This window comes from Bradyrhizobium manausense (assembly GCF_018129685.1).
Taxonomy (GTDB): Bacteria; Pseudomonadota; Alphaproteobacteria; order Rhizobiales; family Xanthobacteraceae; genus Bradyrhizobium; species Bradyrhizobium manausense_D.
Genome location: NZ_JAFCLG010000002.1, coordinates 504,645 through 560,905, shown reverse-complemented (window position 1 = coordinate 560,905; position 56,261 = coordinate 504,645). Strand labels below are relative to the sequence as shown.

At 60.4% G+C, this 56,261-nt stretch carries 57 protein-coding genes and 3 pseudogenes (2 of these 60 cut by a window edge); 32 read left to right on the top strand and 28 right to left on the bottom strand.

The genetic code is table 11. The features are described from left to right. The 4 genes in view from JQ621_RS10310 to JQ621_RS10295 are tightly spaced (each overlapping or abutting the next) and all read right to left on the bottom strand, a layout consistent with a single transcriptional unit that may run on beyond the window. Positions 1-357 carry the start of a TniQ family protein gene (locus JQ621_RS10310; RefSeq protein WP_212234286.1) on the bottom strand. It extends 1,143 nt beyond the left edge of the window, so only the first 357 of its 1,500 coding nucleotides appear in the window; it begins with the start codon at positions 355-357; the stop codon falls past the left edge of the window. Next, on the bottom strand, positions 344-1,240 hold the full coding sequence (locus JQ621_RS10305; RefSeq protein ID WP_212234285.1) for a TniB family NTP-binding protein: 897 nt from the start codon (positions 1,238-1,240) through the stop codon (positions 344-346). Before JQ621_RS10305 ends, JQ621_RS10310 begins: the two co-directional genes overlap by 14 nt. Next, a complete protein-coding gene (locus JQ621_RS10300; RefSeq protein ID WP_249125042.1) occupies positions 1,237-2,991 on the bottom strand; it encodes a Mu transposase C-terminal domain-containing protein in 1,755 nt (584 codons plus the stop codon). Before JQ621_RS10300 ends, JQ621_RS10305 begins: the two co-directional genes overlap by 4 nt. Next, positions 2,910-3,425 carry a TnsA endonuclease N-terminal domain-containing protein gene (locus JQ621_RS10295; protein WP_312015408.1) on the bottom strand — a complete coding sequence of 172 codons (516 nt, stop codon included), beginning with the start codon at positions 3,423-3,425 and terminating at the stop codon, positions 2,910-2,912. The genes JQ621_RS10300 and JQ621_RS10295 overlap by 82 nt, the downstream gene beginning before the upstream one ends. A gap of 269 nt (positions 3,426-3,694) precedes the next feature. On the opposite strand from JQ621_RS10295, the gene JQ621_RS10290 reads away from it, so the two are divergent. The 19 genes from JQ621_RS10290 to JQ621_RS10200 all read left to right on the top strand — a co-directional run bounded on the left by JQ621_RS10290 (position 3,695) and on the right by JQ621_RS10200 (position 22,642). Then, positions 3,695-4,159, top strand: coding sequence for a DUF2840 domain-containing protein (locus JQ621_RS10290; protein ID WP_212234284.1), 465 nt, complete (start codon positions 3,695-3,697; stop codon positions 4,157-4,159). After that, positions 4,156-4,671, top strand: a complete 516-nt coding sequence (locus JQ621_RS10285) for a S26 family signal peptidase (RefSeq protein WP_212234283.1) — start codon at positions 4,156-4,158, stop codon at positions 4,669-4,671. Before JQ621_RS10290 ends, JQ621_RS10285 begins: the two co-directional genes overlap by 4 nt. A gap of 164 nt (positions 4,672-4,835) precedes the next feature. Next, the gene (locus JQ621_RS10280; protein WP_249125040.1) at positions 4,836-5,579 is read left to right on the top strand and encodes a lytic transglycosylase domain-containing protein; all 744 of its coding nucleotides are present in this window, start codon (positions 4,836-4,838) and stop codon (positions 5,577-5,579) included. 244 nt (positions 5,580-5,823) lie between these two features. Next, a complete protein-coding gene (locus JQ621_RS10275) occupies positions 5,824-7,575 on the top strand; it encodes a relaxase/mobilization nuclease domain-containing protein (protein ID WP_212234282.1) in 1,752 nt (583 codons plus the stop codon). A 51-nt stretch (positions 7,576-7,626) separates the two neighbouring features. After that, positions 7,627-8,661, top strand: a complete 1,035-nt coding sequence (locus JQ621_RS10270) for an alpha/beta fold hydrolase (protein ID WP_312015407.1) — start codon at positions 7,627-7,629, stop codon at positions 8,659-8,661. Between the two features lie 85 nt (positions 8,662-8,746). After that, the gene (locus JQ621_RS10265) at positions 8,747-10,549 is read left to right on the top strand and encodes an MFS transporter (RefSeq protein WP_249125039.1); all 1,803 of its coding nucleotides are present in this window, start codon (positions 8,747-8,749) and stop codon (positions 10,547-10,549) included. A gap of 76 nt (positions 10,550-10,625) precedes the next feature. Beyond that, positions 10,626-12,626 carry a conjugal transfer protein TraG gene (locus JQ621_RS10260; RefSeq protein WP_212234281.1) on the top strand — a complete coding sequence of 667 codons (2,001 nt, stop codon included), beginning with the start codon at positions 10,626-10,628 and terminating at the stop codon, positions 12,624-12,626. A gap of 3 nt (positions 12,627-12,629) precedes the next feature. Continuing rightward, positions 12,630-13,070, top strand: coding sequence for a CopG family transcriptional regulator (locus JQ621_RS10255; RefSeq protein ID WP_212234280.1), 441 nt, complete (start codon positions 12,630-12,632; stop codon positions 13,068-13,070). A 140-nt stretch (positions 13,071-13,210) separates the two neighbouring features. Then, positions 13,211-14,179: a P-type conjugative transfer ATPase TrbB gene (trbB, locus tag JQ621_RS10250; protein WP_312015406.1), complete on the top strand. Its 969-nt coding sequence runs from the start codon at positions 13,211-13,213 to the stop codon at positions 14,177-14,179. Next, complete coding sequence (locus JQ621_RS10245) at positions 14,176-14,505, top strand: TrbC/VirB2 family type IV secretion system protein (protein WP_212234278.1); 330 nt, start codon at positions 14,176-14,178, stop codon at positions 14,503-14,505. Before trbB ends, JQ621_RS10245 begins: the two co-directional genes overlap by 4 nt. Continuing rightward, complete coding sequence (locus tag JQ621_RS10240) at positions 14,505-14,774, top strand: VirB3 family type IV secretion system protein (protein WP_212234277.1); 270 nt, start codon at positions 14,505-14,507, stop codon at positions 14,772-14,774. Before JQ621_RS10245 ends, JQ621_RS10240 begins: the two co-directional genes overlap by 1 nt. Positions 14,775-14,778: 4 nt before the next feature. Next, positions 14,779-17,220, top strand: coding sequence for a conjugal transfer protein TrbE (gene trbE / locus JQ621_RS10235; RefSeq protein WP_212234276.1), 2,442 nt, complete (start codon positions 14,779-14,781; stop codon positions 17,218-17,220). Next, entirely contained in the window at positions 17,217-17,951 is a 735-nt protein-coding gene (gene trbJ, locus JQ621_RS10230) for a P-type conjugative transfer protein TrbJ (protein WP_212234275.1), read from the top strand. The genes trbE and trbJ overlap by 4 nt, the downstream gene beginning before the upstream one ends. Next, complete coding sequence (gene trbK-alt / locus JQ621_RS10225; protein WP_212234274.1) at positions 17,951-18,313, top strand: putative entry exclusion protein TrbK-alt; 363 nt, start codon at positions 17,951-17,953, stop codon at positions 18,311-18,313. The genes trbJ and trbK-alt overlap by 1 nt, the downstream gene beginning before the upstream one ends. Then, on the top strand, positions 18,313-19,497 hold the full coding sequence (gene trbL / locus JQ621_RS10220) for a P-type conjugative transfer protein TrbL (protein ID WP_212234324.1): 1,185 nt from the start codon (positions 18,313-18,315) through the stop codon (positions 19,495-19,497). The genes trbK-alt and trbL overlap by 1 nt, the downstream gene beginning before the upstream one ends. Continuing rightward, entirely contained in the window at positions 19,497-20,180 is a 684-nt protein-coding gene (trbF, locus tag JQ621_RS10215; protein WP_212234273.1) for a conjugal transfer protein TrbF, read from the top strand. The genes trbL and trbF overlap by 1 nt, the downstream gene beginning before the upstream one ends. Further along, a complete protein-coding gene (gene trbG, locus JQ621_RS10210; RefSeq protein ID WP_212234272.1) occupies positions 20,177-21,172 on the top strand; it encodes a P-type conjugative transfer protein TrbG in 996 nt (331 codons plus the stop codon). Before trbF ends, trbG begins: the two co-directional genes overlap by 4 nt. A 62-nt stretch (positions 21,173-21,234) precedes the next feature. Then, on the top strand, positions 21,235-22,392 hold the full coding sequence (locus JQ621_RS10205) for a TraB/TrbI/VirB10 family type IV secretion system protein (protein WP_212234323.1): 1,158 nt from the start codon (positions 21,235-21,237) through the stop codon (positions 22,390-22,392). A gap of 10 nt (positions 22,393-22,402) precedes the next feature. Continuing rightward, the gene (locus JQ621_RS10200; protein WP_065724889.1) at positions 22,403-22,642 is read left to right on the top strand and encodes a DUF2274 domain-containing protein; all 240 of its coding nucleotides are present in this window, start codon (positions 22,403-22,405) and stop codon (positions 22,640-22,642) included. On the opposite strand, the gene JQ621_RS10195 is transcribed toward JQ621_RS10200, so the two are convergent. The 4 genes from JQ621_RS10195 to JQ621_RS10180 all read right to left on the bottom strand — a co-directional run bounded on the left by JQ621_RS10195 (position 22,618) and on the right by JQ621_RS10180 (position 26,488). Continuing rightward, the gene (locus JQ621_RS10195; RefSeq protein ID WP_212234271.1) at positions 22,618-23,574 is read right to left on the bottom strand and encodes a LysR family transcriptional regulator; all 957 of its coding nucleotides are present in this window, start codon (positions 23,572-23,574) and stop codon (positions 22,618-22,620) included. The two genes, JQ621_RS10200 and JQ621_RS10195, sit on opposite strands and share 25 nt — an antisense overlap. Before the next feature lie 84 nt (positions 23,575-23,658). After that, on the bottom strand, positions 23,659-24,066 hold the full coding sequence (locus JQ621_RS36005; RefSeq protein WP_409334216.1) for a LysR family transcriptional regulator: 408 nt from the start codon (positions 24,064-24,066) through the stop codon (positions 23,659-23,661). Positions 24,067-24,173: 107 nt separating this feature from the next. Beyond that, positions 24,174-25,268, bottom strand: a complete 1,095-nt coding sequence (locus tag JQ621_RS10185; RefSeq protein ID WP_212234269.1) for an acyl-CoA dehydrogenase family protein — start codon at positions 25,266-25,268, stop codon at positions 24,174-24,176. Positions 25,269-25,270: 2 nt separating this feature from the next. Further along, the gene (locus JQ621_RS10180; RefSeq protein ID WP_212234268.1) at positions 25,271-26,488 is read right to left on the bottom strand and encodes an acyl-CoA dehydrogenase family protein; all 1,218 of its coding nucleotides are present in this window, start codon (positions 26,486-26,488) and stop codon (positions 25,271-25,273) included. 209 nt (positions 26,489-26,697) lie between these two features. Here JQ621_RS10180 and JQ621_RS10175 point away from each other — a divergent pair, with 209 nt between their 5' ends. The 4 genes from JQ621_RS10175 to JQ621_RS10160 are packed head-to-tail and all read left to right on the top strand — an operon-like array spanning position 26,698 to position 29,981. Then, the gene (locus JQ621_RS10175) at positions 26,698-27,849 is read left to right on the top strand and encodes a thiolase C-terminal domain-containing protein (RefSeq protein WP_212234267.1); all 1,152 of its coding nucleotides are present in this window, start codon (positions 26,698-26,700) and stop codon (positions 27,847-27,849) included. A gap of 5 nt (positions 27,850-27,854) precedes the next feature. Then, the gene (locus JQ621_RS10170) at positions 27,855-28,271 is read left to right on the top strand and encodes a Zn-ribbon domain-containing OB-fold protein (protein WP_212234266.1); all 417 of its coding nucleotides are present in this window, start codon (positions 27,855-27,857) and stop codon (positions 28,269-28,271) included. Between the two features lie 28 nt (positions 28,272-28,299). Further along, the gene (locus JQ621_RS10165; RefSeq protein WP_212234265.1) at positions 28,300-29,160 is read left to right on the top strand and encodes an HTD2 family dehydratase; all 861 of its coding nucleotides are present in this window, start codon (positions 28,300-28,302) and stop codon (positions 29,158-29,160) included. A gap of 26 nt (positions 29,161-29,186) precedes the next feature. After that, positions 29,187-29,981, top strand: a complete 795-nt coding sequence (locus JQ621_RS10160; protein WP_212234264.1) for an NUDIX hydrolase — start codon at positions 29,187-29,189, stop codon at positions 29,979-29,981. Between the two features lie 401 nt (positions 29,982-30,382). Here JQ621_RS10160 and JQ621_RS10155 read toward each other — a convergent pair whose 3' ends face one another. Then, positions 30,383-31,222 carry a universal stress protein gene (locus JQ621_RS10155; protein ID WP_212234263.1) on the bottom strand — a complete coding sequence of 280 codons (840 nt, stop codon included), beginning with the start codon at positions 31,220-31,222 and terminating at the stop codon, positions 30,383-30,385. Positions 31,223-31,341: 119 nt separating this feature from the next. Beyond that, complete coding sequence (locus JQ621_RS36000; RefSeq protein ID WP_409334211.1) at positions 31,342-31,434, bottom strand: hypothetical protein; 93 nt, start codon at positions 31,432-31,434, stop codon at positions 31,342-31,344. A 102-nt stretch (positions 31,435-31,536) separates the two neighbouring features. On the opposite strand from JQ621_RS36000, the pseudogene JQ621_RS10150 reads away from it, so the two are divergent. After that, positions 31,537-31,755, top strand: a pseudogene (locus JQ621_RS10150) (hypothetical protein); the annotation flags it as partial. 62 nt (positions 31,756-31,817) lie between these two features. After that, positions 31,818-33,614: an efflux RND transporter permease subunit gene (locus tag JQ621_RS10145; protein WP_409334210.1), complete on the top strand. Its 1,797-nt coding sequence runs from the start codon at positions 31,818-31,820 to the stop codon at positions 33,612-33,614. Positions 33,615-33,782: 168 nt separating this feature from the next. Here JQ621_RS10145 and acpP read toward each other — a convergent pair whose 3' ends face one another. From acpP to JQ621_RS10130, 3 genes are all read right to left on the bottom strand, one after another. Then, complete coding sequence (acpP, locus tag JQ621_RS10140) at positions 33,783-34,019, bottom strand: acyl carrier protein (protein WP_212234261.1); 237 nt, start codon at positions 34,017-34,019, stop codon at positions 33,783-33,785. A gap of 293 nt (positions 34,020-34,312) precedes the next feature. Further along, the gene (locus JQ621_RS10135) at positions 34,313-34,738 is read right to left on the bottom strand and encodes a PaaI family thioesterase (RefSeq protein WP_212234260.1); all 426 of its coding nucleotides are present in this window, start codon (positions 34,736-34,738) and stop codon (positions 34,313-34,315) included. After that, positions 34,735-35,232, bottom strand: coding sequence for a PaaI family thioesterase (locus tag JQ621_RS10130; RefSeq protein WP_212234259.1), 498 nt, complete (start codon positions 35,230-35,232; stop codon positions 34,735-34,737). The genes JQ621_RS10135 and JQ621_RS10130 overlap by 4 nt, the downstream gene beginning before the upstream one ends. 116 nt (positions 35,233-35,348) lie before the next feature. Between JQ621_RS10130 and JQ621_RS10125 the strand changes: the two genes are divergently transcribed. Then, a complete protein-coding gene (locus tag JQ621_RS10125) occupies positions 35,349-35,834 on the top strand; it encodes a MarR family winged helix-turn-helix transcriptional regulator (protein ID WP_212234258.1) in 486 nt (161 codons plus the stop codon). Position 35,835: 1 nt separating this feature from the next. Continuing rightward, complete coding sequence (locus JQ621_RS10120; protein WP_212234257.1) at positions 35,836-36,696, top strand: alpha/beta fold hydrolase; 861 nt, start codon at positions 35,836-35,838, stop codon at positions 36,694-36,696. 144 nt (positions 36,697-36,840) lie between these two features. On the opposite strand, the pseudogene JQ621_RS10115 reads toward JQ621_RS10120, so the two are convergent. Next, positions 36,841-36,978, bottom strand: a pseudogene (locus JQ621_RS10115) (transposase domain-containing protein); the annotation flags it as partial. Positions 36,979-37,101: 123 nt separating this feature from the next. Between JQ621_RS10115 and JQ621_RS10110 the strand changes: the two are divergent. The 3 genes from JQ621_RS10110 to JQ621_RS10100 are packed head-to-tail and all read left to right on the top strand — an operon-like array spanning position 37,102 to position 40,264. Beyond that, complete coding sequence (locus JQ621_RS10110; RefSeq protein ID WP_212234256.1) at positions 37,102-38,343, top strand: tyrosine-type recombinase/integrase; 1,242 nt, start codon at positions 37,102-37,104, stop codon at positions 38,341-38,343. Beyond that, positions 38,340-39,266 carry a tyrosine-type recombinase/integrase gene (locus JQ621_RS10105; RefSeq protein ID WP_212234255.1) on the top strand — a complete coding sequence of 309 codons (927 nt, stop codon included), beginning with the start codon at positions 38,340-38,342 and terminating at the stop codon, positions 39,264-39,266. The genes JQ621_RS10110 and JQ621_RS10105 overlap by 4 nt, the downstream gene beginning before the upstream one ends. Continuing rightward, positions 39,263-40,264, top strand: coding sequence for a tyrosine-type recombinase/integrase (locus tag JQ621_RS10100; protein WP_212234254.1), 1,002 nt, complete (start codon positions 39,263-39,265; stop codon positions 40,262-40,264). The genes JQ621_RS10105 and JQ621_RS10100 overlap by 4 nt, the downstream gene beginning before the upstream one ends. 103 nt (positions 40,265-40,367) lie before the next feature. Here JQ621_RS10100 and tnpC read toward each other — a convergent pair. Beyond that, positions 40,368-41,867: pseudogene (gene tnpC, locus JQ621_RS10095) on the bottom strand (IS66 family transposase); the annotation flags it as partial. A 33-nt stretch (positions 41,868-41,900) separates the two neighbouring features. On the opposite strand from tnpC, the gene JQ621_RS10090 reads away from it, so the two are divergent. Then, positions 41,901-42,128: a hypothetical protein gene (locus JQ621_RS10090; protein WP_212234253.1), complete on the top strand. Its 228-nt coding sequence runs from the start codon at positions 41,901-41,903 to the stop codon at positions 42,126-42,128. Positions 42,129-42,245: 117 nt separating this feature from the next. After that, the gene (locus tag JQ621_RS10085) at positions 42,246-42,860 is read left to right on the top strand and encodes a hypothetical protein (protein WP_212234252.1); all 615 of its coding nucleotides are present in this window, start codon (positions 42,246-42,248) and stop codon (positions 42,858-42,860) included. 12 nt (positions 42,861-42,872) lie between these two features. On the opposite strand, the gene tnpB is transcribed toward JQ621_RS10085, so the two are convergent. From tnpB to JQ621_RS10020, 13 genes are all read right to left on the bottom strand, one after another. Further along, entirely contained in the window at positions 42,873-43,160 is a 288-nt protein-coding gene (gene tnpB, locus JQ621_RS10080) for an IS66 family insertion sequence element accessory protein TnpB (protein ID WP_212234251.1), read from the bottom strand. Beyond that, positions 43,157-43,543, bottom strand: a complete 387-nt coding sequence (gene tnpA / locus JQ621_RS10075; RefSeq protein ID WP_212234250.1) for an IS66-like element accessory protein TnpA — start codon at positions 43,541-43,543, stop codon at positions 43,157-43,159. Before tnpA ends, tnpB begins: the two co-directional genes overlap by 4 nt. Positions 43,544-43,836: 293 nt before the next feature. Next, complete coding sequence (locus tag JQ621_RS10070) at positions 43,837-44,193, bottom strand: helix-turn-helix domain-containing protein (protein WP_212234249.1); 357 nt, start codon at positions 44,191-44,193, stop codon at positions 43,837-43,839. A gap of 122 nt (positions 44,194-44,315) precedes the next feature. Further along, positions 44,316-46,064, bottom strand: a complete 1,749-nt coding sequence (locus tag JQ621_RS10065) for a flavin-containing monooxygenase (protein WP_212234248.1) — start codon at positions 46,062-46,064, stop codon at positions 44,316-44,318. A gap of 606 nt (positions 46,065-46,670) precedes the next feature. After that, a complete protein-coding gene (locus JQ621_RS10060; RefSeq protein WP_212234247.1) occupies positions 46,671-47,918 on the bottom strand; it encodes an ABC transporter substrate-binding protein in 1,248 nt (415 codons plus the stop codon). Positions 47,919-48,005: 87 nt separating this feature from the next. After that, on the bottom strand, positions 48,006-48,812 hold the full coding sequence (locus JQ621_RS10055; protein ID WP_212234246.1) for an ABC transporter ATP-binding protein: 807 nt from the start codon (positions 48,810-48,812) through the stop codon (positions 48,006-48,008). Between the two features lie 17 nt (positions 48,813-48,829). Further along, a complete protein-coding gene (locus tag JQ621_RS10050) occupies positions 48,830-49,903 on the bottom strand; it encodes a branched-chain amino acid ABC transporter permease (protein ID WP_212234245.1) in 1,074 nt (357 codons plus the stop codon). Positions 49,904-49,907: 4 nt separating this feature from the next. After that, positions 49,908-50,795, bottom strand: coding sequence for a branched-chain amino acid ABC transporter permease (locus tag JQ621_RS10045; RefSeq protein WP_212234244.1), 888 nt, complete (start codon positions 50,793-50,795; stop codon positions 49,908-49,910). Between the two features lie 3 nt (positions 50,796-50,798). Then, on the bottom strand, positions 50,799-52,724 hold the full coding sequence (locus tag JQ621_RS10040; RefSeq protein ID WP_212234243.1) for an AMP-dependent synthetase/ligase: 1,926 nt from the start codon (positions 52,722-52,724) through the stop codon (positions 50,799-50,801). Next, complete coding sequence (locus JQ621_RS10035; protein ID WP_212234242.1) at positions 52,711-53,511, bottom strand: ABC transporter ATP-binding protein; 801 nt, start codon at positions 53,509-53,511, stop codon at positions 52,711-52,713. Before JQ621_RS10035 ends, JQ621_RS10040 begins: the two co-directional genes overlap by 14 nt. Positions 53,512-53,631: 120 nt before the next feature. Next, positions 53,632-53,997 carry a PaaI family thioesterase gene (locus JQ621_RS10030; RefSeq protein WP_212234241.1) on the bottom strand — a complete coding sequence of 122 codons (366 nt, stop codon included), beginning with the start codon at positions 53,995-53,997 and terminating at the stop codon, positions 53,632-53,634. 174 nt (positions 53,998-54,171) lie between these two features. Further along, complete coding sequence (locus JQ621_RS10025) at positions 54,172-55,044, bottom strand: alpha/beta fold hydrolase (protein WP_212234240.1); 873 nt, start codon at positions 55,042-55,044, stop codon at positions 54,172-54,174. A 97-nt stretch (positions 55,045-55,141) separates the two neighbouring features. Next, positions 55,142-56,261, bottom strand: partial view of an AMP-binding protein gene (locus JQ621_RS10020; protein ID WP_212234239.1) — the 3' portion only. It continues 386 nt past the right edge of the window; 1,120 of the gene's 1,506 nt are visible here — the last part of the coding sequence; its start codon lies beyond the right edge, outside the window; its stop codon occupies positions 55,142-55,144.

The window sequence follows — 56,261 nt, the reverse complement described above, 5'->3', positions numbered from 1 at the left end:
GGCCGTGTAGCGCTGCCGACCGAACCGGTCGGGCAGGGCATCAATAATCCCATCATCAGGCCAGTTGGCGAAGCTCAGCAAGCGGATGCGGTCGCTCGATACGCCCGTCCCGCGCGCAAGCGCCGCGACGACGAGCGGATCAGGCTTGCGCCACCAGTCGGGATGGGTTGCGAAGCCCATCTCGCCGTCGCCGAGCAGCAAGGCTTCCGGCCAGACCCCGAACGGTTCGGCGAAACGAAGCAACCAGGATGCCAGCGCCTCATCCGGCAGTGGCGCAACGCGTGCCGGCAGCGACCGCGGTGCGCCGACGATCTCCGCATTGAAAAACTCAACCTTGTAGATCTCATCCGGCGACACGTCGGCGCTCCGTAGGAGGAATGAAACCGATGTCGTCAATTCTTTCGATGAGGATGCGCTCTTCGCCGGCGGCAACGGCCGCCACCGCGGCAGTCGTGACCAGGCTGACCACCTCACCGAGGATGCCCTCCGCCGCGCTTAGCAGCTTTTGCGCGAAGGCCGGCTCCTCCATGCCCGATCGCTCGCGCAGTGGAAGCATCGCCTCCAGTGTGTTGAGGAGCCGCAGATACTCCGCATCGTACCTCCATGGCGGCAAGCCGAACGGCGTGAACCGGTTGGCAAGCTGGTCATCGCTCTGGATTGCGCGCAACGCCTCCGCGGTTCCGACGGCTACCAGCGGAATTTGTAGCTCGTTGCCGAGCCAGCGCAGCAGGTTGAGGAAGCGACGTTGTTGCGCCCGCGAGCCCGACAGGATGTTGTGGACCTCGTCGATGACGAGCAGCCGCACATCCGTCGCGCGCAGTATCCGCATCGCCATATCCTGCTTGACCGCCAGCCGATCATGGTTGCGATCGGGTGCCCCTAGCGCTTCCAGCACGGCAGCAAAGAACAGCCGCTCGTCCGGCGCCGGCGGCATCTGGACCTTTAAGACGGGCACCGAGATAGCACCCTCCGAGGCATCGACGGTATCGCCCAAATGCGCGCGCTTGAACTTCTCGACGATCATGGTCTTGCCGTTGTTGCTGGGGCCGACCAGCAGCAAGTTCGGCATACGGGTGCGCTTCGGGAACGTCAGAAGATCGTCCATCGCCGCCAGGGCGGCTTCCGCTCGTGCATAGCCGATCCACCGATCTGCGCGGATGCGCTGGATGCGAATCTCGCCAGGCGCATCGGCGAGCGCGCGAATCTGCGGCAGCAGATGCGGGTAGGAGGGATTGCTCATGTCCATTCCTCCACGTTCTTGAACAACCGCTGATCGGCGGGCAGGGGCTCGATCGTTGGAGCGGATTCAGCCGCGATGGCGGCTGGACGCCGTTCTGTCACCACGCCATCAAGGCGAAGCCGCCGCTCTCGTTGACGACGCGCAGTCTTGGTCTCCGCGCTAGCGCGCTGCGCAATACCGCGCATTGCGTCAATTGCTGTGAAGATAGCGTCCTCGTTGATCTCGGCACGGCCTTCGTCCCGCAACCGCGTCAGTGCCAGTCGATGCTCCCACAGGCTGATCGCCGGCCGACGCAGATCGCGATAGCTGAGGTCATAGTAGCGTCCGTCCGGTGCGAGCAGATGGACCCGGCTGAGATCGCGTGGATCGTACCGAACGATCATCCGCTCTCGCTCGCCGATCCAGGTGCGCAGCACATCGGCCCAATAGCCGATCGAATGCAGGAACACGCCTTCGCGGCGAACAAGCCGCCGCTCCATCGGCAGAAAGTCGATCAGGAAGCGGCGCGGATCGTCGATTGCGGTTGGCATGCCCCGTCCGGAGATCTGTCCATCGCCCAGGATTCCGCGCTCCCAGGCCGCGACCGGCGTCGTGCCGATCCCGCGATGCAAATCGTGGTGATAAACACCGACGATTGCGTGGGCGAGCCAGCGTTCGATCTCGTCAAGCGTCAATGCCGCCGTGTCTTCCGGCTTCCAATCTCCCTTGGCACGAACATCCGAGAAAGTGGTGCCAGGCAAGAGATGAACCTTGCCCATCATCGTCCCGATCAGCCGTTCGATATGGCCGCCATAGTGCGGCGTCCTCACCGGACGATAGTCGACGGCGATCCCATACTGCTCGCAGCCGCGCTTCAGCGCCTCGGAATGGAACTCCTTGGCGTTGTCGAGGTGCAACCGCTCGATCAATCCCTGGACAGGCCAATCACCGGCGACACCACGCGCCATCAGCCAGCCGGCCTTCGGCAGAACGGCATGGGCGATGCACAGCGCGACCGACGTGGCGGATGGCGGTTCGAGCGCCAAATGGAACCCCGCGACACAGCGCGAGTGGACATCGATTGCAATGGTCAACCACGGCCGCTGGATCGGCTGTCGTGTGACACTGTCGACCGCGATCACGTCTACCAGCGTGTGGTCGATCTGAACAAGTGCGAGTGGCCAAGGCGCCGTCAGAGAACCCGTCGCTGGTCCGAAGCGATCACGTGCGGCCTTGCGGCCGGATCGCTTTGCCAACACCTCGACCGACGCACGTTGTCCAATCCGCAAGTTGATTGCCGTGCGGCTTGGCTTCGGCAGTCCCAGCGTCCGGCAGCGCCGTTGCACCTCGGTCACCAGATCGCTGACGCGCGGTCGTTGCCGGGTCAGATAGAACTCGTCGATCGTGGCCTGCACCACCTCATCGACCTCTGCAGGCAGAAAAAGCTGACCGTGTCGCCGTCCGCGGCGCCCCGGCAGGAGGCTCGTTACGCGCGGATCGGCAAGATAGCGCGACAGCAGCCGATAAACGACCGTGGCACTGCAGCCAAGCGCCTCGGCAGCCGCCTCGGCATCGCCTCGCGTCCGCTCCGGCGCCTTCGCCAGAACACTGATCACCTCAAAGCGACGACGCGCCTTATGCCAATCAGCAACGGGTACGTCTGCAAGATCGGGTGTGTCAGCCGCGGGGCTCATGCCAATCCCACCGGTGAATTGGGGTGTATCGGCGCGGCGAGGTCGACTCTGAAAGCGCCCCGCGCGATGAGCCGCCAAACCACACCCAGCGCCATCGCGCGGTCGCAGGACATCGCGTCGACGATGCGCTCGAAAGTCGGTTCGCAGAGTGTTCGCGCTGCTCCCAAAGCGCGTTCGGATATTGCCGGATCAAGCGGTGCTTTGCGTAGCGGTAGCAGCCGTCTGGCATTGTCGAGCAACGGTCCCCGGATGCCGCGTTCGGTCGCGATGCGGAAACGTCCGCCGTTCTTCCTCGCCATCGCCCGAGCCGCAACAAAGCCTGGCCGTAGTCGCGCCCACTGGGCGCGCAGATCGACGCGGTACTTTACCTCGACCAGCTCTGAGCGTCCGTTGCTCCACATCACGCGGAAATCCGGCGTGTATCTGCGCTGCCGCGCGCCATCCTCGAACTCGATTGTGATCGGCTGCGAGGTAATCGCGGCGCCGGCGTCGAGAAAGTTCACCAGCAGCACGAAATCCCGTTCGAGCGAGCTCTCGTGCTCGACCGCCTCTCCATCGACTGGCCGAAAGCCTGTGATGTGCGAACGCCGACTGAGCGGGATGCGTCTCATCGATCCCTCCGACTCACCATCGTGCAAGGTGAGTCTACGCCCAGCCGCTGCAGGCAGTCCACGATTTAAGGAGCCAGTTAATGATTCAAGGGAAATCACATCATGCGGAAAGTCGTGCAAAGACTCGAAAAGCCAGCGCCGCCCAGAATCGGATTCAAGGGAAAACGACAATGAGCGACCTCACTCACGTCGAACTCCTTTGGCTGGAGAAGCGCATCGAGAACTGGATTCGCTTTGGGCATGCGGCCGAGGAACAGATGCTCGATAGGCGACGGCGAATCCTTTCGTTTGCGCCCGGCAGCAGTTTTGCGTTCGTGCGCTGGGCCTCCAACGACTTCGGCACCGTTATCTCGCGCATCGATATCTTGCGGGCTGTCGCGCCCGGCCAACGCTGCGCCACTGTGCCTTATGTGCGACCAGGCGGCGAACACATGTTGCGCCTGTCAGGCTGGCCCAAGGTCGAACGCGTGTTGCAGATTGTCGACGCCATCGAGGCGCTCGGCATCGACCCGGCCGACGCTGCACCCGATTATTGGCACCACGTCCACAACCGTCTGTCGGTCAATGAAGTGCCGCGGTCGTACACACGCTCGCGCCATCAGGCTTGGCTGCATCAGCGAAGGATCGCCCCATGAAGTGCCGTGTCACGACGCTTCTGACGACGCTTGCAGCCACGACCGTCGTGCTGTTAACGATCTGGACGAAACCGGCGATACATTATGTATGGAACGTCTCCGAAAGCGCGCCCATAGGTCTCTACGTAATACAGCCGACCGGCCGACTCTTCGTCACCAAACTAGTCGCGGTCGAACCGCCCGAACCCCTCGCAACATTCCTCGCAGATGGCCGCTATCTACCGCGCGGCATTCCGATGCTGAAGCGTGTCCTGGCGCTTCCGAGGCAGACGGTTTGCCGGAACCATCTCACCATCACCGTCGACGCGGTTAAGGTAGGTGAGGCGCACGAACGCGATAGCCGGGGCCGACCGCTTCCCATCTGGCAGGGCTGTCGTGCCGTCGCCGATGGCGAAGTCTTCCTCATGAATTGGCAGTCAGCGGATTCCCTTGATGGACGATATTTCGGGGTGCTGCCAACGAGCGCGATTATCGGACGGGCGGAGCCTCTCTGGATCGACGAGGAGGACTGACCTTGTCGCCAAATCGCACAACTCCTGTCGTTCCTTTGTTCGACCTGTACACAAGCCATTCCTTCGTCCCAATCAAAGTTCGTGCCACCGGTGCAGGCAGCGGTGGCCCAGGGCGGTCGTCAGACCGGCGCGCCAGCGCTTCACCCTTGACGGCCGCGAGCACGATGGCAGCGTTGCGATCTCTCGGGACGATCATGTGCTTCGTCGCGATGTCAGCATCATCGATGCTGTTAAGCGGTGCAGCGCACGCCGAACGAGCGTTATCGATCACCCAGCAAGCAACTACTCATCCAGCTAATCCCTTCGCGGCTTTTGTCGCCGAAGCGTCTAAACGTTTTGCGGTACCAGAACATTGGATACATGCAGTGATGCGCGTTGAGAGTGGCGTAAAGGTCCGAGCGCGGTCTGGAAAGGGCGCCATGGGGCTGATGCAGATCATGCCGCCGACGTGGACCGAATTGCGCGCTCGATATGGTCTCGGCGCCGATCCTTATGATCCGCGTGACAACATTCTGGCCGGTGCCGCATACATCCGCGAGCTCCATGATCGGTACGGCGCGCCAGGTTTCCTGGCTGCGTATAACGCAGGGCCTCGACGCTACGAGAACCATCTGGCGACGGGACGACCGCTGCCGGACGAGACAAAAGCCTACGTCGCGGCGCTTGCGCCGATGATCGGTGGTGAACAGGCTGGCCGGAAGACTGTCGCAGTCGCGAAGTCACTTACTTCGGCTCGTTCACCGCTATTCGTCGTGCGCACCGCGAGCAGCTCCTCGGACGACCGCCCGTCACCCGGTATGCGGCCAGACCGCCCACCAAGGGTCCGTGCCGTTGTCGATCTATCGGCCCTCGTGCCCCAGTCAGGCAACCTGTTCGTTCGTCGTGGCAGCGAGGTCCGATCGCAATGATCCCGATCGCGCTTCATCGCAGTCTGTCGTGGGTTATCGCGTGTTCTGACGTGAGGCAGTGTGAGCGGGGAGATACGAGCCACGGATGGCGAGATAAAAGCGCCGACTGCCGTCGCGCTGATATGGCTGGGGGAGTGGGAGATGTAGGGCCTCGCATGAAATCGCCAGCTGGCGCTTTCTCCGAAACACGAAGGCAATCAACGCTCATGGCGCCATCGCTTCTTCCGAGCCTTTGGAGGACACGATGAAACCGCGCGACGATGAGCTGCGAATCCGTCCCGGCCGCATCCGAGACAAAGGGCGCGGAGCGGCGAAACCAAGGAGCTTCGTTGGCCAGGTCATGCGGGCCGCCAGGAAAGCCGGGCACACGGGTAGGGGGTTTGGCCGGAAGGAGGGAGGTAGCGGTTCGCGCTTTGGAAGAGGCCGTTCCGCAGCGTTGGCCCTGTCGCTCCGGTCGCCGTCGCGTCGGGTAGTGATCAAGGCGCGCGTGGTTCGGCATCGCGGAAGCCGATTCCGCTCAGCGCCGCTCGCGAAGCACGTCAACTATCTGAAGCGGGATGGCGTTACCCGCGATGGCGCGGATGCTCGTATGTTCGATGCACGATCCGACCAAGCCGACAGGCACGCCTTTACTGAGCGGTGTGAAGAAGATCGTCATCACTTCCGCTTCATCGTTTCGCCGGAGGATGCGGCTGAGATGACCGACCTGCGTGCGTTCACGCGGGAGCTGATGGTGGACGCGGAGCGGGATCTTGGTACGAAACTCGACTGGATCGCTGTCGATCACTGGAACACCGACAATCCTCATGTCCATGTCCTGATCCGAGGGCTGGCCGACGACGGCCGGGACCTCGTCATCAGCCGTGATTACATCAGCCGGGGGTTTCGGGCGCGTGCTGAAGAGCGGGTTACCCTCGAACTTGGACCGCGCAGCGAGCAGGAGATCCGGTCCACGCTGGAGAAAGAAGTCGAGGCCGAGCGCTGGACCAACCTCGACCGGGCGCTACGGAACACCGCGGACGAGGGCGCAGGGATGGTCGACCTGCGGCCAGGCGGTCCGGACGGCGATCCCGAGCTGAGGCGGTTGATGATTGGCCGAGCGGCCAAACTGGAGCGCCTTGGTCTCGCCGAGCAGGTTGAACCGGGCTGTTGGACGCTGAAGCCTGGGCTTGAAGAGACCTTGCGCGATCTTGGGGTTCGAGGAGATATCATCAAGACCATGCATCGGACGTTGTTGGGAGGTGGGCGTGAACCTGATGTTTCCCGCTTTGCCCTGCATGGCGATGACCCCGGTGATCCCGTACTCGGACGGCTGGTAGCGAGGGGGCTGCATGATGAGCTGAAGGGGTCAGCTTATGCCATGGTCGAAGGGATCGACGGCAGGACACATCATCTTCAGTTCTCTGACCTTGAGTTGACCGGCGATGCTGCGCCCGGTGCGGTCGTCGAGGCGCGCAGTTATGAGGATGCCAACGGCCGGAAGAGGCTCTCGTTGGCGGTCCGGTCGGACCTCACCTTACACCAGCAGATCACAGCGCCAGGAGCGACTTGGTTGGATCGCCAACTTCTCGCGCGCGAGCCTGTTGTGACGGGAGGCGGTTTCGGGACGGAAGTGCGGGATGCCATGGATCGGCGGGTTGAACATCTCGCCGGCGAAGGGCTGGCCCGCCGGCAGGCGCAACGGGCCATCTTCGCCCGCGATCTACTCGATACGCTGCGAAAGCGAGAGCTGAACGACGTGGTGGGGAAGATTGCCGCGGAAGCCAGGCTCGCCTACCGCCCATCGGCGGAAGGTGAGTACGTCCAGGGTATATACCGCCAAAGGATCACCTTGAGTTCAGGCCGGTTCGCTATGATCGATGATGGCTTGGGCTTCCAGCTCGTGCCCTGGCGTCCAGCCCTTGAACAACAGCTCGGTCGCCAGATCTCCGGCGTCATGCTGCCAAGCGGCGGAGTCGACTGGAGCTTCGGTCGAAAGCGCGGGCTTGGAATCTGACGTGTCCCGTGAGGTCGACAACGATCGAGCTCTGCAAGCAGCGATTACTCCGTGCGCATCGGTGATTCCACGCCATGTTACGCAAAGACACGATGCCAGGGACCGCGTGATTGCAACCAGATCTGTTTTTCTGTCTCTGCACCCGACCGCGCAAATTGGGGATGGGGGCGAGAAGCGATGCCGTATGTCGAAGCCGACGGAACCAAGCTTTACTTCGAGGAAAGCGGTTACGGATATCCGATCATCTTCATCCATGAATTCGCTTCCGACCTCCGCGGATGGGAAGCCCAGCTTCGCCATTTCTCGCGCGGCTACCGTTGCGTTGCCTATAACGCCAGGGGCTATCCGCCAAGCGATGTCCCCGAAGATGCCCTCTTGTATGGTTGGGAATGCGCGGTCGGCGATATCGCCGCCGTGATGCGCGATCTTTCGATCGAACGCGCCCATCTCGTCGGCCTGAGTATGGGCGGGTATGCCGCTCTGCAGTTCGGGCTGCGCTATCCAGAGAAAGTCGGCGTCATCGTCGCGGCCGGCGTGGGCTCCGGCTCCCATCCCTCCCAGCGTGACGGCTGGTTGAGGGAATCCTCTGTTCTCGCGCGCATCTTCATCGAGCACGGGATGGTCTCGATGGCGGAGAGGATGGCGCGCGGACCGGCCCGCGTCCAGCTCAAGTGCAAGGATCCGAAGGGCTGGCGGGAATTCGTGGTCCGTTTGCGGCAGCATTCGCCGCAGGGAATGTCGAACACGATGGCGCGCGGCCAGGCCTTGCGGCCATCACTGCATGATCTGCGCGATCAGTTCTCGGGGATGGTGGTTCCGGTATTGCTCGCGGTGGGTGACGAGGATGTCCGCTGCCTCGAGACCAATCTGATGCTCAAGTCCACTCTCCCCAACGCGGGCCTGTGGATCTGCCCCAATACCGGTCACGCGATCAATCTGGAAGAACCGGCCGCTTTCAATGCACAAATCGAAAGCTTCCTGGGCGCCGCCGAACGCGGGAGCTGGCGCCGCGGATTTCCAAGGACCGAACCCCGGCCTGTCCTGCAATTGCATCGGCGCGCACCCACCGCGGGGCTTGGTCTCTGACGTCAGTCAGGAACGGGCCGGTGCCGAATTGTTTCGCCTGGACCGGAAGTGATCACGACCGGGTGCATTTAAGCGGAATCTTCTCATGAAACCCAGAATTGGTGTTTATCTCTCCGAAGGCACGGCCGCGCGATTGACTGATGCGGCCAGGCGTCCCGGCGCTACTAAATCGGCGCTTGTCGAAGTAGCCCTCGATCGTTTGCTCGGCTCCGACGAAGATTTAAGCGATACCGCGACATTGGCTCGCCAGCTCGCGGCCATGAGCCGTCAGCTCGAGCAGCTCGATCGGAATCTCAGGGTCGTGAATGAGACGGTAGCGCTTCACGCGCGATTCCATTTGGCTGTGACACCGATATTGCCGGCGACCGCCCAGGGAGCGGCTTGCGCGCTCGGAGCCGAACGTTTCGAAGAGTTCGCGGCGCAGGTGGAAAGGCGTGTCGATCGGGGAGTTCCCCTTATTCAGGAAACGATCGACGGGACCAGCGCGGCGAGGGCCGCTGCTCCTACAAACGACCTCGCGGAGGCACGCTTCACCGAGCGCACGACCCGCCGTAGCAACAAAGAAGATAACAATGGAGATGATGCGGCGGTTATTCCCAAACAATCCGCGCAGGCGTCGCGCATCACCACGCGACAGCTAGTGGCAGACCTCGCCGTAAAAGGGTCGTTAATTCTGCGCGTGTTCCTGCCGTTCGTTACCGGCTATTACCTCGCTTTCCTCTTTCGGACGATCAATGCGGTGATGGCATCGCATCTCGCCACAGAGCTAGGGCTGGGCGCCGGCGATCTTGGCTTGCTGACGTCGGTCTACTTCCTGACCTTCGCCGCCGCCCAGATCCCGATCGGCATGCTGCTGGACCGATACGGGCCAAGGCGGGTGCAAAGCACATTGATGGTGGTGGCGGCGCTCGGCTCGGCGCTGTTCGCGGCCTCAGAGAATTTCTCCATGCTGCTCCTTGGCCGCGCCTTGATCGGTCTCGGCGTCGCCGCCGCCTTGACCGCGGGCATGCAAGCGCTCGTGCTCTGGTTTCCCAGGGAGAGGGTGCCGCTCCTGAATGGCTTGATGGTTATGCTTGGCGCGCTCGGCGCGGTTACCGCGACATGGCCGGCCGAGCTGTTGCTCGCATCTATTGGCTGGCGTGAACTCTTTGGTCTGTTGGCCGCATTGACGGCGGTCTGTGCGATCATGGTCCACATCGTGGTGCCCGAGGCTGCGCCAGCAAGTAAAGCGATCTCGGCCGGCTTGAAGAAGGTCTATACCGATCCGCGCTTCTGGCGGCTTGCGCCGCTCTCCGCAAGCTGCATCGGAACGGCCTGGGCACTGCAGGGTTTGTGGGCGGCGCAGTGGCTTGCCGATGTCGATGGCCTCGACCGGGCAGCAGTGGTGCAACATCTCTTCATCATGGCGGTCGCACTCAGTGTCGGCGCCATCGGGCTGGGCATCGCGGCCGATCGGCTCCGCCGGCGCGGCGTCGGACCGGAACCTCTGTTGGGGGGAGTTGCGACCATCTTTATCACGATTCAATTGGCATTGATCCTACGGCTGCCATTGCCCTCCTATGTGCTGTGGAGCGGTGTAGCGGCGACTGGTGCTGCAACCGTGCTCAGTTACGCGATTCTGGCCGACTATTTCCCGAAGGAGTTGACCGGTCGAGCCAATGGGGCTTTGAACCTGTTTCACGTCGCCGCCGCGTTCGCCGTACAATATGCGACCGGCCTCGTGGTGCAGCAATGGATCCCGGACACCGGACATTATCCCGACGTGGCATACCAGACCGCCTTTGCTCTCATTGTTGTCTTCCAGATCGCGGCATGGATCTGGTTCATGATGCCGCGTGCTTTTCTGCGGCCAAAGGTAATATGGCAGCCACGGCCATCCGAAACGTAGCCGGTCGCCGCGATTGGTACACCGCACGATGCGAGGTCTGTCGATTGCGAGCGGCTGCATTTGAAATTTGATCACCATGTCCGCGACACGAATCCTTTGGGGCCAGATCCTCGTCGTCCTTTCGATCGTGCTCGTCACGACGTGGGTGGCCACCCAGTGGGTAGCCTGGAAGCTCGGTTACCAGCCGCAGCTTGGGCATCCCTGGTTCGAGCTGGCCTCTGGGCTTCCCATTTATCTGCCGCCCTCATTCTTCTGGTGGTGGTACGCCTATGATGCCTATGCGCCGCATGTCTTCGTCGAGGGCGCTTACATCGCCGCATCAGGAGGATTTATCTCCATTGGGGTTGCCATCGGTATGTCGGTGTGGCGGGCGCGCGAAGCCAGGACCGCGGCGACCTACGGCTCAGCCCGCTGGGCTACACCAAAGGAGATTCGTGCCGCCGGTCTTACCGCGCCTGACGGTGTCGTGCTCGGCAAGTTTGAGCGCGACTATCTGCGTCATGACGGGCCGGAACATGTGCTCTGCTTTGCGCCAACCCGATCCGGTAAAGGTGTCGGGCTGGTGGTGCCGACGCTTTTGACCTGGCCGGGCAGCTGCATCGTTCACGACATCAAGGGGGAAAATTGGACCCTGACGTCTGGCTTCCGCGCGAGACACGGCCGCGTGTTGCTGTTCGATCCGACCAACACGAGATCGGCGGCCTACAATCCGCTGCTGGAAGTTCGCCGCGGCGAATGGGAGGTGCGCGATGTCCAGAATGTCGCCGACGTCCTGGTCGATCCCGAAGGATCGCTTGAACGTCGCAATCACTGGGAAAAGACCAGTCACGCCCTTCTGGTTGGCGCCATTCTTCACGTTCTGTACGCCGAACCGGACAAAACGCTTGCCGGTGTCGCCGGCTTCTTGTCCGACCCAAAACGCCCGATCGAGGTGACGCTCCGCGCCATGATGACGACCGCGCACCTCGGTGAAGCCGGACCACACCCGGTCATTGCCTCCGCAGCGCGAGAATTGCTCAACAAGAGCGAGAATGAACGTTCTGGCGTGCTTTCCACGGCGATGTCGTTCCTGGGGCTCTATCGCGACCCGGTGGTGGCGAAGGTCACCCATCATTGCGACTGGCGTATCCGTGATCTCGTCGAAGGTGAGCGGCCCGCGACTCTTTATCTGGTCGTGCCGCCGTCCGACATCAGTAGGACCAAGCCATTGGTGCGGTTGATCCTCAACCAGATCGGCCGGAGGTTGACGGAGGATCTGCAGGCGAAGGGGAGGCGGTATCGGCTGTTACTGATGCTCGATGAATTTCCCGCACTTGGTCGTCTAGACTTCTTCGAGTCGGCGCTGGCGTTTATGGCCGGTTACGGCCTCAAGAGCTTTCTGATCGCGCAATCGCTTAATCAGATCGAGAAGGCCTATGGAGCCAACAATTCTATCCTCGACAATTGCCATGTGCGTGTTTCCTTTGCCACCAATGACGAGCGCACGGCGAAGCGTGTTTCGGACGCGCTGGGGACCGCGACCGAGATGCGGGCGATGAAGAACTATGCCGGCCACAGGCTCAGTCCCTGGCTCGGTCATTTGATGGTCTCGCGGCAGGAGACGGCGCGGCCGCTGCTCACGCCAGGTGAAGTGATGCAGCTACCGCCCGGCGATGAATTGGTCCTCGTCTCCGGCGTTCCGCCGATCCGGGCGAAGAAGGCGCGTTATTATGAAGATATCAGGTTGACGGAGCGGGTGCTCTCACCGCCACAGTCGGTAAGCAATCGACCCGGTCTCCCGCCATCAGACGATTGGAGCCGGTCGCCAGCACCGGTTCTCAACCCTGGCCAGGAATTATGCTCGTCAGGCGGGGCGCTCATCGCTGATCCCGCGAATGGCGGGATCCGCCGCGAGCCGGAGCTGCCCCAACACGAAGAGATCGTGCCGGAGCACGCAAAGGCGATGCCAGAGTTCACCTTTGCCGAGGAGGATCCAGATGGTGATGCCGTGCGCGCCCGCGCGTTGCGGCAGCAAGCCCGCGGTCTCGCGCGCCAGGCTGCGCTGGATCCCGGCGATGGCATGAAACTCTCGGAGTAGCCGATGCGGACCAAGCACACCTTTCGCCTTCCGCCGGATCTCGCCGGTCAACTCGCCGATTACGCCGGCCGCAAGCGCGTCCCACAGGCGCTTGTCGTCGAAACCGCACTGTCGTCATATCTGTCGCCGGATAATTCCGAGCGGATGGAAGCAGCACTCGGCCGTCGGCTCGATCGATTGACACGACAGGTCGAGCGGCTGGAACGTCATACTACGATTTCGAACGAAGCGCTGGCGTTGTTTGTGCGGTTTTGGTTGACGGTCACACCGCCGCTGCCCGACACGGCGCAACCCGCTGCCCAAGCGAAAGGGCGCGAACGCTATGAGGGATTTGTCGAGGCGCTCGGCCGACGGCTGGCGAAGGGGCAAAGCCTGGCCCAAGAAGTTTCTCAAGATGTGATTCCAAAGGAGAGGACGACGGATCATATCGACGGCTCGTCATGAACGGCTTCGCCGTTGGCAGGTCTTTCTACGCCAGAGCGCTACGCCCGATCTGATCTTGTTGCATGATCGTATGTCCTGCCTTTTCTAATCGTCCCCGACATCACGGCAGCAATTGGCCGTCGTCGAGCGGGGGGACGGAAGTGGCAATCCACCATCTCAATCAGGAGGCGACCTCGCGCGGCGCGCGCATGCTGCGCACCGCGCTGGGCCCGGCCATCGCGCTTTGGCTCGAGGACGCTTCCATCGTCGAGGTGATGCTCAACCCCGACGGCCGGCTCTGGATCGATCGGTTGACGGACGGACTTGTCGATACTGGCGAACATTTGTCGCCTGATGATGGCGAGCGCATCGTGCGGCTTGTCGCGCACCATGTCGGCGTTGAGGTGCATCCGGGTTCGCCGCGGGTATCGGCCGAATTGCCCGAGACCGGTGAGCGCTTCGAGGGGTTGCTGCCGCCGGTGGTAGCTGCGCCGGCCTTCGCGATCCGCAAACCCGCGGTCGCCGTGTTCACGCTCGACGACTATGTCGCAGCCGGCATCATGCTGTCAGGGCAGGCCGCAACACTGCGCGCTGCCGTTGCCGATCGCCGCAATATCCTTGTCGCCGGTGGTACCTCGACAGGCAAAACCACGCTCACCAACGCGCTGTTGGCGGAGGTCGCCAAGACCACGGATCGTGTCGTGCTCATCGAGGATACCCGCGAGCTGCAGTGCAAGGCACCAAATCTGGTCGCACTCCGCACCAAGGACGGTGTCGCCTCGCTCTCCGATCTCGTTCGCTCCTCGCTGCGCCTCCGACCAGATCGGATTCCGATCGGTGAAGTCAGAGGCGCCGAAGCGCTCGATCTCCTGAAGGCCTGGGGCACCGGGCATCCCGGCGGCGTAGGCACCATCCATGCCGGTTCCGCGCTCGGCGCGCTTCGCCGGATGGAGCAGCTGATCCAGGAAGCTGTTGTCACGGTCCCACGCGCCCTGATCGCCGAGACCATCCAGTTCATTGCCGTATTGGCAGGCCGCGGCTCCGATCGGCGGCTCGCCGAGTTCGCTTGTGTCGAAGGGCTTGATTCACAAGGCGACTACGTCCTTCACGCTGTGGGAGATCGGTCATGACACGATCACGTTTCTGCTTTCCTCGCCGCATTGTGTTCGCCGCAGCCGCCGGTGTTCAGGTGCTGGTCTCCGTCCCCGCGTGGGCTGCCGGCTCGAACATGCCCTGGGAGCAGCCGCTCAATCAGATCCTGCAATCGGTTGAGGGTCCCGTCGCCAAGATACTGGCCGTGATCATCATCATTGTCACGGGTTTGTCGCTGGCGTTTGGCGACACCTCAGGTGGGTTTCGCAGGCTGATCCAGATCGTGTTCGGTCTGTCGATTGCGTTCGCGGCGAGCTCATTCTTCCTGTCGTTCTTTTCGTTCGGCGGCGGAGTGCTGGTGTGATGGATGCGACCGACCCGATCCTCGGCTTCACCGTGCCAGTGCACCGCTCGCTGACTGAGCCGATCCTGCTGGGTGGCGCACCGCGCGCCGTTGCGATTCTCAACGGCACTTTGGCGGCGGCGCTCGGTCTCGGTCTGCGGCTATGGGTCGCCGGCCTCCTGCTCGGGATCCTTGGTCAGGCCGCCGCAGTGTGGGCGGCCAAGCGTGATCCCCAATTCGTCGACGTCGTGCGCCGGCATCTCCGCATCTCCGGATATTTGGGGGTCTGAACCGATGATGAATCTTGCTGAATACCGGCGGTCGACCAGCCAGCTTGCGGATTTCCTGCCCTGGGCAGCTTTGGTAGATAAGGGCATTGTCCTCAACAAGGATGGCTCGTTTCAGCGTACGGCAAAATTTCGGGGGCCGGACCTGGATTCGGCGGTGCCTGCCGAACTCGTCGGTGTCGCCGGCCGTTTGAACAACGCGTTGCGGCGGCTGGGCTCGGGTTGGGCTGTCTTTGTCGAGGCGCAGCGGCACCCCGCAAGCAATTATCCGGAAGGGTATTTCCCGGATGTGGCGTCGGCCATGGTCGACGTCGAGCGCCGCGCTCAATTCGAGCAGGAGGGCGCACATTACGAGTCCAGTTATTTCCTGACCTTTCTCTATCTGCCGCCACCGGAAGAGACAGGGCGAGCCGAGCGCTTCCTCTACGAGGGCCGCGATCGCAATGGGGATGCGGACGCGCGCGAAGTCCAGCGTGGATTTGTCGACCGCACCGAGCGCGTGCTTGGGCTTGTCGAGGGTTTCATGCCCGAGATCGGATGGCTCGATGACGAGGAAACGCTGACCTATCTGCATTCGACTGTGTCAACCAGGCGCCAGCGCGTCCGCGTCCCCGAGATTCCGATGTATCTCGACGCGGTGCTGGCGGATGAGCCCCTGATCGGCGGCCTCGAGCCGGTGCTCGGGAATTCGCATCTGCGGGTGCTGACCGTGGTCGGGTTTCCGACCGCCACAACCCCTGGGATTCTGGACGAACTCAACCGGCTCGCCTTCGCCTATCGCTGGTCGACCCGCGCCATCATGCTCGACAAGACTGATGCCACGAGGTTGCTGACCAAAATCCGGCGGCAATGGTTCGCCAAGCGCAAATCGATCGCCGCGATTCTGAAGGAGGTGATGACCAACGAGGCGTCATCGCTACTCGATACCGACGCTCACAACAAGGCGATCGATGCCGATGCGGCGTTGCAGGAACTCGGATCCGACGCCATCGGACAGGCCTTCGTTACCGCCACGGTAACGGTATGGGACGACGACCCCCGTGTTGCCGACGAGAAGCTGCGGCTGGTCGAGAAAGTCATCCAGGGACGCGACTTCACCTGCATGATCGAGAGCGTCAATGCCGTGGAGGCCTGGCTGGGGTCGCTGCCTGGGCATCCTTACGCCAACGTCCGGCAGCCGCCGGTCTCCACACTCAATCTCGCGCATATGATACCGCTCTCGGCGGTCTGGGCAGGCCCCGCGCGAGACGAGCATCTGGGCGCACCGGCATTATTTTTCGCGCGAACGGAGGGAGCAACCCCGTTTCGATTTTCGCTGCATGTCGGGGATGTCGGCCATACGCTAGTCGTGGGTCCGACCGGCGCCGGCAAGTCGGTGCTTCTGGTGCTGATGGCGCTGCAGTTCCGCCGTTATCCGGGAAGCCAGGTTTTCGCATTCGACTTCGGCGGTTCGATCCGCGCGGCCGCGCTCGCCATGGACGGCGACTGGCATGATCTCGGGGGCGCGCTGTCGGACGACGCAAGCGAGCCCGTCGCGCTCCAGCCCCTGGCGCTCATCGATGACGCCGCGGAACGCGCGTGGGCGGCGGAATGGATCGCCAATATCCTCAGCCGCGAAACGATCGTCATTACACCGGAAGCAAAAGATCACCTCTGGTCGGCTCTGACCTCGCTTGCGTCGGCACCTCCAGCGGAACGCTCGCTGACTGGCCTGTCGGTGCTGTTGCAATCCCAGACGCTCAAGCGCGCGCTGCAACCCTATTGCCTCGGCGGACCCTATGGCCGGTTACTCGATGCGGAAGCCGAGCGATTGGGAGCGGCCGAAGTTCAGGCCTTTGAAACCGAGGGACTGATCGGCACCTCCGCCGCGCCGGCCGTGCTGGCCTATCTCTTTCATCGCATCGAGGGCCGACTCGATGGCCGGCCCACCTTGCTGATTGTCGATGAAGGCTGGCTCGCCCTCGATGACCAGGGCTTTGCTGGCCAGTTGCGGGAATGGCTGAAGACGCTTCGCAAGAAGAATGCGTCTGTCATCTTCGCCACCCAGTCGCTGTCCGACATCGATGGCTCCGCAATCGCGCCCGCTATCATTGAGAGCTGCCCGACGCGGCTGTTCTTGCCGAACGAGCGGGCGATCGAGCCGCAAATCACCGCGATCTACCAACGTTTCGGTTTGAACGACCGCCAGATCGAGATCCTCGCGCGCGCGACGCCGAAGCGCGATTACTACTGCCAGTCGCGGCGCGGCAATCGGCTATTTGAGCTCGGTCTTGGCGACGTCGCGCTCGCTTTTACGGCCGCATCATCAAAGTCGGACCAGGCTGCGATTGCCGAAATCCTCGCCGCGCACGGCCGGGGAGGTTTCGTTGCCGCCTGGCTGAACCACCGTGGCCTTGCCTGGGCGGCCGACATCATTCCCGTTTCTCCAGCCGAGGGAGAAAAACCATGAACGTTATCCGTCGTCTCGCGGCGGTAAGTGTCGCCGCGCTTGCAATCGGCTTCGCAACACCACCGTCTTCGGCGCAGGTCGTCGTGTTCGATCCGAACAACTATGCGCAAAATGTGCTCACGGCCGCTCGTGCGCTGCAGCAGATCAACAACCAGATTACGTCTCTGCAGAACCAAGCGCAGATGCTGATCAATCAGGCGAGAAATCTCGCGAGCCTGCCATATTCGTCGCTCCAGCAGCTGCAAGCCTCGATCCAGCGCACCCAGCAGCTTCTGAACCAGGCGCAGCGTATCGCCTACGATATCAACCAGATCGATCATGCCTTCTCGACGACTTACGCCCCGGCCTCAGCGGGAATAACAAATCAGGCGCTGATATCGAATGCGCAGGCACGCTGGCAGACCTCGGTTGCGGCGTTTCAGGATGCGCTGCGGGTGCAGGCAGGCGTGGTCGGCAATCTCGACACCAACCGTACCCAGGCTGCGGCGCTGGTGACATCGAGCCAGTCGGCCGCCGGCGCGCTGCAGGCAGCGCAAGCCGGCAATCAACTCGCCGCTCTGCAGGCCCAGCAACTCGCCGATCTCACCGCGACTGTCGCGGCGCAGGGACGCGCGCAGAGTCTTGAAGCCGCACAGCGCACGTCAGCACAGGATCAGGGCAGGGAGCAACTTCGGCGTTTCCTGACGCTAGGTGCCGGTTATCAGCCAACGACCGTTCAGATGTTTCACTGATGTATCCGTATCTCACACCTCGGCAGTTCGCGTGGGCCGCGGCAATCGGTTTTGGCGTGTTGATTGTCGCCGTGGCCTTGATCCAGAGTCGACGCAGCGAGGACGCTGCGGTCTTGACGCCACTGGGGCATGGTGAGGCGGCACTCGTTAGCGAGATCGCGCGCTGCCGGACGATCACGCCGGATGATGGCGCGGTACTCGACACCTGTCGCCGCATTTGGGCCGAAAACCGTCAGCGTTTCTTTGCATCGACGAAATCGCCGCAACCATCAGTCGCGTTGTCCTCCGATGCGCCCGCTGTGCCCATGAAGAGCCAGGACGGTGTCCTGCCGCACGGAGTTGAACAGGGTTGGACACGCTGATGGGTGGCACAGGGGTTATCGACCGTTTCCTCGAGGTTTTTACCCGCTATATCGATTCCGGCTTCGGCTTGCTCAACGGCGAAGTCGCGTTCCTCGCCACGACATTGGCGGCAATCGATATCACGCTTGCAGCCATATTCTGGAGCTGGGGCGGGGATGAGGACATCATCGCGCGGCTCGCCAAGAAGACATTGTTCGTCGGCGTCTTCGCCTATCTCATCGGAAACTGGAATAACCTCGCCCGTATCGTCTTCGAAAGTTTTGCCGGACTTGGCCTCAAGGCGTCTGGCACCGGCATGTCCACGGCCGATCTCCTGAGTCCCGGCCGCGTTGCCCAGGTCGGCATCGACGCCGGCCGTCCGATCCTGGACTCGATCTCGGGCTTGATGGGCTACATCAGCTTCTTTGAGAATTTCGTTCAGATCACAGTGCTGCTGTTCGCCTGGATCGTGGTGCTGCTCGCCTTCTTCATCCTGGCGATCCAGCTCTTTGTGACGCTGATCGAGTTCAAGCTGACCACGTTGGCTGGCTTCGTGCTGATCCCCTTCGGCCTGTTCGGCAAGACCGCGTTTGCCGCCGAGCGCGTACTCGGAAACGTCATCTCATCGGGCGTCAAGGCGATGGTCCTCGCCGTCATCGTCGGCATCGGATCGACCTTGTTCTCGCAATTCACTGTTGGTTTCGGCGGCAATCAACCCACCATTGAAGACGCCATGTCCATGGTACTGGCGGCACTGTCTCTATTGGGGCTCGGAATCTTCGGTCCTGGGATTGCCAACGGCATTGTCTCCGGCGGGCCACAACTCGGCGCCGGCGCTGCCGTCGGTACGGGCCTCGCGGCGGGTGGCGTTGTTGCCGCCGGCGTGGCTGGCGCCGGCCTGGCCGCGGGCGCTGCGGGTGGAGTGCTCGCCGGCGCTGCCCGGGGCAGCGCGTCCGTTCTCGCGGCTGCTTCTAGTGTGACCACCCCACTTCCTCAGACAGCGGCGGCATCGAGTGCCCATGAAGCAGGGCAGAGTGCCGCCTCTCCAGGTTCGCCATCCACAGGTAGCTCACCAGCCTGGGCAACGCGCATGAAACGCTCGCAAACCCTGAGCCATGGCGCTTCCACGGTGACCCATGCGGTTCGCTCCGGCGATCACGGTGGTGGCGGTGCGTCTGTCGATCTCTCCGAAAGTAAAAACTAATGTTCAAACGTCCTTCCGTACGCTACGGCCGCACGCCCAAATCAGAAACTCCCTATCAACGGGCGGCGCAAGTCTGGGACGAACGCATCGGGTCGGCTCGCGTTCAGGCCAGCAATTGGCGGTTGATGGCCCTTGGCTGTTTGATGCTGTCTGGCGGTCTCGCTTGTGGTCTCGTTTGGCAATCCGTGCGCGGCACGGTTACGCCGTGGGTGGTGCAGGTCGATCGCCTGGGTCTGGCCCAGGCCGTGGCGCCGGCCGATAGTAGCTATCAGCCGACCGATCCGCAGATCGCCTTCCACCTCGCACGTTTCATAGAGGATGTGAGGGGATTGCCGGCCGACGGCATCGTGCTGCGCCAGGACTGGCTACGCGCCTACGACTTCACCACCGATCGGGGTGCGGCGGCACTTAATGATTTCGCCCGGACCAACGATCCCTTTGCCAATCTGGGCAAGCTGCAGATCTCCGTCGAGGTCTCCAGCGTCATCCGGGCGTCGCCGACCTCATTCCGCGTTGCCTGGATTCAGCGTGTTTACGAGAACGGAAGCCTGAGCGCGACCGAGCGCTGGACCGCCATCCTCACCGTCGTGATCGATACACCGCGCGATGCCGATCGTCTGCGCAAGAATCCTCTTGGGGTCTACGTTAACGCCATCAACTGGTCGAAGGAGTTGGGACAATGAAGCTTTCGCGCAAAGCCGCATTGCAGGTTCTGCTTCTTTCCGTTTCAACGCTCGCCAGTTGCACCATTCCGCTAAAGCCGCCGCCGGAGATTTCATATGACGGTGAGGCGCAACCTGCCGTCCAGCTTGCCGATCCACCGAAGCCGGTCGAAATCGTCGAAGTGCCGAAACTGCTGCCGCTTCCCGGCCAGCTCAAGCCGCTGCATGACGGACACCCGAAGCCTGAGTCTGGCGATCCCCGCAAGCGTGTTGAAAAGGCCAATGCCGCGGCCCGCATGCAGCCGACCCGCAATGGCTATATCAACGCGGTGCAGGTCTATCCGTTCGCTGCGGGCGCGCTTTATCAGGTGTATGCCGCGCCGGGGCAGGTGACTGACGTCGCCTTGCAGGAAGGCGAACAGCTCGTCGGTTCCGGACCGGTCGCCGCTGGCGATACCGTGCGCTGGATCATCGGCGATACCGAGAGCGGGGCGGGTCCCACCAAGCGTATCCACGTTCTAGTCAAGCCCACACGACCTGACCTCGTCTCCAATCTCGTGATCAACACCGACCGTCGCACGTATCTGCTTGAGCTCCGTTCCGCGGAAAAGACCTATATGGCTTCGGTATCCTGGCAGTATCCGCAGGATCAACTGATCGCGTTGCGCCGCCAGAATGCGAGCGCCGAGGCAGCCACGCCAATTGTCGAGGGCGTTGATATCTCGCGATTGAGGTTTCGGTACGCCATCGAGGGCGACAACCCGCCCTGGCGTCCCATCTCCGCGTTCGATGACGGTTCCAAGGTCTATATCGAGATGCCCGGAGGCATCGCGCAGGGAGAGGCGCCGCCACTGTTTGTCATCGGCCCCGAAGGCGACGGTCAACTCGTCAATTATCGGGTGCGGCAGAACTACTACATCGTCGACCGCATGTTCGCCGCGGCTGAACTCCGCATGGGCGGTGAGCATCAGCAAACCGTCCGCATCAGCCGCACCGACGGGAGGACGCGGTGAGCACGGACCGGGAAGCCGGCATTCGGCCGGGCGGAGGCAATGAAACCGACCGATCGGGCTCGATGCGTTTGCGCGCTGAGCGCCCGCGCGTCACAAGACTGTCCCGGAAGGTCCTGGCTGGCGGCGCGGCAATCGGATCGGCTGCCATCTTAGGCGCGATATTTTGGGCTTTGCAGAACAATCGATCGCACACGTCAGCGCTGTCAGAGCTCTACACGACGGACCATCACAACGTCGCCGATGGCCTTACCGGACTGCCACGCGACTATGCCGGTATGCCTCGCCAGGCACCACCGCTCGGACCGGCTCTGCCAGGCGATCTCGGACGTCCGATCTTGAACGCGCAAAACTCGCCGTCGGCGGGGATAGCTGCAATCGATTCCGAGCAGCAACGTCTCGGTCAGGAAACCGAGGCAGCCCGCTTGAGCCGGCTGTTTGCATCGACCAGTATTCGAGAGTTGGCACCCTCGATTGCACAGGCTGCTTCGGTCGGTACCTCCTCGACGACGGTGCCGAACCAGACCAGCCAGCCCGCGCTGGCAGCGGACGACGCCTTCGCGCAGAACGGCCAGGATCGCAAGTTAGCCTTCGTCAACGCTTCGGTCGATCGCCGCACCACAAGCCCGGATCGGGTCGCCGCGCCGTCGTCGTCTTATGTGGTGCAGGCGGGTAACGTTATCTCAGCGTCGCTGATTACGGGAATCCGCTCGGATCTCCCGGGCCAAATCACCGCTCAGGTAACCGAGAATATCTATGACAGCCCGACCGGGCGTTTCCTCCTCATTCCGCAAGGGACGCGGCTCATCGGAATTTATGACAGCCAGGTTGCCTTCGGTCAGTCGCGCGTCCTGCTGGTGTGGACCCGCCTCATCATGCCGAACGGTCGCTCAATCGTGTTGGAGCGTCAGGCCGGTGCCGATACCGCCGGTTACGCCGGCCTTGAGGACGACGTCGACAACCATTGGGGCGCTCTGTTCAAGGCAGCGCTCTTGTCTACCTTGCTCGGCGTCGGCAGTGAGCTTGGATCCACTTCCGGTACTGGCAGCAATAGCGACGTCATCCAGGCGCTTCGTCGCGGATCGAGCGACAGTTTAAATCAGACTGGACAGAAAGTTGTTCAGCGGAATCTAAACATTCAGCCAACGCTGACAATTCGGCCGGGTTTCCCGGTCCGCGTGATCGTCAACCGCGATCTGGTCCTTGAGCCTTACAAAGGGTAGGGAGATAGATATGGCAAAACTTAAACTCGGCGCCATCGCTGACGATAAGTCGGTGAAGTTGACTGTCGAGATCCCCGCGGCCGTACATCGTGATCTGCTTGCTTACGCCGAAATTCTCGCGCACGAGAGCGGCCAGTCTGCGCATGATCCAGCAAAGCTGATCGCGCCAATGTTGGCGCGCTTCATGGCGACTGACCGCGCTTTTGCAAGATCACGAAGGGCGTCTCACGGGGACACCGGACCGAGGTGATAGCGCTCGGAAAGCATTTTGAGGAAGTTTTGGAGGGGAGGGTTTTCGTTGTCGGTCCGCCAGACCGCCGAAAAGCCGATGCGGCTTGGCCCCGTCCCGTCGCGCAACTCCCGATAGACCAGACCGGAAAAGTTGGCGCCAATATCGGATTCCAGTACAAGACTGATGCCAAACCCCACCGCGATCAAGCTTTTGATGACACCACGACTCACGTCATGACGTTCGATGCGGGGCCGATCACCAGGGGAGACCAGCTTTGCATTCAAGAGATCCTCTAGCTCGCGTCCTGGATCGTAATGGCTGAGCAGAACAGTCTGATCCCGCAAATCTGTCCAGTAAATGACTTCGCGCGCAGCCAGAAGATGATCACTCGGCAGAACAACCAGAATTCGTTCACTCCAGAGCGAAGTGGTGTTGCTATCGAGGAGTTGCGGGTCGCCCGTGATGATGCTCACGTCGATGACACCGTTGCGAAGCGCGGTTGAGAGCCGCGTTCTCGATCTCTCGACGGTAACAAGTTCGACCTGCGGGAATAGCTTCTTGAAGTCGAGCAATGTCGCGCGCAGATTTCCTGCCGTCAGCGAAGTACAAAAACCGATGATGAGACGACCGGATTCGCCAGATCCATTCGCTCTTGTCGATGCGATCAGCGCCTCGATCTGTTCAAGTATCGAGCGCGTCATGCGCAGAAAGTGACGACCCGCCGGCGTTGCGCGAACGCCACCACTTGACCGCTCGAAGATGACGACGCCCATCGAGTGCTCAAGTAGCTGGATAGAACGACTGAGTGTCGACTGCTTTATCGACAATGCATGGGCGGCTTGTCTGAAACTCCCGTAATCTGCCGCAGCGACTGCGTGTTGAAGTTGACTGAATACAACGGTTAAGCGTCGGCCCCCGACGGACAGGCCGGCAAAATTCGTATTGTCCATATGAGCGACACCATCATGCTTAAGTTGCGCCGAGTTGGATCGTGTAAAACATTAAGACAATTTTTGGTTGTAAGATGATGCGGCTTACTCCGTGAGCAGCCGAGTCGCGGCGCTCCAGACAAGGCAGAGTATTGCTCGAACCGGTAAATTTCGATGCGACCGATTCTGGAAATCCACGAGCGTTGTCCGCAGATTCCCGGTGGAAATCGATGTATAGAAGCCAAGGGACAGCCGTCCCGCTTCGCCACGGCCGACGTGGTGCGTGCTCTTCGCCAGCGAATCCATCTGTTCCAGGATTGATCGAGCAGTTCGGAGAACATCTCGTCCAGCCATCGTTGCTCGTACCCCGCCGCTGAATCGCTCGAAGACGGTCATACCGAGCGAATGTTCGAGCTGGCTAATGCAACGGCTAAGCGTGGATTGCCGAAGCAACAATACTTCGGACGCGCGCCGAAAGCTACCGTGACCCGCTGCTGCCACAGCGTATCGAATATTCTGCAGATCGACGTCGGACGTTCGATTACGACTAAGTGTTCTATGGGATTACGTTCCCTGACCATTCTTGCCACTACTGAACATTCGTGCCACTAGAGGACGCTTCAACTCACCCATTCTTGCGCGACGGCGGCCTCGTGCCTGCAGCGCTCGGGAGCCCCAAGAAGCTGCCGGTTGAACGCAATGCGCTTGAACCAGTAATGAAGGCCGAGCAGGTCCGTAAATCCCATGCCACCATGAACCTCGGTCGCAAGACGGGCGATTTCGCGTCCGGCATCGCCCAGGTGCGCCTTTGCCTGCAGCGCGGCAACGCGCGCTTCCTCGGCAGGCCCGTCCTGAGCGTGAGCCGCGTACCAGACCAACGAGCGGCACGGCTCGAGCATGGTGATAATGTCGGCAAGCGTATGCTTGACGGCTTGAAACGAACCAATCACACGATTGAACTGAACCCGCTCTTTGGAATAGAGCAGCGCCTTGTCAAACATGGACTGCGCCGCCCCCAGCGTGTCGCCTGCGAGCATGACGCGACCTGCGTCGAGCACGGCGGTCGCCGCTGCCTTCGGGTCGTTGGCGGCACCAAGGATCGCAGCCCTCGCATCATGCAATACCAAAGCCGTTACCGGTCGCGTGCGATCCAAGCTGCGATGCGTGCTTACGCTGACACCGGGTTCCTCGACCGCAGCGAACAGGGCAGCACGGCCGTCACCCAAATAAACGATGAAATGCGTCGCATCCCCGCCATCGAGCACACCCGTTATGCATCCGGACAGCTTATTTCCGTCAAGGCGGGCGACTGCTTCGCCGGTCTGGCCCGACATGCCGGCGAACCCGACCCCGATCCGGACTTCGCCGCTTGCGATCCGCGGCAGCCATGCTTTTTGCTGGGCGCGGTCTCCACTGGCAATCAGGGTGAGGGGGGCCATGACCAGCGCAGCCGCGAATGGCGTTGGTGCTGCGTGATACCCGAGTGCCTCCGCGGCAACAGCTGCATCAAGCAGCGAGAGGCCCAGACCCCCAAAGTCCTCGGGGACCATGATGCCCATGATGCCTTGCTCGGTAAGGCCCGACCATAGTTCACCATCGAAGCCCAAGCCGCCCTCGGCAATCTCGCGCAACTTGTTCATGGGCAGTCTTTCGTCCAGAAAGCCGCGCAAGGACTCCGTGAGCATTAATTGCTCTTCGCTGAGACCGAACTCCATGCTCACCCTCTCACGGCTGGTGGGACGGACTTCGGCTCGCGCGGCAGGCCCAGCCCGCGCTCGCCGATGATGTTCTTCTGAATATTCGATGAGCCGCCACCGATGATGAGACCGATGTCGTACATGTTATCTATTTGCCAGGTGGTGGCTTCGTCGTCCTCGGACGCTTCGCCCACCGGTTCGTAAGCGAGGCCTGCCGCGCCGAGCACGTCGACGACCAGCGATGACAGCCGATACGCAATCATCGTCCCGTTCAGCTTGACGATCAAGCGCTTGACCCCCGAATCCTCGCCCTTGGCCTGCTCGGTCATTAATCTAAGACCGTGGTATTTCGAGGCCATCACCTCGCCCTGCAGTTTCAGCAGCCGCTCGCGATATTCGGGGATGTCGATGAACCTGCGGCCAGCGAGCATCGTTTTTTTCATCAATTCGACAGCCCTCGCCAGACGGTAGGTCAGCTTGTTGGCGTCGCCGAGCAGCATCCGTTCGTATTTCAAGGTGACATTGGCGACATGCCAGCCGTCGCCGCGTCCCATCACAATCTGGTCGGTTGGCACGCGGACATCCGTGAAGAACGTCTCGTTGAACTCGGCGCGGCCAGTCATTGTGACCAATGGGCGCACCTCAATGCCAGGCGCATTCATGGGGACAAGAAGATAGGACAGCCCATCGTGCTTGCTCTTGTCGGACTCTGTGCGACAAAGAAGGAACATCATGTCGGCGTAATGGGCAGAACTCGTCCAGATTTTCTGGCCGTTGACGATGAATTGGCCGTCCTCGACACGGGCGCTGGTTTTGGCGGCGGCAAGGTCGGAGCCCGAACCGGGCTCCGAATAGCCCTGGCACCAAATGATGTCACCGCGGATGGTAGGCCCGATCCATCGAATGCACTGCTCCTTCGTTCCGACCTCGAGCAATGTCGGCACCAGCATGGAAATGCCCTGGTTCATGATGCCCGGAGACACGCCCGCGATCGAGAATTCTTCGGCGATGATGGCCAATTCCATGATGTCGACCGGCAGGCCGAAGCCGCCATATTCACGGGGAATGTTGCGGGCAAAATAGCCGCGCTCCAGCAGAAGCTCTTGCCAATCCAGGGCTCGCGCGTCAGGCCGCTTCCGTCCACCCCCGGTTTTCGGCGAAAGGTGGCCATATTCCTTTATGAAGCTGCGAGCGTCCTCCTGAAGAGCGCGATGTCGCGAGCTGTAGCGGAGGTCCATAGAGATGTTCTTTCCCAGGCGCGGTTGTGCCCGTTGCCCTACACGGAAAGGGCGAACCCCAGTCGATTGACCGCGCTACGAATTAAATCTAACGTCTGTTCGAAATAATCCTATTCTGGGCGATCGACGTCAAGTAGAAAGCTTGAACGGTCGTTCCGTCGTCGCGGAAAGCGTTCAGGCGTCGCGAACCGCCGTGGGAGCTTTGCCTCATGTCACTGAAAGAAAAGGCCGCCATCACTGGTGTGGGAGAGACCAAGTACACTCGCATGTCGGGCAAGAGCGTACTTGCGCTTCAACTCGAGGCTTCGTTGAATGCGATCGCGGATGCGGGGCTCAGTCCCAAAGAGATCGACGGCATTATTCCATATTCAAATTCGCTTGTCGTAGCCGAAGACTTTGTCACGAATTTCGGTATATCTGACTTGCGCTTTTCGGCCACCGCGCCGCTAGGCGGAGCCAGTTGCGTCGCGGCCATACAATGTGCGCTGCTCGCGATAAGCGGTGGTGTGTGCAGTAACGTGCTGATTCCGATCGGTCGTAACGGCTCATCTGCGGGTCGTATCGGCACGCGTGTTCAGCAAATGCCCCAGTTCAAGGTGGTTGGTGAGCATGAGATGCCGGTCGGCGCGATCGCCCCGGCACAGCTATATGCGCCGATGGCCCGTCGACATATGGAACTGTTCGGTACAACGAGCTTGCAGCTTGGCGAAATTGCCGTGTCTACCCGTCACAATGCAATTCTCAACGGCAATGGCATGATGACGAGACCACTGACCCTTGAGGATCACCAGGCGTCTCGCATGATCTCCGATCCTTTGAGGCTCTATGATTGCAGCCTGGAAAGCGACGGCGGCGCGGCCATCGTGGTCAGCGGTGCAGACCGGGCAAACGATCTTGGCAAGCCACCGGTTTATATTATGGGGGTGGCCGAAGGCCACCCGGATTCACCGAGTGTCATCACTCAACGCCCGGATTTGACGCGCCTCGGGATCGCGAAGGCTGCGCCGAAAGCATTTGCCATGGCCGGTGTTTCGCCTGGCGATATCGACGTTGCCGAGATTTACGACTGCTTCACCTACATCGTGCTGTGTCAGCTTGAAGACCTCGGCTTTTGCAAGAAAGGTGAGGGGGGCCCGTTTGTTGCGAGCGGAGCCATTCGGCTTGGAGGAGAATTACCGATCAACACCCACGGCGGGCTTCTTTCTCAGGCTCACATGGTTGGCATGAACCACATTGTTGAACTTGTGCGTCAACTCAGAGGCGAGGCCGGCAAGGCACAAGTTAGGGGAGCCGAGATCGGCCTTGTGACTGGATACGGCGATATGGGCGACGGATCCGTCGCGATCATGCGCAAAGGATGATCGCAATGACTGCGGAGGCCTATCTTAAGCCAGTTCCTGAGCCAACCTATGAGTCGAAGCCTTATTGGGATGGACTCAAGAGTGGACGGCTGCTTCTTCAAAAATGCGGGCAATGCGGAAAAATTCGTCACTATCCGAGGCCCGTTTGTGACGTCTGTTACTCGTTTGAGGTGAGATGGATAGAGGCCTCTGGCCTGGGAACGGTCCATAGCTGGACTATCACCCATCACGCCTTCAATCCGGGGTTCAAGCTCGAGCTCCCGTACATTCTGGTCACAGTTGACCTCGAAGAGGGCGTGCGGATGCAAGTCCCTCTCCGCGGCGCCAAGGAGACGGACGTCAAACTTGGACTGCCGGTTCGTATCATTTTCGAACAGGTTAAACCCGATCTGGTGACTCCTGCCTGTGTAACTGCGTCGTGACCATCTCATCACCGGGAGCGGCATCAACATGAACGTCGACATTGACGCACTGCGCAAGCATATCGGGACGAAAGTCGTCGAGGAAGATGTAGCCACTCAGGCCCCGCTCCGAGGACTAGCGGTGACCTTTGATCGGGAGGAACGGATTCCTGGGCCCGGGGGGACGATCCCGCCGGGATGGCATCTGGTGTATTTCGTGCCTCTGTCGCCCAAGGCGACACTCGGTGATGATGGGTTGCCGACCTCTGGCGGCGTTCTGCCCCCGATGCCGTTTCCACGGCGCATGTATGCGGGAACCGAACTGGCCTTCCACGACCCTATTCGCGTCGGCGATGCGCTCAGGCGCGAGACAGAGTTCACCGATGTCTCGCTGCGGTCGGGCGGTACCGGAGCGTTGATTTTCGCGACACAGACCCGTCGCATTTTCACACCTCGCGGCCTCGCTATCGTCGAACAAAGTCACACGGTGTTCCGCGAAGAAGCGAAGGCTGGAGAGCAGAGCGCTACGCCGAAAAGGAACAAGCCGCCGGCTGACACGCCGTGGCTCCGGACGATTATGACGGATCCAGTTTCATTGTTCCGCTATTCCGCGCTGACTTTCAACCCGCACCGCATTCATTACGATCGAGATTATGCGATGCGCATCGAGGGTTATCCCGGACTTGTTGTGCATGGTCCATACTCGCAGCAGTGCCTGATTGACCTTGCGCGGGATCACGCTCCAGGACAAACGCTAAAATCGTTCACGCAGCGAGCCCGTGCGCCACTATTCGACACGGCGCCCTTCAGCATTGTTGGCCGCACTCTTGACGGCGGAAAAGGCGCGGAGCTGTGGGCCCTCACGCCGGAGGGGACTATCGCGATGGAAGTCACACTTCGGTACACGTGAAAGTGAAAGCCCAAAGGACGATAAACATGAACATACCCAAGCCAGAAGCTATCCCCGTGATGCCGGCGGCCTCAGCTGTTATCCTGCGCAATGGTTCGGCAGGGATCGAAGCGTATATGGTGGTGCGTCATCATCAGATAGACTTTGCATCCGGAGCGCTAGTATTTCCCGGCGGCAAAGCCGAGCCGGAAGACGGGAATGAGCTTTGGCGACATTCAATAGCGCCAAGTGGTTCAGAACCGATTTTATCCTTCTGGATCGCTGCCATTCGCGAGACCTTCGAGGAGGCGGGCTTGCTATTGGCTAGGCGGCAGGATGAGCCGCAGTTGCTCGGCGCCGATGAAACCCGCATCCTCGTAGAGACACATCGGCATGCGCTAATCGACGGCAAGATTTCGTTTAGCGAACTGCTTGAACAAGAAAAACTGAAGCCGGCCCTAGATCTCATGGAGCATTTCGCCCATTGGATTACGCCACCTGGACCGCCCCGGCGATTCGATACTCATTTCTTCCTTATTGCTGCCCCGGTCGAGCAGACCGGAGAGCACGACGGATTGGAGGCGACCGAGGGATTCTGGATCGCGCCACGCCAAGCCATATGCGATGCCGATGCTGGGCATCGCATTCTGCTTCCGCCCACCCGTCTCAACCTGCAAAAGCTGGCACAATTTCCGTCGGTGCAAGCTGCGGTGGAGGCGACCCGGCTCTCGAAGGTCGTAACCGTGTTACCGCGTGTCGAGCGGGTCGAAGGCGGGCGGCGGCTCATGTTGCCCATCGAAGCCGGCTATGGCGTATCTGAATTGTTCATTCCGACTGCGTGAACTAGTAGGCATTCGTGCGCCAATAGAGTTGCGTTTGTGAATTTGAGTGAATGCGATTTTGCAGTATTGGGAAACAAAACCGCAGATCCGCGGTCGACCTAAGACGGGCGCGCAGTCCGGAAACACATCGATTGAGTTAGAGAACTGCCCCGCAAAATGGTAAGCGCATCGTTTAGAAGACTGAACGCCAGATGAAACTGGAAGCGGGGTGTGATGGCTGACGCCATGGATCGGCTCGAAGAATGGAGGTGGCATTACAACAACGCAGACCTCATACCTCACTCGGTAGCTTGACGCCGAGCGAGCTCGCACACTTATCGGCATGCGCCTAAACTTTGGTCCGCGCGAGGGGTCGACCGTGTTTCCTCGCCAAGCGGATACAAGTCGCAGACTGTTGCTTCTCAGTGAGCAATCAGTAGCGGAACGGCGGCGTCTCGTAGCAAGGATCGGGTCACGCCGCCAAAGATCATTTCGGTCGTTCGAGCATGGCTATAAGCGCCGACAACAATGAGATCGGTATTGTGGCGTTCCGCATAAGCCAGGATAACGTTGGCGATTGGGTCGCCATGCGACTGCACCTGTTCGACGACCACCTTGGCTCCGTGACGGGTCAGATAATGAGCCACGTCCGCGCCAGGCTCCTCGCCGTGACGGGGATTCTTCTGCGGATCGACTACGAGGATGGTAACGGACAGCGCGCCGACGAGAAACGGAAGCGCATCTGCTATAGCGCGCCGCGCCTCGCGGCTGGCATTCCAAGCGACAACAACATGCTCGGCAGCGGACCCCGTCCAGGGCTCCGGCAAAAGGAGAAATGGCACGCCGGTGGCGATAAGAAGCGCTTCAGCCGACCAGTCGCTCGGCAATCCACCGGGTCGCGGACCACCGACGATCACCAGATCGGTATGCAGGGAATTCAGCGTAACGCTGTCATTGACGTCACCTTGACGGAGGAAGCGGAACTCGAAGCTGATGTCTTCACGAGCACAGCCTGCCGAGAAACTTCGGTTCGCAGCGTCCATCGCAGCTGCTTCACTTGCCTGGTGGCGGTCAATGACGAGCCGAACAGCCTGCTGCCCTCGAACAAAAGATTCCGCGGGACTACCATCCCAAATCGATGGCACCGCGAAAATTCCGATGAGGTGAGCTCCATGACGGAATGCCATCCTAACTGCATAGGAGGTGCGCGCCTCGCCGGCGGGCGAGGGGTCGACAAAGACAGCTATGCTTTTGAATGGCATTGAAAATTCCCCCTCGCGCCACTAAGCGTACCGACCGTGGGCTCGCCACGATCGGCATCGTAATATTAATCGTAATGTTGATCTAGATAGCCTCCCACCAGTCCGCACATTGATCGAGCTCAATGGGCGCCGCGTTCAATACGATCATCCGCGCAAGCCCTGGTCATCGACGGGACGAGCCAAAAACGGTTCATGAATGCGAGCAAAAGCATTCCGGCAAATAACACCAATTTCGCTAGAAGCGAGAAAATCGACCTGCCGCAGTGTCATGTAAGTTCCTCTTTTGGATTGGGCCCGGAGCAATTGCGGCGACTCGCATGCGCCCGATCATTCTGACAGCCGCGGCGGCGAGCCTGGCGCTGATTCCGATTGCCCGGGAGGTTTTCTGGGGGCCGATGGCTTACGCCATGATGGGCGGCATCATCGTCGGAAACCTGCTGACGCTGCTGTTTCTGCCTGCCCTCTATGTGACGTGGTTTCGGATTAACATAGATCCCGACAAGCAGCCAAAGACAGACGGACCACACGCGTGAACGACAAGCGATTGCGAGCGGTTGTTATGCGTTCGAAGAACTTTGTCGGCTAAATGGAGATCATGGCGGTTCTCTACCGCGCGGCCGGGATCGAGATCGTTTGGCCGGAGCTTCCAGTACTGGTCAGCCATCGGGATCGCGTATTTCATGGTATCGCTGCTGCGCTTCCGAAAAGTGCTGCTGACGCAGTCGCGTCTTCCTTCGGCCCGCAGTTGCTCAATCTGCATAAGGAACCCGCAAGTTCGTTTCGTGTATTGAACCGTGGCTTCGCGTGGCTTACCTTGCGCTACACCGGTGTGGTGGAGTTTTTCTTGAAACGGACTTTCATCTCGGTGGTCCTTGTCGCTGCAATGCTCGGCGCGACGGGGTACTTGTTCACGAAAGTCCCAGGCAGTCTCGTACCGCAGGAAGACCAAGGTTATGTGCTGATGGTGACGCAGTTGCCCGCTGCGGCTGCGAGCAGCCGCACACGTGCGGTAGCCGCCGTCACATCGGACGCCATCGCCAAGATGCCGACCGTGCAAGGCGTCGTATCGCTTTACGGTTTCGATATTCTCTCCCGTGCGCAGAAGACCAACGCCGGCGTTTCGTTTATTACGCTGAAGGACTGGGCTGAACGAACCAGGGCCGGCGAGGACGCGCAAGAAATCGCCCCCGGGCTGTCGAAGCTCAACGGCTTGTTCCGAGACGGCGTCGTGATCGGCTTCAATCTTCCGCCGATCCAGGGCATCAGGACCACCGGTGGCTTTGAACTATTTCTGCAGAACCGGTCTGGCGCGTCACTCGAAGCGCTGGCCGAGGCGGCCAGGAAGGTGGTTACAGAGGCCGCCAAGCGGCCGGAGTTGCGCGGCGTCAGCACGCAGTTTTCTACCTCCATCCCGCAATACAGGATCAATATCGACCGCGGCAAGGCCAAGACCCTTGGTGTACCCATCAACACCATATTCGACTCGATGCAGAGCGGCTTCGGCAGCCTGTATGTCAACGACTTCAGCCTGTTCGGACGGACTTACCGCGTCAGCCTGTCGTCGGAATCGGATTTTCGGTCCTCCCCGAAGGATCTTCGATTCATCTATGTGCGCGCCGAGACCGGTGCGATGATTCCGCTGAACGCGCTGGTGAGCGTCGAACGTGTAGTCGGTCCGGATACCGTCGACCGCTTCAATATCTTCCCTGCTGCCAAGATCCTCGGCAACCCGGCGCCGGGATATTCCTCGGGCCAGTCGCTTGTCGCGATGCAGGAGGTCGTCAGCAGCACGCTCGGCACCGACTATTCCATCGGCTGGACCGGCTCGGCTTACCAGGAGCTGTCCACCACAGGGACAGGTTATCAGGGTTTTCTGTTCGGATTGCTGATGGTGTTCCTCATTCTTGCTGCACAGTACGAGCGCTGGTCGCTCCCACTGGCGGTGGTCACCGCCGTGCCGTTCGCTCTGTTCGGCGCAATCGTCGCGATCTGGCTGCGCGGCATCGAGAACGATATCTATTTCCAGATCGGCCTCGTCACGCTGATAGGCCTCGCCGCGAAAAATGCGATCCTGATCGTGGAATTTGCCGCCCAACGCCATCGCGAGGGCCTGTCCGTCTCCGATGCCGCGCTCGAAGCGGCCCGGCTTAGATTCCGGCCTATCGTCATGACCTCGCTGGCGTTCATCTTGGGCGTCTTGCCGTTGGCGATCAGCACAGGCGCTGGCTCGGTCAGCCGCCATTCTATCGGCACCGGCGTGATAGGCGGCATGATCGCGGCCACGGCCCTCGCGATCATCTTCGTGCCGCTGTCTTTCCGTCTGGTGACGCGCGGCGTGGAACGGAAGGCTGCGGCGGCTGTTGCGCCTTCCACGGCTGGGGAACCGAAGTAGTTTCGATACCGCGCCGCTGCAGGAACGCGGCGGTTGCTGGGACAGATTGAAGCGCTGGTGCTCGAGTCGTATCGGGTTGGCTCAACCGTCCCTAATTCAAGGGCGCGCTGCGCGCGACGCACCGGGAGTTTCTGTCGAGCTGCCAACAGGGACCGGCCGCTAACCAAATCAATGTTTTGCATTCTTCTCAAGGTAGCTCACGACATCACCTGGAGTGCGAAATGCTTCTGCCACCTCGTCGGGAATTTCACAGCCAAATTCGTCTTCGAATGCCAGTACAAGCTCTAGTCCATCGAGACTGTCAGCGCCAAGGTCGAAAAAGCTGACTAGCTCCGTGACCGTTTCCGCGGGTATTTCGAGATGCGTAGCGATTATCATCTTAGCCCGATCAGCAATTTCATTCATGTCTGGCTCCTTCAAAGCTGACGGACCGCGACAACTGGAGATGACGCGCGAAACTCGCGAAGCGATGACTCCCTCTTACAAGGCATCCGCCGCGGCATTGTTGTCGTCGCAAACTGCACCGCTGCGTTCCGTATCCCTCGTTCAATGGAGGCACACGAGTTGCTGTGCTCCTAGCTATACTACCACGAGATCGATTTCTCGGTCTGATTGGGAGTAGTGTGGTCAATGCACAAACCTCCGTCCCTGGTGAGTGGTTCCAATCTGATCGTCCAATCCACACTAACGTTTTCCTATCAGGCCTGGGGTCCAATAAATACATGGGCCCGACTTAACGCGACCGGAACTTCTGGATCATTCTGCCAGCAACGAATGCCGACGGTTGCAATCCGCCTGCCAACCCGATGCACTTCGCACTTGGCGTAAAGGTCTAAAGGACCAGCGGAGCTCAGGTAATCAATAGAAAAGTTCACCAGCTTCGGCAGCCGATCCTCAGTTATAAGATCATAGACCGTCGTCAGTGCGGCCACCTGCATGAAAGTTGCGACAACACCGCCATGATACGCCGGTAACGTCACATTCCCGACCAATCGCGCCTCGAATGGCAGCTGAAACACGATGGAGTCCGCGCCACCGTTTGCGACAACAACGCCGATGCCGAGATGCCGAGCATAGGGCATTGTCGAAATTGCAGACGCGACTCTTTTGCTTTTCTCTGTCATTTCTGGGCCGCTCGATTGGCGAGAACGCTCTCATGGTCGGGGACCTTCGTCGACGCAGACGAGAGCATGAACGTGCCCATCACGACGGCAGCCAGCCTTTGATGCGGGCCGCTCAACAACTCGCAACGAACAAAGGCAATCGATTTAGTGAGTCGGTAGCACTCGGCCATAGCTATTAGGTCGCCGTCCATTGTGGCGGGTGCCAGATGGTCGATACGCATATCAAGCGTTGCAATGGGTACGAAGTACCCCAGCGCGCGAAATACCGCGAGGCCACATGCGGAGTCCGCAAGACTGAACATCACACCGGGAAAAAAGAAAGTTCCTGCCGGATCGGTGGCAAGGAACGGTTGCGCTGCAAGGCGCATTCGGGTGCGGCCGTCGGGCGCAGGGTCGTCAATGCGCATCCCGAGGTCGCGTCCATGCGGAACGTGCTGCGCAAACAATTGCACCATTGCTTCTACCGAAAGTGCAGATGACTTCGCATCACTCATCGAGTTGTCCCTAGATATCGAAGCACACAACTTAAAAGTCACGGTTGACGGCGATTGTATGTAAGATTAGTGTAAGATGCCATACAATAAGCTATGATATACGATATGAGCCAGTCATGACGCTAGATGCCCCGATTAAGGACGACATTGCGTTCGCGATGGAGGAGATCTCGCGAGGCCTGCGTCGGACTTTTGACAATCGAATGCAATCTGCCGGGCTGTCGCGAACCAAATGGAGGCTTTTGGTTCATTTGCAGCGCAACAACGGGATAAATCAAACTGAATTGGCGCGTCTGCTCGAACTTGAACGCGCCAGCGTAGGCCAGGCGATTGACGACCTGGAAAAGCTGGACCTCGTTAAACGTGAGCCGTCACCCAGCGATCGCAGGGTGTGGCTCATTAGGCTTCGTCCCGAAGCGAGCGTCATCTTGAAGCGACTGCGTCGGGAGGCGGATGACGTTTACGCTACGATGTGGAGTGGATTCGCATCCACCGATTTGGTGCAGCTTCAGTCACAGCTAAGGCGACTCGCGGCGCAACTTGCAGCCGTCGACCGTGAGTACGACGGCTGGGGCGATAAGGGCCTAAGCCGTGCGAGTTGAGTTGGTCTCCACACCGGCCGGCGAAATTTCGGCGCTGTCTTGGAGTGAAGCGGGAAGCCAAGCCCCGCTCCTTCATTTTGCGCATGCGACTGGATTCAACGCGCAAACATACCGAAGATTGTTGGAGCCACTTTCGAACAGATTTCGCATCGTCGCTTCCGATGCGCGCGGGCATGGTCGAACGTGTCTATTGGCTGCTCCAGAAAATCTGGTCAGTTGGCAAACATACGAAGCTGATCTCGAGCATCTGCTCGAAGTTTTCGGAGAGCCGGCTTTCCTTATTGGCCATTCCATAGGGGCAACTGTAAGCCTGATGCTGGCGGCCCGGAGGCCGGATTTGGCGCTCGGTGTCGCCATGATCGAACCGTCATTCGTGCCATTCAATAGAGCATACCAAGTCGCCGTGGACCGGCGGGAAGGGAACTTGATTCCATTTGATATTGCGCTTCAAGCTCGTAAACGTCGGTCAATCTGGTCCTCGCAGCAAGAGATTCGAAATTCCTACTCCGGAAAAGCGATGTTTTCTTCTTGGCGAGAGGGTTTGCTCGACGACTACCTCGAGGGTGGCTTGCATTTTTTAGATGATGGCCGAGTTGCTTTGGCCTGCGATCCGGCCTGGGAAGCTGCGACCTTCCAGGCAGCAACAACAGAATTTTGGGAGCTTCTTCCTCGTTATAAAGGAAAAGTCTTATTAGCCTATGGCTCGCGCTTCAGTACGGTTGGCGAAGCCGATGCGGCGAAGATTGTCGAACTTGCTCCACAGGCTCGCGTCTTCAGATTTCGGGAGAACAGTCATTTCCTTCCGATGGAATGTCCCGAAGCCATAGCGCAAATGATTGAGGACGGGTTCACCGGTATGTGACACCGCATCGCAATATACCGATGACGTTCCGCTCTCAACAAGCAGCGAGATCCGGAAATTATTCGCTAGAATCAGCAGATCTGAAAAGCGCGAGGGAGAACCGCAGTAAGCATCCGGTGAAGGTCGCAGGTTAGTCAGGTCTGCTCAGGCAGCGGCCTGCAAGTCGGAGTTTTTCCAGCACCATGGCAACAACTCGTGGAGCCGGCTTTGCGGGAGGCCGGCGATGCGGGCGAGCACGTCGGCGAGCCAAGCTTGAGGATCGACGTCGTTGAGCTTCGCTGTTTATGCCGCCCGCCGAACTATGCCGAGTTGGGTCGTTTTCCCCAGATTTCTCGCTGACCGGCGTTTGATCGGTTCGGCATAGTTCGTTCTGTGCCTCCGCTTTCAACAGCGGAGAACAGGAAGATGGAAGTTGAAGAGTACCTGGGCAGAAGCCGGCTGTACCGGCGTCTCAGAAGCGGGCCGCACGGACAGCTCGTCGAGCGCTACGCCGCTCGTCTCGTCGAAGAGAGGCTCGTTCGGCACGGCACATGGCGTTGCCTCAACGTGGTTGGCGGGCTCCTGAGTTGGATCGCAGGCCATCGCTACAAGCTGGCCGATCTCGATGAGCAGGTCGTTGAGCGGTACCTCCGACATCGAGGCGGGAGACAGTCTATCCAGTCCGGTGACCGGGCCGCGCTCAAGCGATGGCTGTCGGTGCTGCGCGAGGACGGCGCGATCGCGCCGTTGGTGCTGCCGCCTCTCACCCCGCACGAACGGATCTTCAAGGAGTTCGATGCCTACCTGCGGTTAGAGCGCGGCTTGGCCCCGAGGTCCATCGTCCGCCATCTCCCGGTCATCCGCAGGTTCCTGCACGAGGTGTGCTCCGGCGGCGCCGGCGACCTGTGCAAGATCAGCCAAGAGGACGTGATCCGCTACATTGAGCGCCACGCCCGGGATTGGAGCCCGAAAACAGGCAAGGCGATGTGCTGGTCGTTGCGCGCCTTTCTCCGTTATCTCCACCATCGGGGGCTGAACGCACGCTCGTTGGCGGATTGCGTTGCATCAATGCGACGATGGAAGCTCGCAACTCTGCCGACTTATCTGTCTGCCGCTCAGGTGCGGAAGGCTCTCGACGGATGCGACCGAGAGACGGTGATGGGGCGGCGCGACTACGCCATTCTGTTGTTGCTGGCCAAGCTCGGCCTGCGGGCCGACGAGGTAGCGACGCTCACGCTCGATGATGTCGACTGGCGCGCCAGCGAGATACTCGTTCGCGCCAAGGGCCGCCAGCGTGCACGGATGCCGATACCGCCAGACGTTGGCGCGGCCATCGTTGCATATCTGCGCAATAGCCGCCCAAAGTCGTCGTGCCGACGGTTGTTCGTCCGCACACTCGCGCCACACGTCGGCTTTGCTTCCGGATGTGCGATCACCATGATCGCCAAGGCCGCTCTCGATCGCATTGGAATCGAAGGTTGCGCACACCGCGGCGCCCATATCTTCCGACACAGTCTCGCTACTGAGCTTCTCCGATCTGGCGCGACCTTGTCGGAGATCGGACAGTTGCTGCGGCACGAGAGCCACGACACCACCCGGATTTACGCGAAGGTCGACATCGATGCGCTGAGAACATTGAGCCTGCCCTGGCCGGGAGGCGTGCAATGACCAATCTGCGCTCCGCACTCGATAAGTACCTGAGCATGCGCAAGGGACTGGGATACAAGTACGAGCACCAGACCCGTCGGCTCGCCGACTTCGTCGCCTTCATGGAGAAGCGCAAAGCCAGGATCATCACGACGAAGCTGGCAATGGAATGGGCAACGCTGCCGCCCGATCGTCATGCATCCTGGGCGCTGCGATTGAGCGACGTGCGCGGGTTCGCGCGCCATGTCGCCAACTTCGATCCGAGAACGGAGGTGCCGCCCGTCGGCATGCTGCCGGGATGGAAGCGTGCCAAGCCCTATGTTTACAGCGACGCGGAGATCGATGCGTTGCTGACGGCGGCGCTGGCTCTGCCGCCAGAGGACGGGCTGCGCCGATGGACCTACCATACCCTGTTCGGGCTGATTGCGGTGACGGGCATGCGTATATCCGAGGCGATGGGCCTGGAGCGTGATGACGTCGACCTCGACGCCGGCGTGCTGACGGTCCGGCTGACCAAGTTCGGCAAGTCGCGGCTCGTGCCATTGCATCCGACGACGAGAACCGCGCTGCGCGACTACGCCCACCGGCGCGATGCACTGCTCGGATCACGCTGCGGCTCGACCTTCTTCGTTGCCGAACAGGGAGGCCGTTTGCTGCACCAGTACGTTCATCGCGTCTTCTGGCGATTGTCCCGAGAGATCGGGCTGCGACGCCCAGGTGATCGTACCGGGCCACGCGTGCACGACTTCCGTCATCGCTTCGCCATCCCGACGCTGCTCGACTGGTATCGCGAAGGCAAGAACGTCGAGCAGCAGCTCCCAGTGCTCTCCACTTACCTCGGCCACGCCTGCGTGCGCGATACTTACTGGTATCTCTCGGCCTGCCCCGAGTTGATGGAAGAAGCGGCGCGGCGTCTCGATCGGCGATGGGAGGTGGCGCCATGAAGCCCGCCTGCAATGTCGCCACGTTGATCGAGCGCTTCTTCACCGAGCGCCTCATACGCCAGCGCAATGTTAGCGCCAACACGATCGCCTCCTACAGGGACACGTTCCGGCTGCTGTTCATGTTCGCACAGGTGCGGCTGCGGAAGTCCCCATCGGCCCTGACGCTCGTCGATCTGGATGCAACGTTCATCGGCGCGTTCCTCACCGATCTCGAGGTAAAGCGCGGCGCCAGCGCGAAGACGCGTAACCTGCGTCTGACCGCCATCCGATCCTTCTTCAGGTTCGTGTCCTTCGAGGAACCGGCACACAGTGCGCTGATCCAGCGCGTGCTCGCTATACCGAGCAAGCGCCACGACAAGCGACAGGTGCACTTCCTTACGCGCCCCGAGATCGAGGCGGTTCTCGCCGCGCCCGATCGAACGACGTGGCTTGGCCGCCGCGATCACACCTTGCTGCTGGTCGCGGCCCAGACGGGCTTACGCCTCTCCGAGCTGACTGGCCTTGACCGGGATGCCGTCCACCTCGGGTCTGGCGCACACGTACGATGCGTCGGTAAAGGGCGGAAGGAGCGGACCACTCCGCTGACCACACTCGCTCGGTGTGCGCTCCAGGCATGGCTCAAGGAACCGTTACGGAAAGGAGCAACAGCGTTGTTCCCCAACGTGCACGGGGCCCGGCTCAGTGCCGACAGCGTCCAGTCGCTGCTGGGAAAGCATGTTCGTGTCGCTCACAAGAGTTGCCCGTCTTTGAAGGCCAAGAGCGTATCACCGCACGTGCTGAGGCACAGCGCTGCGATGGAACTGCTGCAAGCCGGCGTCGACTGCTCCGTAATCGCGCTGTGGCTCGGTCATGAATCGGTCGAGACGACGCAGACGTACCTGCACGCCCACCTCGCCCTCAAGGAAGCTGCCCTGGCGAAGCTCAAGCCGTACGAGCGCGGCAAGCGAACCCGCTTCCAGCCGAACGACCGCCTGCTCGCCTTCCTGGAGGCGCTCTGAACGACCAGACTATGCCGAATGGAACGGGGCTGCCGTGCACGCGATCGACGATGCCAGCGTGACAACGACGCGCCATACCGGACCCGTTCGGCATAGTTCGGCGGGCGGCATAAACCTGCCTATGCCGATCGCGGCATAGGGCCGTCATGATCAGCGTAGCCATGGCCGCGGCGCGATCGGCGCCGCGTTCGGAGCCGGCGAACAGCCACGACTTTCTGCCAAGGGCAAAACCCCGAAGGGCGCGTTCGGCCGCGTTGTTGGTCAGGCAAATCCTGCCGTCGTCGATAAAGCGGGCGAACCGGTCCCAGCGCTTGAGCATGTAGTCGATCGGTTTGGCGACCGAAGCCGAGCGTGACAGGCGAGCGCGTTCGTCGCGCAGCCACGCCTCCAGCTCGATGAGAAGCGGCGCGCTTTGTTCCTTGCGGATGCGCATACGCTCATCTGCGGCAAGGCCGTTGATGCCGCGCTCGATATCGAACAGCGCGTCGATGCGCCGGACCGCCTCCAGCGCAACCGGCGAGATCGCCGCGGCGTTCTTGCCGCGCCGGGCGTTGGCCGCGATGTCGGCCAGTTCGAAGAACTGCCGCCTGGCATGGGCCCAGCACAGTGCCGAGGTGGTTGCTCCCGCCGCACGCGTGGGATCGTAGAGCGTATTGTAGCCGCCATAGGCGTCGGCCTGCAGGATGCCGCTGAAGCCTTGAAGGTGCAGCGCTGGATGCTCATGCCGCCGGTCGCGCGAGGCGTAGTACAGCGCCGCCGGCGGGGCGCGGCCGCCAAACGGGCGGTCATCGCGGACATAGGTCCAGATGTGCCCGGTGATGGTCTTGCCCTTCGCCAGGATCGGCACCGTGGTGTCGTCGCCGTGCAGACGCTCGGCCGCCAGCACATGGGCCTCGATCAGCGCATGCAGCGGCTGCAGCGCCATTGTGCAAATGCCAACCTGGTCCGCCAGCGTCGATACGCTGAGATCGATCCCCTCGCGGGCATAGTGCTCGCTCTGCCGGTTCAGCGGCTGATGCTGGCCGAACTTCTCGAACAGGATCATGGCCAGCAGGCTCGGCCCGGCAAAGCCGCGCGGCGTCACGTGGAACGGCGCCGGCGGCTGCGCGATCGTCTCGCAACTCTGGCAGGAGAACTTCTCCCGCACCGTCTGGATCACCTTCCACTGCCGCGGAATCACCTCCAGCGTCTCGGTGACGTCCTCGCCGAGCTTCGACAGTCTTGCCGAGCCGCAGCAGGGACAGCTTGCCGGCGCGGCGATGACGATGCGCTCGCGTGGCAGATGGGCGGGGAACGGCTTGCGCGAAGGCCGCTTGCGCGCGAACGATTTGACCGTCTGCGTCCGCGCCGCCACCTGCTCGGCCGCCAGTTCGTCCTCGGTCGCTGCCGCCTCCAGATCCTCGAGCTGAAGCTCCATCTGATCCAGAAGCCGCGCCGTGCGCTCCGAGCGCGTGCCATAGAGCTCTCGCCGCAGTTTCTCGATCGCAAGCTTGAGATGGGCGATCAGCGCCTCGCTGCTGGACAGATCCGCCCGGGCATTGGCCGCTTCGGCCTTGGCAACCGCTACCGCGGCCTTGGCAACCACCACACCGGCCTCTGCCATCACGCGCGCATCGCGCTCCGCGAGGATCATCGCATGCGCGGCGGCGAGATCGGATGGAAGCGATTCAGTGCTGTTCACACGTGCGACGGAATCAAGATCGATGCCTTGTCACGCGCTCGCAAGACACAGCGCCAAGCAGACGAAGCGCTGCGGCATGCGGAAGAGCAACAGGTTCAGAGGCTGCGTTATCAAGCCACACTGGCCGAGCGTCAGTTCAATCGCGTCGATCCGGACAACAGGTTAGTCGCCAGCGAGCTTTAGCGACGATGGGAAACGGCGCTCAGTGAGCTGCGTCGCGCTGAAGAAGCGTCAGCGCGACGGGCTCTCCCTGTGCCTCACCAATCCGTGGGCGTCGATCCCCATCTGCGTGCGAAGGTGGTGGCACTCGGTGAGCGGCTCCCTGCGATCTGGGCGGACCCAGCAACCCGTCGAGACCACCGCAAGGCGCTGCTGCGTTGCCTCATCGAAAAGGTAGTCATGCGTCGTAGTGCGCGCGACAAGGCCGAGGTGCGCATTGTGTGGCGCGGTGGGGCGACGACCGAGCTGGTCGCCATGATGCCGGTCAACAGTCTGGCCGCGTTGCCGCGTCATGTCGAAATGGAAAATCGCATTTGTGAATTGGCTGCCAAAGGTCTCTATGACGACCAGATCGTTCAGATCTTGGCAGACGAGGGACATCGGTCACCGTGGCGCGGTACTGCGGTCCTGCCGAGTACGGTTCGCGGTATCCGGCTTCGGCATGGCATCAAAGCGGTGCACAGACAAACCCGATGGCCTCCCGTCAAAGGCTGCCTGACGGTGACGCAACTGGCTGAGCGACTCAATATCCCAACGAAATGGATCCACACCCAGCTCCGGCGCGGCGCCATTCGGGCCATCCATGAACCCTCCGGTCGTTATCTCTTTCCAGATACCGACCATGCCATGCTTGCCATCCGCCAGCTGCGCGAACACCACGTCAAAACAATCGATCTAACGGGAGGGTCATCATGAAAACCAGGGGTATCAATAAAGGTGCTGCGCAGAGGAGATCGTCACCGCGCCGTCAGCTGTGCTCGGCCACAAAAACCGGCCCCGCTCCAGCCGCTTCGTAAACAGACACGAGCCCTGGCCGTCATGCCAGATCACCTTCAAAAGATCGCGGCTGCGGCCACGAAAGCAGAACAGCTGGCCGCTCAGCGGATCGCGCCGCAGCACCTGCTGCACCTGCAGCGACAGGCTCGCAAAGCCCTTCCTCATGTCGGTGTGACCGGTCGCCAGCCACACTCGAACCCCCGCCGGAAGCGGCATCATCGCAGCGTCTCCAGCCCGCGCATGATCCGCAGCAGCGCCTCCACATCGACCGCGCAATCGACAAGTACGCGCCGGCCGTTCGCGCTCACGATCTCGATCCGGCCACAGCCAGAGCCGCTCGCCGCCTCGCGCTGCTCCGGCACGATCGTCGCCGGCACAAATCCGGCAATCGCGCCAAGCCGACCCACGCGATAGGCCTTGCGCCACGCAAACAGCAGCTGATTGGAAATGCCGTGCCGGCGCGCCGTCGCCGACACCAGCCGCGGGCCCAAAAGGCTCTCCTCGACGATCCGAAGCTTTGCCGCATCCGACCAGCGGCGTCGGCGCCCAGTGTCAACGACTTCAAGGCGGCTGATTTGACGAGTGTCAGTAAGGCTATCCATACCAACGGTCAGCTACCGGCAAAATATTTGCGCAAGACGGCCTACGCCGGATGGTTACTCCTTTTGTGCTGATTGTCGTAGAGTTTTGGTCGTAGAGTTTTGCGGATGTGAGACGGTTTGCCGACAGCACATGGCGCATGGCGCCTGTTCATTTTGAACCGGTTTGAAACGACTGGCGAATTGTTAATTATTCTAAGCCGCTTGGCTTGACTGCTGGAGAGTAATTGCCATGCAAGACATATTCATCCTCAGCGTCGGCATGACGCCGTTCAGGCGAATGCTCGACGTAGACCTCAAGACCATGACGCGGCAGGCCGCCGACGCGGCACTGGGCGATGCAGGGATCGAAAAACCGATCTCAAACCAGCCTCTTCAAACAAGGCGGGATTGATCCAGCTTCCGAGAAAGGGAACGCGATCGGTCGGCACATATGCTCGCTTTCGCGAGTTGTAGTGCAGATAACCCATGGTCGTCGGGCTTCGTAGCAGCGCCGCGGTGCTCGATTGCGGATAATCCAATGCCGTTGCCACAGCAACGTTGTTGAGAGGTTGCTGGACCTCGTCAAAATATTCGAGAATTTCTAGCCTTCGGATCGCCGATTTAACGACGCCAGTTTCTTCCGGACATGGACTGAGTTCCTGCGCTTTCATGGGCTCCCTCCCTGCCGCTAATGCGACGGGAATGCACACTTCGATTTCGCGCCCAATAGCCCTGCCAGCGGTACGAATTACCCACCAGGTCAGGAGGCCCATCACGTGATGTCATCACGGCTTCAGACCACCGGGACACGTTTGGCCGCGACGGCGGCCGGTGAAATGACGTCGATATCGATCGGCACCCGCCACCGCTCCGTATAACGCACCTGCGGCGCCGCGTTGCTGGCCGGCGCGCCTCCCAGAACAAAGCCATCGAAGCCGCTGCTCATGACCTCGTTGCATTTCTGTACATAGACCGGGAAGCCGCCGATATAGGGCATGAAGACGCGCGGCCGGCCAGGGATGTTGGTGCCGACATACCATGAGCTGCAGGTCGATCGCAGCGACACAGTAGAGACCTCGTTGACGTGCTCGACCCAGGCGTCCTCGTCCTCGGGCTTCGGCTCGATGGTCGTGGCCCCGACATCGCGCATGTGGCTCATGCAGTCCGCCAGCCAGTCGACATGCTGCTCGATCGCCTGGATCATGCTGGCGAGCACCGAGGGGCTGCCGGGGCCGGTGATCGTGAACAGATTGGGAAAGCCCGCCGATGCTATCCCGAGATAGGCGCGGGGGCCGGCCCGCCATTTCTCGGCAAGTGTCAAACCATTGCGGCCGGTAATCACAATCTTGTCGAACGACCCCGTCATCGCGGCAAAGCCGGTAGCGCAGACGACCGCGTCCAGTCTGTACTCGACGCCGTTGACCTCGATGCCATTGGCGGTGAAGCGCTCGATCGGCGTCCGGGAGACGTCGACCAACTTGACGTGGGGCATATTGTACGTCTCGAAGTACCCGGTATCGACGCAGAGGCGCTTGCAACCGAAGACGTTGTCCGGACACAGCAGGTCGGCCGTGACCGGATCCTTCACAAGCTCGCCGATCTTGCGGCGGGCGAAGTCGGCAATGGTGTCATTGGCGGCCTTTTCGAACAGAAGATCGCCATAGGAACCGAGAAAGGGCAGGCCGCCGCGGGCCCAGGCTTCCTCGTACTGCCTTTCGCGCTCTTCGGGCGCAGCCTCCAGCGCCGGCTTCATGTTGAAAGGAAAGTAGAAGCCGGTCGGGCGTCCGCGCGCCTTTGCCCGCAGCGCCGGATAATCGGCCTTGGCCGCCTGCAAATATTCCGGCGTCAGGCTTTCGTTGCGGGCCGGCACCGACCAGGTCGCCGTGCGCTGGAACACCGTGAGGCTTGCCGCCTGCTGCGCGATGATCGGGATCGACTGGATCGCCGAGGAGCCGGTGCCTATCACGCCGACACGCAATCCCGTGAAGTCGACACCCTGATGCGGCCATTCGCCGGTATGGTAGATAGGCCCGCGGAAATCCCCGATACCCGCAAAATTCGGCCGGTTCGGCGCCGACAGGCAGCCGACCGCCATGATGCAGAATTTTGCCAAAACCTTGTCGCCGCGGTCGGTCTCGATCAGCCAGCGCTTTTCAACCTCATCGAACGTCGTCGCGGTGACGCGGGTGTCGAACACGATATCCCGGCGGAGATCGAAGCGATCGGCGACATGGTTGGCGTAGGACAGGATTTCGGGCTGCGGCGCGTACTTCTCCGACCAGTTCCACTCCTGGTCCAGCTCCTCCGAGAAGGAAAACGAGTACTGCATGCTCTCGACGTCGCAGCGTGCGCCCGGATAGCGATTCCAGTACCAGGTGCCGCCGACGCCGCTGCCGGCCTCGAAGACCCGCGCCGAAAAGCCGAGCCCGCGCAGGCGATGCAGCATGTACATTCCAGCAAAGCCCGCGCCCACGACAACGGCGTCTAAAACCGCTTCCGTTTCAGCAGGGCGCTTCCGTCGAGTTGTGGTGTCGGCAGTCATGGTGCGTGTCGTCTCCTTGCAGGTCGAACTAAGCTAAACGAGATCTTCGGAAGATTTGGGGCCGCTTCTGACCTCATTTGCGGAAATAGAAACCGATCGAAAAAATGGTCGGGAGTATGTCCAAGGGAACCGGACTAGATTGAAAGTCTATTATGATATCCGCTCGAAGTCATTAGTCTAACCTTACAAGTTCCTTCTCCGCAGGCGCCAGAGCAAGCGGGTTCGTGTTAGCAACACAAAGATTGAAAGCAAATGGATCGCTGCCCATTACATCTTTGATCGCAAACGAAATGGCCTCGTATATTGACCCCTGAACATTGACGGCGAAATGGGTTATTCGCTAATCCGATCCAACCTCGCGGGTTTGCAAACAAAGCCCACGACATTCATCTCGTTCGCCGACCCGCCTGTTAGTTCCTGATTCTTATGTTTTAGTAGGCGGGGCAGGCCCACCAGTGGTCGAAGCTGGTACATGCCGGATCCAAACACAGGGCTGGCTAGAAATATGCCGCAGGCGGACGGCATCGGAGATATTTACAATAGAAAAGAATCAGCACCAACTTGGCCGGCAACGTCGGTTAATCGACTTTGCCGGCCAGAGGCAATTCATTTTTGAGTTTCAGACTTTGCATAGTCCGCCGACTGCTCTTTCACTACGCTCCAGACGTCGTCTTGAAAGCCGGCGATCCAATCGGTTTGCGGGACCCATTTACCTCCGTCCCACATTTCAATGCGTGTCTTACCGCCTCCGCCGTGGTCTTGCGTCGTGACTGTAATAGGTGCGATCAAGCCATTGGCATCGTAATTCTTCAGACTCTCAAGGCCATTCTTGATCTTCCCTGGCGTCAACGGCCAGCCGTCCTTCTTGATCGCAAGGCGGACGCCCTCGAATGCGATGGAGTAGATCGCCAAACCGGTGTTGTAGTAGACGTCCTCGGTAAATTTGCGGTCGCCATTTCCTTTGTTTTTGTCGTAAAGTTCTTTGAGAATTTCCTGGACCAGAGGTTGGTTTGACCCGCCGGCGACGTTGGTGCCGCGTTTCAATCCCTTAGCGACATCGGGCCCAATATTCTTGATGTCGACCTCGTTGAGCCAATTAACGGCGATATACTTTTCAATCGAGATCCCGTTGCGCTTCATCTCGCGCGACGCGATCACATGCATATTCGACAGGCTCCAGCTCACAATCCAGTCCGGGTTGAGACGACGGATCTGCGTCCATGCCGAGGCCTGATCGTTGCCCGGCAGCGGATACGGCACGAGTTGCAACTCGAAACCTTCCTTCTGCGCCAGCGTCTTTAAGATGCCGATCGGTTCCTGTCCGAACGGATAATCGATATAAAAGAACGCGACCTTGACGCCCTTCAGAGTTCCGCCGGACTTCTGTTTGATGTATTCAATGTCATTGGCGGCCTGACCCCAGTAGGTCGGTCCGATCGGAAATACCCATTTGAACACGTTGCCATCGACCGCATCCCCGCGACCGACCAGTGACTGGATCAGGATGTTGCCATCCTTCATGATGCGCGGAAGGACCGCGCGCGATACCGGCGTCGACAACATGTCGAACACCATCACGCCTTCGCGCTTCAGGCGTTCGTAGCACTCGATGCCGCGTTGCGGCTCGTTGCCATGGTCCTGAACGATCAGTTCGATCGGATGGCCTTCAAGGCCGCCCTTCGCATTGAGAAGATCGGCATAGTCGCGCGCGGCCTGGGCGATCTGCGGTGAGACGAACGTATAGGCCTTGCTCAGGTCATAGCACAGCGCGAAGCGGACCGAATCGGCCGCGGCTGCCGGCATGACGTTGAACAACGCCAACGCTAGTCCGGCTAGTATAGATAGCAATTTCATTTTACCGATCCTCCCTTGGTTGACTGAGTGAACTGAGCAAATTTTAATGATCCCAGCTTTTATCGAACGGCGTACATCTGGCGATCGTCAGGTCAGCCAACGTTTCCGCCGGCTATAATGTTTGATGTCGCGAAAATTCTTGTTTTCCGCGCCTCCCAGGTAGAACTCCTGAATGTCGGGATTTTTCTTCAATGCAGCCGCACTGTCGTGCATCACGATGCGGCCGCTTTCGATGAGATAGCCGTGGGAGACGATTTCGAGCGCGGCAATGGCGTTCTGCTCAACCAGCAATATCGAAAGTCCTTCATCGCGGTTGATGCGGCCGAGGATCTGGAAGATTTCAGCGACAAGAAAAGGAGCCAGTCCCAGGCTGGGTTCGTCGAGCATCAATAGTTTTGGCTGGGTCATCAAAGCACGGCCGATTGCGAGCATTTGCTGTTCGCCGCCGGAGAGATAACCCGACGCGACGGTCCGGCGCTCGTGCAGACGTGGGAAATAACTGTAAACCCGGTCCTTGTTGCGGTTCATGTCCTGGCGGCTATGCAACGCCGAAGCCGCGATCAAGTTTTCGTCGGGCGTGAGATGTTCGAACACCCGGCGCCCTTCGAGCACGTGGGCGATCCCCAGCTTGACGCGGTCCTGCGGCATCAGGCCGCCAATGCTTTGGCCGCGGAACTGCAATTCGCCCCGCCGCACCTCACCCCGCTCGGCCGTGAGCAAACCGCTGATCGATTTCAGCGTCGTACTCTTTCCCGCGCCATTGGCGCCGAGCAGGGCCACCATTCCGCCCTCGGGCACATCGATCGAAACACCCTTGATCGCAAGCGAAACGTGGTCGTATACGACCTCAATATTGTTGAGGGACAGTATCTTAGCGGCAATCGGTGCATTCATGGCGTTCGTGCTTCCCGCTATTTCTTCGTGTAGCCGAAAGGCCATACCAGGAGATAATCCCGAATGTTGTTGTAGATCTTCCCAAGCCCCAGCGGTTCAATCAGGAGAAACCCGATAATAAGCGCGCCATAGAAAGCTTGGGGTAGATGAGCCAGAGTTTCGATACCTAGCGAGAACCCGAACTTGGTCGCCGCCCAGGAGATGAAACTGTTCATCACGCCCGGCATCAGCAGAATGAACGCGGCGCCGAAATAACTGCCGATGATGCTGCCCAACCCGCCCACGATGACCATCGCCAACGCCTGAATTGAGACGTCGACGGAAAACTGTTCTGGCGTGACCGCATGGTAAAATGTACCGACCAGGATGGCTCCGGTCACGCCACCGATGAACGACGACGTCGCGAACGCCACCAGTTTGAAGTAGAAGCTGTTCACCCCGATGACGGCTGCTGCGTAGTCCTTCTCGCGAACAGCGACCAGGGCGCGGCCGAGTGCGGTGCGCCGCAGATTGAGCATGAAGGACGTGACCAGCACGCACCAGACGAGGGCGACGTAATAGAGTCCTGCATCGGAGGTGACAGCCCAACCCAGCAGGCGAATGTCAGGTGCCTGCAACGTGGCCTGTGTGCCGCCGCTGATCGCGGGCACGTGCGAAATCGTCCAGTCCATCACGAACTGTAAGGCGAGCGTGCTGAGCGCCAGATACAGGCCTTTCACGCGCAGTGCGGCAAAAGCGAACACACTTCCGATAACCGCTGCTGTTATTCCCGCGAGGACGATGGCAATCTCCCACGGTATGCCTGCCCTGCTGGCATGAACCGCGGCGTAGGCGCCGATTCCCATCACCGCTGCGTAGCCCAAATGAAATTGCCCCGCCCATCCAAGGATCAAATTGAGACCGAGCGCGCCCGCAGTCCAGACAAGCCAAGGCAGCAAATAACTGCTGAGATAAAGCGTGTTCATGTAGAGCGGCGCGGCCAGCGCCAGCAACAGCAGACTACCAATCATCCATCGATCGGCAGGGATCGGAAATAGTGCGCGGTCGGCGCTATAATCCGTATGAAAAATCCCGGCTTGACGGAATAGCATGTTCCTAAACCCTCTCGATGTCGTGGCGACCGAAAAGTCCGTGCGGTCGGATCAAGATGGTCAGGATCAGCATTGCCGCATCGACAAGATCGCGACTCGCGCCACCCAGCAGGGGGTCGAGAACGCTGGATGCAATTCCCTCGACGACGCCGAGCAGGACGCCGGCGAGCAACGCGCCTCCTATACTGTCCAGTCCGCCCAAAACGGCTACGGTCACGCCCTTGAGCAGCAGTTGCGCGAGCGATTGATCGACGCCCTGTACCGAACTCCAGAGCACACCGGCAATCGTCGCGACCACCGCCGACATGGCCCAAGACAGCGCGACGCCGCGCTCGACCGAAATGCCGACCGACCAGGCCGCCGTATAATCATCGGAAATCGCACGCAAAACCACACCCATCCGGCTCCGGAAGAACATCACGAAAAAACCGAACATCGCAATTGTGACCACCGCTCCAAAAGCGTAAGCGCGGTTGATCAACAATGGACCGAGAAAAAGCGGGGCATCGCTGATGCCCAGATTCATGGGGCGCGTGGTACCGCCCCAAATGGTCATCGAGCCGGCTCGCAGGAAAATCTCCAGGCCAAGCGTCATCATCAGGATCATGATGATGGGGCGGCCGGCGAGGCGCCGCAGCGCCACCCGTTCGATGGCCAACCCGATGATAAACATTGTTATGATCGCCAGCGAAATCGCCGCCCAGATCGGTGCGCCCGCGCTGTTGGCGAATGCGAGCACGACATAGGCGGCCAGCATCGTCATCGAGCCCTGTGCAAGATTGGGCACCGATGACGATTTGTAGATCAGGACAATTCCCATCGCGACAAGTGAATACATCAAGCCAATAAGCGCGCCGTTGGCAGCAGATTCCATCAACGATATCGCGTCCATGCTTCAGGCCTCCTGTACCGACAGTGTGCGTTCAATGACGCCGACTTCGCCTGACTCGTAGCTGACCTTTGCTTTCATCAGCACTGTGTTTTCATGCCCGTAGATGGCGTCGATGATCGGTTTGTAGCGCTCCTCCACGACGTTACGGCGGATTTTCCGGGTTCTGGTGATTTCGCCGTCGTCGGCATCGAATTCCTTGTGCAGGCAGACGAATTTCCGCAACTGCAATCCGAGCGGCAGTGCACTGTTAACGTGCTTCACCGCGGCGGCGATCAAGGCGATGACCTGCGGCTTCTGCGACAGGTCGGCATAGGAGATGTAGGAAATGCCGCGCAGTTCGGCCCAAAGGCCGACAGCTTCCCTGTCGATGCAAATGATGGCTGACAGCGTATCGCGGCCGCTTCCGAGTACCGCAGCATCCTTGATGTACGGACTGAACTTGAGCCGGTTCTCAATATAGTTGGGAATATAGCGCTCGCCCTTCGCAGTGTGCACGACGTCCGACAGGCGCCCCAGCACCACGAGGTGCCCGTCAGGTTCGAGGTAACCTGCATCTCCGGTGTGTAACCAGCCGTCTTCGAGGCTTTCGCGCGTGGCCTCGTCCTGTTTGAAGTATCCGCTGAACACGCTGCCCGAGCGGATCAGAATTTCGCCGGCGTCGCTTATCCGGATATCGACGCCCGGCAGGGGACGTCCGACGGTGTGGAGCCTTACCTCGTTGAGATCCTGGATGGCATTGTAGGCACTGGTTTCAGTCTGACCATAGAGTTGGCGCAGTTTGATGCCGAGCGCGCGGTAAAAGACGAACGTATCCTCGCCCATCGCTTCACCGCCGGTGAAGGCGCCGCGCAGCCGGGTCAGGCCGAATTGGTCCTTGATCGGTCCATAGACCAGCCACTCGCCTATTGGGCTCAACAACCGCTGCTTGAGTGTCGGCTGACGGCCTTCGAGCTTGCGTTTTTCGGCTGAAATGGCCAACGCCATAAAAAACTTGTAGACCAGCTTCTTCAGCCACGAGGAGTCTTCCATGCGCACCTGGATGGTGGTCAACAGGTTGTCCCAGCTGCGCGGTGCGGCCAGATAGAAAGTCGGCGCAATCTCGCGCAGGTTTTGCAGCACGGTCTCCTGCCGCTCTGGAATATTGATCGTGAAGTGCAGTGCGATTCCGGCGCCCATCGTCACCGCGAAGTCGCCGACCCAGGCCATCGGCAGATAGGCCAGAATGCTCTCGCCGAACTGGAACGCTCCGCCTCGATAGGCATTTCGAACGCCGGCCAACAGGTTACGATGCGACAGCACCACCCCCTTGGGCTTGCCGGTGCTCCCGGAGGAATGCACGAACACGGCCGGGCCCTCGGGCTGCGCGCGGGCGATCAGCTCGTTTCGCAAGTTGGGGTTGCGGATGACTAGCTCCGCGCCCTTTGCCTGAAGCGTGTCCCATGAGATCAGGCCTGGATTGGCGTAAGCGGCCAGTCCACGCGGATCGTCGTAGATAATATGCTCGATCGTCGCGCCTTGCTCGCGCAGATCGAGTATTTTGTCCACTTGTTCCTGGTCTTCGGCCAGCGCGAAACGCGCGCCCGCCTCGTGAACGAAGTGGCGAATTTCATCGAGGGTTGCATCCGGAAACGCCGGCATTGCGTATCCGGCAAGCGCGCCGGCGGCCAGCATCCCCGCGTAGAGCCGAGGCCGGTTGTCGCCCAGCACCAGCATGACGTCGCCCGCCTTGAAATCCAGTCCTTCGAGACCAGCGGCGCAGCAAAGCACGATCTCGAGCAGCTGCTGCCACGTCGTCTGCTTCCAGATGCCCTTGTCTTTCTCGCGCATCGCGACGCGATCGGAAAAGACTTCGGCATTCCGCGCCAGCACACGGATCAGCGTGGTATCGGTTTCGAAATTCCAGGCCAAGGCCGATTCAGCGGGTGGCATGCGCCCCCCCGATGTATGCCTCGACCACCCTTGGGTCGGCGACGACGTCGGCCGGCACGCCGCTGCCGATCATTTCGCCATAGTTCAACGCCAACATGCGATCGCAAATGCCCGTGATGACGTCCATGTGGTGCTCGATCAGCAGCACGGTGACATTGCGCTCATCGCGTGCATCCAGAATGAAGCGCGCCATGTATTCCTTTTCTTCCTGGTTCATCCCCGCCATCGGCTCGTCGAGGATCAGGAAGCTGGGCTCGGCCGCCAGTGCCCGCGCCAATTCGACCCGCTTCTTCAGGCCGATCGGAATCCCGTCGACCAATTCGTCGCGCACGCCTTCAAGCTGCAGAAAATCGATCACGTCTTCGACCGCGGCGCGGTTCAACGTCTCGTCGCCGCGGGCAAGCCACCAATAGAGCGCCGTACGTCCTACACTGGGCTTCATGTGAATGTGACGGCCCAGAAGGATGTTATCGAGTACGCTCATACCATTGAAGAGCGCCAGGTTCTGGAAGGTGCGGGCAACTCCCAACGTCGCGACATAGTGTGGCGCCAGGCCCGTGATGTCCCGGCCGTTCAGCAGAATGCGTCCGCGCTGTGGCGGATAAAATCCGGTGATTGCGTTGGTGAGGGTGGTCTTGCCGCATCCGTTGGGGCCGACAAGGCCGAATATCTCGCCGCGCTCGATGCACATATCGATTCCGTTCAGCGCGACAATGCCGCTAAAGCGTCGCTCGACAGACCGGCATTCGAGTACTGGGGCGTCGCCGCCGCGATCCTTGAGGGTCAACTTGACTCCGTCCGAAAATCAATCTGTTAAGAAGCTCTTAGCTTCCAAATCTAACAACTGTTCGGTATTTGAGCAACTGATGGTTATTGCCTTGCAATTGGCCAAACGACCGTACACGCCTCATTGTGCGAGATATGCGCCCCGCCCACTGGCTAAGAGAACTTGGCTAGTATCGGTCACGCGTACGTCGGCAGTGCTTATCCGGCGCCCCAGTTTGACCACCATGCCGCGAGCGAGAACTGTCCCGCGGGTGGCCGGCCGATGATAATCGACCCGAAGATCTGCCGTAGCACTAACAATACCTCCGGCAGCGCGAACGGCGTAAAGGCCCGTTAAATCGATCAGGGCTGCCAGGATTCCACCGTGAGTTGCTTCGATTTTGGTATTTGAGACAAACTCCTCGCGCCAAGGCAGAGCAATTTCGATCTGTTCACGAGCGACCATGACCGCTTTCAACCCCAGCCACCGGTGGAACGGTGAGATCATCAAGGCCTCTTGAAATTCCGCAATAGTCTCTTCGTTGCAGGATCTAGTCTCATTCACTCGTTCGCTCCTATGTATATTCTTTCAGCAGTCAGGCACTGATCTGTCACTAGCTGCGGTCATTGGTTCATTCCTTCGACAAAGCTCTCCCAAAATGGGTCGACCTCGATTGCGGGGCTAATCGTCGCGTGTATCGCCATTACGTTGTGATATCTGCGGTTCTCGAAAGAAACTGACGACGGCTTCAGTAAATGCATCATTTCGATCGCCAACGACCATATGACCCGCGCCGGCAATATCGGTGTACGTAGAGTGGGGAGCAAGTCGAAGAAACTCTTGCGCAGCATCCACGCTTACCAAATTGCTTGATCCTCCACGTATCAGGTGAATCGGCAGCTTAAGGGTTTTGGCAGCGTCGGCCAGTCGGTTTTCGGACTGGCCCACTTTGTCATTTGTCACAGAAGTTATGAAGCGCGGATCCCAGTGCCAGCGAAGACGTCCGTCATCGCATCGTCTCAAATAGCGGTCGAGACTCTCTGAGCCTTTCCGCCGCTGACGATTTGGCAAATAGTTGGCGATCGCATCTGCGGCTTCATCGGTCGAGGCGAAACCGTCTGCCAAATGTGCCCTCATGAAATCCAGGACGTGCGCAACGCCGACCGGCTCCATATTTGGTGTAATATCTACAAGCGTAAGCGAAGTGAAGGATCCTGAGCGAAGTTCACCTTCGGCTATCAAGCCCGCCAGGCCGCCGAGGGAAGCGCCGACGAGAGCTGGTTTCTCGTTCAGTTGATCAGACATCGCAAGGAGATCCATCGCAAAGTCGTCGAGTTGGTAAGAGCCCGATGGCGACCATGCGCTTTCCCCGTGGCCACGCAGATCCATCGCAATTGCACTATATCCTGCCTGCATCAAGGCCCGTGCAGTTCGAGTCCACGCCAAGCGGGTCTGGCCCCCTCCATGCGCCAGCAAAATCGGCGAACCCTCACCAAACACGTCGGCTACAATTGCGTGTCCCTGAGCCCCGCAAAAAATCTTCTGTTTTTTCACTCGCGTCCTCAACTATCGTCACACCGCGCTCAAGTTGTTCCTTATTGAAACGGCACCCCGAAATAACGCCCAACACCTGGCGATCGCCAAGTCCTCTCTAAGAGTTTTCGAATTTGACTGGGGCGCGATCGATTTCGCCCTTGGCGGTCCTCGGCAGTTGATCGACGAAAACAATGTGCTTTGGCTTCTTGTAGCGTGCGATCTTTCCGGCGACGAAGTCGATGAGCTCGTCGGCGGTGACATTCGCGCCAGTTCGGCGCACGCAGATCGCTTTGATGGCTTCGCTCCACTGGGGATCAGGCACGCCGATGACCACGACGTCGGCGATATCTGGATGTTGGAGAATCGCGTTTTCGACCTCCGCCGGGTAGACGTTCTCCCCACCCGTCTTGATCAGCTCTTTCTCGGGAGCACGGCCGGCATACCAGAGATAGCCATCGGCATCGAAATAGCCGATGTCGCCGGTGTGATGCCAGCCATTACGGAAGGTGTGGGCGGTATCGGCGTCGTTATTCCAGTAGCCTTTAAAAACGGTGGGACCACGCACCACGATCTCGCCGGTTTGTCCAGTGGGCCTTGGCTTGTCGGCGCTGTCGACGACCGCAATGGTGCGCCAGAACAGGGGGCGCCCAGCTGATCCTGGCCGGTTGCGGTAGGGCGACAGCGTTGCGAGGCCCGATGTCTCGGACTGTCCGAAGGCTGCCCAGAATACAGCGTGGGGGCAGGCTTTCTCGAAGCGTTCAATCGTCGCCGGGGTATCCAGTCCGGTCACCGCGCGCAACGTCTTCAATTCGTCGCCCTTGGCCTGATCCATCAGGCTCGCCAGCATCGGCGCGAACTCCGACATGACGGTCACCCTCTCGGCGACAATGTCGCGAACCGCCTGTTGCGGGTCGAATTTCGAAGCGATGACGCTGGCGCCGCCAGCCTGCTGTACCGTCAGCATCAGGCCAAGGCCGGCGACGTGGAACAGCGGCAGCACACCAAGATTGACGTCGCGCTCGGTCAGGCTCCAGGCCTGCAACAGCGAGCTGTGCGCCGTTAGAAGGTTGGTTTGCGACAACAGCGCGCCGCGCGGCCGCCCGCCGACGGCGGCGGTGTGAATGATTACGAAGCCATCATCGGCGCTGAAGTTCACGTCAGACATCGACGCGTCCGAAGCCGCAAGATTTGCGAGCGGCGCAAACGGCGCCGTGTGCTTGCCGATGCCAAAATAG

Bases quoted from the DNA above. Each gene is read 5' to 3' on its own strand.
- trbF (WP_212234273.1), top strand. From the start codon at position 19,497: ATGTTCAAACGTCCTTCCGTACGCTACGGCCGCACGCCCAAATCAGAA.
- trbL (WP_212234324.1), top strand. From the start codon at position 18,313: ATGGGTGGCACAGGGGTTATCGACCGTTTCCTCGAGGTTTTTACCCGC.
- tnpB (WP_212234251.1), bottom strand. From the start codon at position 43,160: ATGATGCCGCTTCCGGCGGGGGTTCGAGTGTGGCTGGCGACCGGTCAC.
- JQ621_RS10040 (WP_212234243.1), bottom strand. From the start codon at position 52,724: ATGCCACCCGCTGAATCGGCCTTGGCCTGGAATTTCGAAACCGATACC.
- JQ621_RS10275 (WP_212234282.1), top strand. From the start codon at position 5,824: ATGAAACCGCGCGACGATGAGCTGCGAATCCGTCCCGGCCGCATCCGA.
- trbG (WP_212234272.1), top strand. From the start codon at position 20,177: ATGAAGCTTTCGCGCAAAGCCGCATTGCAGGTTCTGCTTCTTTCCGTT.
- JQ621_RS10170 (WP_212234266.1), top strand. From the start codon at position 27,855: ATGACTGCGGAGGCCTATCTTAAGCCAGTTCCTGAGCCAACCTATGAG.
- JQ621_RS10125 (WP_212234258.1), top strand. From the start codon at position 35,349: ATGACGCTAGATGCCCCGATTAAGGACGACATTGCGTTCGCGATGGAG.
- trbK-alt (WP_212234274.1), top strand. From the start codon at position 17,951: ATGTATCCGTATCTCACACCTCGGCAGTTCGCGTGGGCCGCGGCAATC.
- JQ621_RS10305 (WP_212234285.1), bottom strand. From the start codon at position 1,240: ATGAGCAATCCCTCCTACCCGCATCTGCTGCCGCAGATTCGCGCGCTC.
- JQ621_RS10290 (WP_212234284.1), top strand. From the start codon at position 3,695: ATGAGCGACCTCACTCACGTCGAACTCCTTTGGCTGGAGAAGCGCATC.
- JQ621_RS10130 (WP_212234259.1), bottom strand. From the start codon at position 35,232: ATGAGTGATGCGAAGTCATCTGCACTTTCGGTAGAAGCAATGGTGCAA.
- JQ621_RS10260 (WP_212234281.1), top strand. From the start codon at position 10,626: ATGTCCGCGACACGAATCCTTTGGGGCCAGATCCTCGTCGTCCTTTCG.
- JQ621_RS10255 (WP_212234280.1), top strand. From the start codon at position 12,630: ATGCGGACCAAGCACACCTTTCGCCTTCCGCCGGATCTCGCCGGTCAA.
- tnpA (WP_212234250.1), bottom strand. From the start codon at position 43,543: ATGGATAGCCTTACTGACACTCGTCAAATCAGCCGCCTTGAAGTCGTT.
- JQ621_RS10205 (WP_212234323.1), top strand. From the start codon at position 21,235: ATGCGTTTGCGCGCTGAGCGCCCGCGCGTCACAAGACTGTCCCGGAAG.
- JQ621_RS10090 (WP_212234253.1), top strand. From the start codon at position 41,901: ATGCGCGGCGGCGAGATCGGATGGAAGCGATTCAGTGCTGTTCACACG.
- JQ621_RS10135 (WP_212234260.1), bottom strand. From the start codon at position 34,738: ATGACAGAGAAAAGCAAAAGAGTCGCGTCTGCAATTTCGACAATGCCC.
- acpP (WP_212234261.1), bottom strand. From the start codon at position 34,019: ATGAATGAAATTGCTGATCGGGCTAAGATGATAATCGCTACGCATCTC.
- JQ621_RS10285 (WP_212234283.1), top strand. From the start codon at position 4,156: ATGAAGTGCCGTGTCACGACGCTTCTGACGACGCTTGCAGCCACGACC.
- JQ621_RS10050 (WP_212234245.1), bottom strand. From the start codon at position 49,903: ATGCTATTCCGTCAAGCCGGGATTTTTCATACGGATTATAGCGCCGAC.
- JQ621_RS10180 (WP_212234268.1), bottom strand. From the start codon at position 26,488: ATGGACCTCCGCTACAGCTCGCGACATCGCGCTCTTCAGGAGGACGCT.
- JQ621_RS10105 (WP_212234255.1), top strand. From the start codon at position 38,340: ATGACCAATCTGCGCTCCGCACTCGATAAGTACCTGAGCATGCGCAAG.
- trbE (WP_212234276.1), top strand. From the start codon at position 14,779: ATGATGAATCTTGCTGAATACCGGCGGTCGACCAGCCAGCTTGCGGAT.
- JQ621_RS10100 (WP_212234254.1), top strand. From the start codon at position 39,263: ATGAAGCCCGCCTGCAATGTCGCCACGTTGATCGAGCGCTTCTTCACC.
- JQ621_RS10245 (WP_212234278.1), top strand. From the start codon at position 14,176: ATGACACGATCACGTTTCTGCTTTCCTCGCCGCATTGTGTTCGCCGCA.
- JQ621_RS10165 (WP_212234265.1), top strand. From the start codon at position 28,300: ATGAACGTCGACATTGACGCACTGCGCAAGCATATCGGGACGAAAGTC.
- JQ621_RS10185 (WP_212234269.1), bottom strand. From the start codon at position 25,268: ATGGAGTTCGGTCTCAGCGAAGAGCAATTAATGCTCACGGAGTCCTTG.
- JQ621_RS10055 (WP_212234246.1), bottom strand. From the start codon at position 48,812: ATGAATGCACCGATTGCCGCTAAGATACTGTCCCTCAACAATATTGAG.
- JQ621_RS10110 (WP_212234256.1), top strand. From the start codon at position 37,102: ATGGAAGTTGAAGAGTACCTGGGCAGAAGCCGGCTGTACCGGCGTCTC.
- JQ621_RS10265 (WP_249125039.1), top strand. From the start codon at position 8,747: ATGAAACCCAGAATTGGTGTTTATCTCTCCGAAGGCACGGCCGCGCGA.
- JQ621_RS10200 (WP_065724889.1), top strand. From the start codon at position 22,403: ATGGCAAAACTTAAACTCGGCGCCATCGCTGACGATAAGTCGGTGAAG.
- JQ621_RS10195 (WP_212234271.1), bottom strand. From the start codon at position 23,574: ATGGACAATACGAATTTTGCCGGCCTGTCCGTCGGGGGCCGACGCTTA.
- JQ621_RS10030 (WP_212234241.1), bottom strand. From the start codon at position 53,997: ATGATCTCACCGTTCCACCGGTGGCTGGGGTTGAAAGCGGTCATGGTC.
- JQ621_RS10240 (WP_212234277.1), top strand. From the start codon at position 14,505: ATGGATGCGACCGACCCGATCCTCGGCTTCACCGTGCCAGTGCACCGC.
- JQ621_RS10065 (WP_212234248.1), bottom strand. From the start codon at position 46,064: ATGACTGCCGACACCACAACTCGACGGAAGCGCCCTGCTGAAACGGAA.
- JQ621_RS10160 (WP_212234264.1), top strand. From the start codon at position 29,187: ATGAACATACCCAAGCCAGAAGCTATCCCCGTGATGCCGGCGGCCTCA.
- JQ621_RS10155 (WP_212234263.1), bottom strand. From the start codon at position 31,222: ATGCCATTCAAAAGCATAGCTGTCTTTGTCGACCCCTCGCCCGCCGGC.
- JQ621_RS10175 (WP_212234267.1), top strand. From the start codon at position 26,698: ATGTCACTGAAAGAAAAGGCCGCCATCACTGGTGTGGGAGAGACCAAG.
- JQ621_RS10070 (WP_212234249.1), bottom strand. From the start codon at position 44,193: ATGAAAGCGCAGGAACTCAGTCCATGTCCGGAAGAAACTGGCGTCGTT.
- JQ621_RS10045 (WP_212234244.1), bottom strand. From the start codon at position 50,795: ATGGACGCGATATCGTTGATGGAATCTGCTGCCAACGGCGCGCTTATT.
- JQ621_RS10060 (WP_212234247.1), bottom strand. From the start codon at position 47,918: ATGAAATTGCTATCTATACTAGCCGGACTAGCGTTGGCGTTGTTCAAC.
- JQ621_RS10145 (WP_409334210.1), top strand. From the start codon at position 31,818: ATGGCGGTTCTCTACCGCGCGGCCGGGATCGAGATCGTTTGGCCGGAG.
- JQ621_RS36000 (WP_409334211.1), bottom strand. From the start codon at position 31,434: ATGCTTTTGCTCGCATTCATGAACCGTTTTTGGCTCGTCCCGTCGATG.
- JQ621_RS10280 (WP_249125040.1), top strand. From the start codon at position 4,836: ATGGCAGCGTTGCGATCTCTCGGGACGATCATGTGCTTCGTCGCGATG.
- trbJ (WP_212234275.1), top strand. From the start codon at position 17,217: ATGAACGTTATCCGTCGTCTCGCGGCGGTAAGTGTCGCCGCGCTTGCA.